Source organism: Pseudomonas sp. PSPC3-2, assembly GCF_049897085.1.
Lineage (GTDB): Bacteria > Pseudomonadota > Gammaproteobacteria > Pseudomonadales > Pseudomonadaceae > Aquipseudomonas > Aquipseudomonas paraveronii.
This window is the reverse complement of sequence record NZ_JAFCVO010000007.1, coordinates 164,281-221,759: the sequence shown is the minus strand read 5'-3', so window position 1 is coordinate 221,759 and position 57,479 is coordinate 164,281. Positions and strand designations below refer to the sequence as shown.

Sequence of the window (57,479 nt, the reverse complement as noted above, 5' to 3'; positions counted from 1 at the left end):
TGCTGAACAGCCGAACCGGCATCCGCCGTCGCGCCAATGGTGAGGCGCCTCGTGTGCTGCTGTTTGTGCCGCCTTACACACGCCTGATCGAACCCACGTCACACGACAGCGCATTCGCCCGCATCGGCATTGATACGTTCGAAGTGATGAAGCGTGCCGGTACGCCTATCGGCCTGTTGCGCATCGCCACGGTAGCCCGGCGTGCCGGTTATGACGTGCAGATTGTCGATTCGCCCTTTGCCGGTTGGTCCCAGGAGCACAGCCTGGTCAAGGTCGACCAAGGGCATCTGATCCGCTACGGCCTGACCGATACGCAGATACGCGAGATCATCGAAACCGCGCAGCCCGATATTGTCGGGATCCAGTGCAACTACACCGTGCAATGGGGCAATGCACGGGCGTTGGCCGAGCTGGTAAAAACCCTCGACCCCAATCTGGTGCTGGTCACTGGCGGCGCTCACTCCAGTGGTGACTGGAAGAATGCACTGCTGGATTCGGCCTTCGACTTCGCGCTGATCAACGAAGCTGACCGGGCCTTTACACTGCTGCTCGATGCCTTGACTCACGAAGGGACAGACATCAATGCCGTACCCGGGGTGGCGTACCGCGACAGCCGAGCGCAACTGATCCGGCCCACCCAGAAATCCAGCTACCTGAGCATCATCCCCAAGCGGCAGGACCTCGAGGAGAGGCTCGGAGTGATGCCCTTGCCGGACTTCAGCTTTCTGAACATGAACCATTACCTGCAGCCTTATCACTCCTCAGGTGCGCGAGTACGCAAGCATGGCGCGTGGGCGCAGATATTCTCCACGATTGGCTGCAACGTGAACTGTAACTTCTGCTACATCCCGAAAATCAACGGCCCCTGGCGCGCACTTGGCCTGGACTGGTTTGACCTGCACCTGGCCGATCTGGTGAAACAGGGGGTCACCGAAGTCCTGATCGAGGACGATCACCTGATGCACGACCCGTTGTATGCGATGGAGGTTGGCAAGCTCCTGAAAAAACATGACTTGCCCTGGGTCGAAGAAGGCGGGTTGAGCCTTTTCAACCTAATCCTGCTGCATTTGGGCGAAGGCTTCATAGACCAGATGGATGAGAAGGAGCGCAAGAACCCGCAATATCGCAATGTGATCGAGGCGGTGAAAGGCGGACTTACGGCAAGGGAGTTCATTCGGTCGATTGCCGAAAATGGCTGCTACAACATCTACCTCGCGGTGGAGAGCGCGAACGAAGACAGCCTGGTCAATTCCAACAAATCCAGACTTAACGCGATCCAGCACTCGACGTTTGAGCTCATAGAAATTTTTACCGAGCACGGCATTCAGGTCACCGGCGGGTTCATGCTGGGGTTCGTCAATCCCCCGGGGGGGCCTGGGCAAAAGCCGTTTGTAGAGAGCCTGGAACTGATCGACCGCACCATCGATTACGCGGTCAACCTCATGGGCGCCGGCATGGCGTATGCCAACCCGTTTATCGTCACGCCGATTCCCGGAACTTCGATGTGGGAATACCAGCAGCAGTATGTGGTGCGTCACTACGACAATGGTTGGTCCCATGAGAAAGCCACCATGGCGACCGACCAGTGGAGTGCCGAGGACATCGAAAAAGCACGCATGGAGTTGCTGGTTCGGGCCAACGGGGCTGATCGTGTCAGGGAGATGGTGCGTCGCGGCACTTGGCCCGTGGACGCTTGATTGCACCCTATGAAGCGGTATTTACCCGATTGCCCTCAAGTATTCATATTTTCACTAAAGCTAAGATCTGCGTGCAGCATCCGGATCCAGTTTTGCTTTAGAACAACGCTATACCAAGGTCGAGGACCGAGCGGTCCTCGTAGTGACCTCCAGATTTGAAACGAAGGAAAGTTTTGGACGTTGTGAGTCACTCCTCCGCGAAGTAATCACTGTCTAGCTGTTTAACCTCGTACACCTGCTTAACGCTCACGCCCAGGTTGTTCTCCACCATCAGTCGCGCCAGCTCAACACCGTCGATCAGCACCACTTTGATATCCAGCCCCAGCGCTGCGGTAAGGGCACCATCGGAGAACTCCGAGGTGGTGATAAACACGCCCTTGCGCGCACGCTGGCGAGTCAAAGCACCGATGAATTTGTCGATCTCCGGACGATGCACCGTGTTGGTCCAGCGCTTGGCCTGGAGATAGATCACGTCCAGGCCAAGCCTGTCCTCTTTGATGATGCCGTCGAGGGGCTCAGGCACTCTTCCAAAAGGACCACGCGCATGGCATTCACCACCCTGATACTGGACGCCCCTGGCCCGCCGCTGCTATGTGAGGAAGTCGACCGATTCCTTGAACTCGGGCTGGCCGTCACCCTGAACCTTCACTACTTCACCGATAAGGACAGCATCAGGAAGCACTACGGCGAGCGCATTCAATATGCCCAGATCAATTGCCACGACAAGCCCGCCTTCATCGCTGCGCTGACCCAGGCCGGAGGCTACAGCGTGTTCAAGACGCGCTTGAACATCCCCCTCGATGGCGAACTGATCAACGCCGCCGCCTGCCTGGCAACACCGCTGCGCGCCATCGCCCAGGCAGGCGTAGGGCTTAACCACATCGACCGGCAAGCAGCCGGGCACGCTGGCGTGACGATACTGAACACACCAGGCGCCAACGCCCCAGCCGTCGCGGAATACGTGGTGGCCCAAGCGTTGTTTTTATCCAGGGACCTCGGCCACTACAACGCCGAAACCCACAAAGGTCATTGGTCCAAGGGCAGCCTGCCTCCCGTCCAGGAGTTCTCCGAGTTGACGCTGGGGCTGGTGGGCACTGGCGACATCGCGCAACAGGTCGCTCGCAAGGCTCGAGCACTCGGCATCAAGGTCATCGCTACCGGTTCGGAACGGTTTACAGGTCAGGTCGCACAAGACCTTGGGCTTGATCGAAGACCAACCCTCACGCAGTTGCTCGGCGAAGCCGACGTCGTCTCGATCCATACACCGCTCACGCCGCTCACGCGAGGCCTGTTCGACACGACGGCGTTCAGCCAGATGCGCCAGGGCTCGATCCTGATCAATACCGCTCGCGGTGGCATCGTCGACGAGGACCAGTTGGCAGCTTTCATGACGCGTTTTCCCGGGCATATCAAAGCGGTCGCCATCGATACCTTTGCCCAGGAAAAGGACCGCTTCAACTCACCGCTGGCAGGCATTCCCAATGCGCAACTGACGCCGCATATCGCGGGCAATAGCGCAACGGCGATCAGGACGGCTTCACGCCAAATCGTCGACAAGATCTACGCGTTCGGCATCGCGGCGAAATCACGCTAATCCCAGAGGACACAAGGAAGACCTCAGCGATGCCATGGGCCGCCCGAACATTGTGTGTCAGTGCGCCGACATGAGGCACTGGAGCGCTCGTTCAACTTGACGGGCAAAGCCTGGACATTGCGCGACAGCCCTATCGGCGTGGAGGGAGGCTCGGCCGGAGATTAGACTGTTTAGCCTCCCCGGCTCCTCGAACGACATGAATTGCCGGACTTCGCAGGCAGTCTAAAAGACATCGATCTAAATAATTCTCAACAATAAGAAATAGCAAGTTAGCCAACTAACTATTTAAAGTATCCGTGCGGATAGACACTCATCTGCTCTCATATCGTTTTAACCATAAATCCGCCCAGTATATTTTTTCACATATATTTTACATTCCGTTGCATATGCTAATGTCATTACGACACTAACGCTGTTTAACCAGGCTCAGGGAGTGTGTATGACCGGTGTATTGGCATCTGTTAACAGCCGCACACAACTGGTTGGGCAGAATAGGCTCGAACTGTTGCTATTCCGTTTCAATAACCACCAACTGTACGGGATCAACGTATTTAAAGTTAGGGAAGTTATTCGCTGCCCGAAGCTATCTTCAATACCAAAGTCTAATAGCAATATTTGTGGCGTGGCCAATATCCGAGGTGTCTGCATCCCTATTCTTGACCTTGCCATGGCAACGGGACTGCCCGGCGTCGAAGATCAGGAAAGCGCTTTTATCATACTTACGGAGTACAACAATCGCGTTCAGGGCTTCCTCGTCTACGCAGTCGAGCACATCGTCAACTTGAACTGGGAAGACATTCATCCGCCGCCCAAGGGCAGTGGTGAAAACAATTACCTGACCGCAGTGACCCGCACGGACGATCGCCTGGTCGAGATCATCGATGTTGAAAAGGTCCTGACAGAAATATCGCCATCGTCCGAGGAAATATCCAGCGGCGTGATCGATCACGACGTCACCCAACAAGCCCGACACCTGCGTGTATTGACCGTGGACGACTCGATGGTCGCGCGCAAACAGGTGACCCGCTGCCTGGAAACCGTGGGCGTCGAGGTGGTGGCCTTGAACGATGGCCGGCAAGCACTTGACTACCTGCACGCCATGCTCGACGAAGGGCGCAAGCCCGATGAGGAGTTTCTGATGATGATCTCCGACATCGAGATGCCAGAGATGGACGGTTACACCTTGACCGCCGAGATCCGTAACGACCCGCGCATGGCCAACCTGCACATTGTGCTGCACACCTCGCTCTCGGGGGGCTTCAACCAGGCCATGGTCAAGAAAGTCGGCGCCGATGATTTCCTGGCCAAGTTCCGCCCCGATGACCTGGCCGGCCGTGTCATCTCACGTATCAAAGCCGTCAATCCGAACTGAAGTTCTATTACTACAAGACTCAAGCCAAGGAGGCTGTAAGGAAGCGAATAAGAAAAAATCAACAGAGGGCAGATCATGTCGAAATGTAGTGAGCTCTATCAGCTGGTGTCAGACAACGAAGCCAGGCCATTCTGGAAGGACTGCGCGCGTGACGCGCAAGCGGACATCCGGTGCGCCATGGGCTGTGGCGCGCAGCTGGCCGAGACGCCCAAATTATCAGACCCGGCCCCCGCGCCCGCAGCGGCTGCGATCGCCCCCACCGGAATGAACGACGAGTTGGTCGCCGCCCAGGAAATCTGCGCCCGCGCCAAGACCGCCGTGGTCGAGATGTTCAGCCATGCCCGCATGGGCCGCGCCCTGGAGCTGGAACATATCGGCGCGCTGATAGACGACATTTCCTCTTCGATCGCACGTCATCCCAACGCTTTTATCAGCCTGGCTCGCCTGAAAAGCCTGGACGATTACACCTATATGCATTCGGTCGCCGTGTGCGCACTGATGATTGCCCTGGGCAACCAGCTGGACCTGCCTACTGCGTTGATTCGCCGGGTGGGAATGGCCGGCCTGCTGCATGACGTCGGTAAAATGGCCATACCGAGCGCCATCCTCAACAAGCCTGGACGCTTGAGCAGTGACGAATTTGAGCTGGTCCGCACCCACCCGCTGGAAGGCGAGAAAATCCTGCAGGCGACCTCGCAGCTGTGCGACATGGTCGTGGATGTCTGCCTGCACCACCATGAACGGGTCGACGGCAGCGGCTACCCCCATCAGTTGGTGGGCGACCAGATCAGTCTTTTTGCGCGAATGGCCGCCGTTTGCGATGTCTATGACGCAATCACCTCGGACCGATCCTACAACCGAGGCTGGGACCCCGCCGTCGCGATTCAGCAAATGTCGACATGGGACGGGCATTTCGATGATGAGGTGTTCCGTGCGTTTTTGAAGTCCGTGGGCATTTATCCAGTCGGGTCTATCGTTCAATTGAAAAGTGGCAGTATCGGCGTAGTGATCGAACAACATCCCGACTCATTATTGACGCCAAAAATAAAGTTATTCTTCTTGCCGGTGTTAAATATCTATATCACCCCAAGAATAGTCGACCTGAGTGATCCCGAACAAACCGATCGCATCATTGCGCGCGTGCCGGCACAGCGCTATGGCTTTAAAAATACCGAACGCTTATGGCTCGACGATGAGGCGTCAGAACAGAACTAAGCGACTACCCAGCTGTACCGCATTTATATGCTTAAGCAGCCCATGATCAAGCAGTAAGCCTTGTAAACAAAAAACTGGAATGCCGACATCCAATTATTTCGGCAACTACTAGCGTGGGCAGGAAATATCATGAAATTCAACTCATTACAGACTCGAATTTGCTTCACCGCCGGACTCTGCCTATTAATCTCTTGCGCGAGTTTGGTGTCATATGGGTTGTACTCCTCAACCGCCAATCAAGCCTACGTGGGTACTGAAGTTTCAGCATTGATTGAAAGTGGCACCATCCGCGAAGTGCAAAACCTGGCGGAGTCCCGTGCCAACGCCATCAAGGCGAAGCTGCAAAATGCCTTGGACTCGGCACGCACGCTGGCCAATACGCTGGGCGCGAGTAAAAGTGCGCAAAGCCCGCTGGCGCTGGGCCGCGATCAAATCAATACGATGCTGCTCAGCGTGCTCAAGGACAACCCCGAGTTCAACGGCACGTATTCGTGCTGGGAGCCAGATGCGCTGGACGGCCAGGACCAAGCGTTTCGTAACAACGAGGGCGGCAACAACCCGTTGACCGGCCGCTTCACGCCCTATTGGACGCGCAGCTCGGACGGTCATGTCGCGGTACAACCGCTGGTCGAGTACGACTCCGATGCCCGCCACCCCAATGGTGTGCTCAAGGGCGGCTGGTACAGCGGCCCCCGGGATACCCAGAAAGAAAGCGTGCTCGACCCCATTCCCTACGTGGTGCAAGGCAAAAATGTGTGGCTGACCACGCTCTCGGTGCCGATCACCGCCAATGGCAAGTTTTACGGCGTAGTCGGTGCGGACTTCGACATTTCGTTTATCCAGAAACTCAGCGAGCAAATGTCCGCCGACCTCTACGGCGGCAAAGGCTCAGTGTCGATCCTGAGCAATCAGGGGCTGGTGGTGGCCGACAGTAAACGGCCAGAATTGATCGGCCAGCCACTGAAGGCGTTGCTACCCAACACCTGGGATAAGGTGCTGGCCAATGTGCAGAAAGGCCAGGGCGACAGCCGCCTGAACCAGGACACCCAGGAAATCGAAGTGCAGATGCCGATCACCCTGGGCCGCACCGAAAAACCCTGGGCCATCTTGATCCACCTGCCCAAGGCGGTGGTCATGAGCCAGGCCATTACCCTGGAGAAGGAACTGCAATCGCGTGGCGTCAGCAGCAGTATCTGGCAGGTCTCGGTCGGCCTGGGCATCTCATTGCTGGCATTGCTGGCGCTGTGGTTCGCTACCGCAAAAATCGTCGGGCCGATTCGTGAAGCCGCCGCCTTGGCTGCCAACATCAGCCTGGGAGACTTCTCCCGTCGCCTGGTGCAAAAATCCGAAGATGAGGTCGGCCAGTTGTCCTTGGCTTTGAACGAGATGTCTGAAAGCCTGCAGCGTCAAGTCCGCGTGGCTGAACGTATCTCCGAAGGCGATCTGGACCTCGAAGTGCGTTTGTCCTCACCCAACGACACGTTGGGCAAGTCCCTGGAGAAAATGGTCGGCAACCTGAACACCTTGATTTCCCAGGTGCAGGCCAGCGCCACGCAAATCACCGGCAGCTCCGCACAGGTCACCGAGTTGAGCCAGTCGTTGTCCGACGGCGCGTCCAATTCGGCATCGTCCATCACTGAAATCAGTGCCGTCATGACGCAAATGGCCGCGCAGACCTCCGACAACGCCGCCAATGCGAAAAAGGCCGACGAACAATCCCAGGCCTCACGCGCCGACGCCGGGGAGAGTGACAAGCTGATGAGCGAATTGATCGCCGCCATGGCGGAAATCGACAATTCGGGCAAAGACATCACCGCCATCATCACCACCATCGACAATATTGCCGCGCAGACCAACCTGCTGGCCTTGAACGCAGCGATTGAGGCCGCGCGCGCCGGGGAATTGGGCCGCGGCTTTGCCGTCGTCGCCGATGAAGTCAGGAGCCTCGCCGCCCGCAGCGCCGAAGCAGCCCAGCAAACCGCAGCGCTGATCGCCGACTCGTCGACCAAGACGCAGCGCGGCATGGTCATCGCCGGTCGCACGGCCGACTCGTTGCGAAACATCGTCACCGGCACCAGCACCGTTTCCAGCCTGGTGTCGTTGATCTACCAAGCCTCGAGTGAACAGGCGTCCGGCTTACAGCAAGCCAGTATCGGTCTGGAGCAGATCGACGAAGTCACCCAGCAGAATCAGGCCAACTCCCAACAATGCGCAGTGGCCGCCCGCAACCTGTCGGAACGGGCCAGTTCCATGCAGCAAGGGTTGAGTCGTTTTAAAGTCAAAGCCACATAACGCCCATTTGCAGCCATCGGGAGTGAAGCCGGGGGTGGGTTTACCACCACCTCCGGCCCGGCCGCATAAATTCCGCCTCTATTCACGAAATATTAAGAAGCGCCCCCCTATACTCACCGATTACGAGCCGTTCCCCCGAACGGTCCCCTGCCCCGGTATCCTGCCCCCATGACGCGTCCCGTTCCTCTGCTGCTCCTGCTTGCTGGCCTGTTGTTCTTCTTCGCCCTTGGTAGCCATGAGCTGCAAGGCTCCACCGAAGCCCGCGTCGCCGGGATCGCGATGGCCATGCACCTGGACAACGACTGGGTGGTGCCACGGCTGTTTCGTGAGCCGTTCCTTGAAAAACCGCCCCTGAGCCTGTGGCTCGACGCCGGCGCGATCCGCTTGTTTGGCGGCACAACCTGGGCCGTGCGCCTGGCCTCAGCGTTTGCCGGGTTGTTCAGCGTGATGCTGCTCTACGGGATGCTGCGCCGGTTCGGACGACCGCAGATCCTGGCGTTCTGCGCGGCACTGATCCTGGCGACCATGGCCAGTTACTGGGGCAACGTGCGCGGCGTGGGTGAAGATGCGTTGCTCAGCCTGGGCGTGACTACCGCGCTGCTGGCGTTCTACCAGGCGATGCGACCGGCGTCCGAGCGCCAGGGCTCAACCACCTGGGCCTGGGCCCTGTTTACGGCCGGGATGGTGGTCGCCACCCTGAGTAAAGGCGTGCTGGGCCTGGCGATGCCGGGCATCGTGATCTTTGTGTACCTGGCGTGTACCAGTTGGATGGACAAACGCCTGCGCATCGGCGACTGGCTGCGACCGGCACTGTTTACCCTGCTGGCCTTGGTGCCGCTGCTGATCTGGCTGGGATTTCTGTTCCAGCGCGGCGGGATGCAGGCGGTGGGCGAAGTGCTGTGGACCAACAGCGTCGGGCGGTTCAGCGGTTCGTTTGTCGAAGCCGGGCATTACGAGCCGTTCTACTACTACATCGCCAAACTGCCCGAAGCCTTTTTGCCGTGGAATATCCTGGTGTACCTGGGGCTTTGGCACTTCCGCAAAAGCCTGGTACACAACCGCTACCTTCTGTTTTTCTGCGTCTGGCTGGTGGCGCAATTTACCCTGCTGACCCTGGCCTCCAGCAAGCGCACGGTGTACCTGATGGCGCTGACGCCAGCCGCCGCCGTACTGGCTGCGGAGTACGCGCGGGTACTGCTGCAATGGCTGAAAGATCACAAACCGGCGCTGTATGCGCCGCATAAAATCGTGATCGGCGGCGTGTTCACCCTGCTCATCGCCTGCTACCTGGGCGCGGCATTCTGGTTCGCGCCAAAAGCCGACAAAAAACAGTCGTTCGTGCCCGTAGTGAGTCAGATCCAGGCACTGCAGGCCGAAGGCAAAAAAGTCGCATTGTTCCGGCCCAACGAGCGCATCGACGGCGCCAGCATGTTCTATCTGCAGGCCTACTTGCCAATTCTGCAAACCGAGCCAGAACTGCGCAGTTACCTGGCCGCCGCCCCCGGCAACGTCGCGCTGCTGGATAACACGGACCAACTGACCGGCAAGGTCACGGTGATCAAAGAAATGGCAATCAGTCGCCAACCTTACTACTTCATCGAGCAGTAAGGCGGGCGCGGGGGATCAGTGCTTAGTGAGCTTGTCCAGGTAACCCATGGCGAACGCCGATACCACAAAGGTCATGTGGATGATCACGTACCACATCAAATGCTGCGGATCGACGTTCTTGGCGTCCATGAAGATGCGCAGCAGGTGGATGGAGGAAATCGCCACGATGGACGCGGCCACTTTCATCTTCAGCGACGAAGAGTCCATGGTCCCCAGCCAGTTGAGCTTTTCCTTGTTTTCATCGATGTCCAGCTGCGAGACGAAGTTCTCGTAGCCGGAGATCATCACCATCACCAGCAGGCCGCCGACCAGCGCCATGTCGATCAACGACAACAGCAGCAGGATCACTTCCGATTCGAGCATGCTGAAGATGCCGGGAACGACGTGAATGATTTCCTGGAAGAATTTCAGTGCCAGGATCAGCAGGCCCAGGGAGAGCCCCAGGTAGATCGGCGCCAGTAACCAGCGCGAGGCGTACATCGTATTTTCGATAAAGCGTTCCATTGAATCTCACACAGCTTGGCTAAAAATGGCGGCGAGTATACCAGCGGCTCCCGAACACCTGTAACCATGAGAAAACTGACCTGGGCGGCATCTGTAAGAGAATTTTTCTGCTAGTGTCGAGCCCATCAACTCGGCTCAAAGACGTCGGACAGGAAAACTCAAGATGATGGATGTGCGTTCCCCTTGGGCCAGCATCGGCCTGTGTGCGGCATTGCTGCTGGCCGGCGGCTGCTCTCCCAGCGATGAGAAAAAGCAGACCACCCTCGAAGAGAAAACCACGCAGTTCGAACAGTCGCTCGACAGTATCCAGGACCCCAAACTGCGTGACGCCATCGCCGACCTTGGCGGTTCCCTGCTGTTACTGGAACGGGCGCGGGTCAAGCTCGCCACCAAGCCTATCGAAGCCGAATACGGCGAAGACAGCCTGGCGCTGCTCAAGCACTACCCCACGCCCCAGGCGCTGGTCGACACCTATATCAACGGCCTGTTCGTACTGCGCAAGACCTCCCACTCCGACTACCTGACCGATCTGCAGCCGGTGTTCCCGTTCAACTTCAATATGCCCGACCAGTTCCCCTTCCCCCACGGCCTGGAATGGCAGTCGGTGACCTTGAGCAACAACAAAGTCATCCCCTTCCAACCGGAATGGTCGGAAACCGATCCCGGCATCCAGTTGAGCCCCAGCAGTTCCAACCTGACCAACCCCGATGACCTGACGGTGACCTACCCGTTCATCGACGGCATCGAGACGGAAAACAAAAGCCAGCCGCAGCCCGTCAGCCTCAAAGGCACGGTTGAGGTCATTGCACCGGGCAAGGTGCTGACGTTCGATTTGTCGAAACAAGACCTGGGCCACCCGCGCACCGAGGGCAATATCACCCTCAAGCTGCTGAGCCTGGAAAAAAACTACGCCGAGATCGAACTGACCAACCACGAACCGCTGGCAGCGCAAGCCGCCGACGAATCGCCGAACCCTTTGCTGGTCCAGGCGCGCGACAGTACCGGGCAATTCCTCACGCGCTCCGGCTCAATCAATGAAAGTACCGCGCAGGTGGCGTTCTACGAAAAACAACTGGCGCAGATGCAAAAGCAGAAAGCCTGGTCGGACACGCTTGAAAAACAACTGACGGACGAACAAAAAGCCTTCGAACACCAGCAAAACAGCCATTACGCCAAGGTCTACTTCAACGGCCTGATCGACACGCTGCAGGTCGACGTACTGGACTTTTCCACGGCCACGGTGACCCACAAGGACCTCGACCTGCCGGTGCTACGCTTCGACAAAAACAGTCTGCAGAAAACCGTACAAGCCTTGCCGATGGCGGTAACGGTGTATGACGACGGCGCTGCCAACTGGCTCAAAAACGCGACAATGACCGAGGACCAGCTAAAAAACAGCGTGACCATCAGCCAGTCCGTCGAAGATGCCAGCGCCGCGCATATCGTGTTTGACCACCCCTTTACCTTCAACGACGAACTGGCAGGTGCCGAACGCAACAGCAGCGAAGCCCCGGTGACGTTTTTCACGGCAGATGAAAAAGGCGCGCGCGGCGAGCCCATCGAGTTGCCGAGCGAAGCCTTCGAACTGAACCCGGCACGCGGCACCCTCACCTACGACCTCAACCTGTTCCCGGAGAACCCGGCGTTTGTGGTGGGCTCGATTCCGCTGTTCCTGGCCACCATCGACAAAGCCACGATCGACGTGGCCAAGCTACCCAAGGGCCTATCGCTCAAGGACAACGCGCTGATCATCGACCAGACGCAGTTCCCGTCCGACAGCTGGCGCTTCTATGCCAAGGACGCCAGCGGCAACTATCTCAAGGAAATTCTCGGGGTCAGCCACCGCGCCGAGGAATACGGCACGGCGTTGTTTGACGTGCATTACTTCTATGGCCAGCCGACCCTGCTGGAAAGCTACCAGCGCACCGACCTCGGCACCGTGCAGTACGGCTTCGAGGTCAAGCTGGACAAGCCCGAAAGCAAATGATTGGGGCTTACAGGGCCAGGCGTTCCTGCCCATTGTTGAGCAGTCGCAGGTGGGCCTGCACATGCAGGCACCAGATCGGCGGCTCGTCCGCCAGCTCGTAGCCGTGCTGTGTCAGGTTATCGACGATCGTTTGCAGAACGGTCTCGGCCACGAAAGGCCCATGAAACGGACCTTCGGACTTGACGGTGGAAGGCTGCTCGCCGGCCATTCCAGCGGCAAACAGCAACGTCCACATCCCGTTATCCCCCGCAAGAGGGCGAACGGAACATTCGATACGGGTGCCCAAGCCCAGGCACTGGCGGGTGAGGCAAAGGTTGCGCGGCATGGCGGCGACCCTCGGTAGATCAGTGTTCAGCCTCAAGCACGGCGAGACTGTCTCTATCCTGCGACTCCTGTGGATATCCCTAATGCTCAGAATAGAAGAAAACTGCGACAAACCAAGGTTGTAGGGACCAACGGGCGTTGGCCCCGAACCCGGAGTCAATTTTGTGGCGGGTTAACGCTTCAGCTCGGCTTGGTTTCCGCCAACGCCTGCTGCGCCAGTTCTTTCTCTGCTTCCTTCAAGTCTTCCTCGCTGATCATCTCGGCAATCGCACGCAAACGCTCTACCACACGCGCATTCACCGTGCCTTCGGGGAATTGCCCTTGCGCGTCCGGTTCACCGGCCGGCTCGCCGACCAACAGGCTCAACGCCTCATCCGCCTGGCGCACCGCATAGATATGGAATTGCCCGGCACGCACGGCCTGCAACACCTTCTCATCGAGCATCAGCGTCGCCACGTTGGCTTGCGGAATGATCGCGCCTTGTTCGCCGGTCAGACCGCGCGCTTCGCAGAGGCGGAAGAAGCCTTCGATCTTCTCGTTGACCCCGCCCACCGCCTGCACTTCACCAAACTGGTTGATCGAACCGGTGATGGCAAAGCACTGCTTGAGCGGGGTTTTCGACAAGGCCGAAATCAAAGTGCAGGCCTCGCCCAGGGATGCGCTGTCACCGTCCACGTAACCGTAGGACTGTTCCAACGCGATACTCGCAGAAATCGCCAGCGGGAATTCCTGGGCATAACGGCTGCCCAGGTAACCGGTGAGGATCATCACGCCCTTGGAGTGAATCGGCTGGCCGAGGTTAACCTCGCGCTCGATGTCGACGATACCGCTGCCGCCCGGGTACACCGTGGCGGAAATCCGCGCCGGCACGCCGAACGCCGAATCACCGACTTCCAGCACCGTCAGCCCGTTGCACTTACCGACCGCCGCACCGGCGGTGTCGATCAAGATCACCCCGGCGAGCATGTCGTCGAGAATCCGCGCCGACACTCGCCCGGTACGCGTAGCCTTGGCCTTCAGCGCGCGTTCGATGTGGCCGGCGTCGGTCATTTCGTCGCCCGCCAGGTGGCGAATGAAATCCGCCTCGCTGACCAGTTGGAACAAATCGCCAATGCGTGCCGACAAACGCCCCTGGTGTTCGGCCAGGCGTGCGCTGTAGGTAGCCAACCGCGCCACCGCGTCCGAGGTCAGCGGCGCCATGCCTTCTTCCGAGGTGCGGGTTTTCAGCAACTGCGCGAACTGCTCCAGGCTTTCGTCGACCATCGGGATGTCTTCGTCGAAATCCACCAGCACCCGGAACATTTCCTGGAAGTCTGGATCGGCGTCCTGCAAGGCGTAGTACAGCTGACGCGAACCGATGATGATCACCTTGACCTGCAACGGGATCATTTGCGGGTTGAGCGTCACGGTGGCCAGGCGGCCCAGTTCGCCCAGCGGCGATTCCATCTTCAGCTTGCGCGACTGCAGGGAACGCTTGAGGGCGTCCCACACAAACGGCTCGCTGAGCATTTTTTCGGCTTCGAGGATCAGGAACCCGCCGTTGGCCCGGTGCAAGGCGCCCGGACGCAACTGGCGATAGGTGGTGTAGAGCGCGCCCTGGTCAGTGCTGTATTCAATACGGCCGAACAGGTTGTCGTAGGTCGGGTGCGGTTCAAACACCACCGGTGCGCCGCCGCTGACCGGATGGCCGACCACCAGGCTCGGGCAGTACTGCTCTTCGAGCAGCTTGCGGGCCTGGGCGTCGGTCTTGGCGTCGTCCACCAATTGCTCGACCACGGTTTTCAGCAAGTACACCTGCATGGCTTGCAGGTAACCGCACACCGCAGCGTTCTCCGCGTACTTTTCCGACAACGGTGACAGCAATGGCTGGAGGGCCAGGGTGATGGTTTCTTCGTTGAAATGACGCAGTTGGTTGTTCGACTCACGCTTCCACTGCGGCAGGCTGGCCAACTCTTCGTTGAGGCGCTCTTCCAGTTCGGAAATATCGGTATGGAACCGTTCGCGATCGACTTCCGGCAGTTGCGAGAACTCGGCCTCGTCCAGCGCCTTGCCGTCGAGCATCGGGGTAAACGCGATGTTGGTACTGTCGCGGTACAGCGCCACGTCCTTTTCCAGGGCCAGGCGCTCGATCACGTCCAACGCCTTGTCGTAACGCTGGTTGAACGCGCGGTCGATGGCGCTTTTGCGTTGTTGATACGTCGGGTGTTCGAAGACGGCCGGGAAGGTCGCCACCAGGTTATCGACCAAGCCATTGATATCGGCGATGAACGCCGCACCGCCGCCTGCCGGAAGTTCCAGCGCGCGCGGTTCGCGGGGCTCATCGAAATTATTCACATAGACCCAGTCCGCCGGGGTCTGTAGGCGTTTGCCTTCGGCCTTCAGGTAACGTTTGACGAACGAAAAGCGACCGGTGCCCGGCTCGCCCATGACAAACACGTTGTAACCGGGGCGTGGCATGGCCACACCGAACTGCAAGGCTTCAACCGCACGTTCCTGGCCAAGCACACCGCGAAAGGGCTCCAAATCATTGGTGGTCGAGAAGCTGAACTGTTCAGCGGAGAAAGGACGAGTCAGCGCGTCAGGCGCTAGACGCAAGCTGGCAGCAACAGGATCAGGCATCGGGCTTCCTTACATCAGGCGGGGCAGATGGCGGCATTCTGGCTCTCCGTTGCGCGCTCTGGCAAGGCGAGCCTGAGGGAAAGCATAGACACGGCATGCGTCCTACAAAAAAAACACGACATCTCTGTTTGTTTTATAAAAAATCACGGAACCCCTGGAACCTGCCTAAACTCCAAACTGCGCGGGCTAGACTAATAACTGGCCCCTAAGGCGCTATGAAGTGCCTGACCCCTTGTCCATTGGTTTGCACACAAAGAGAACAAAGCTATGAAACGGATCCTTCTCGGTACTCTCTTCACCGTCGTTTCCCTCAATGCAATGGCTGAATCACCCGGTGGCCCGAACTGCGGTTGGGGCAACATGCTGTTCGACGGCCAGCGCGGTACTCCGGCGCACTTCCTGGCTTCCACCACCAACGGCACCTCGGGCAACGCCACTTTCGGCATGACCTCGGGCACCAACGGTTGCAGCACCAACAGCGCCCTGACCTACGGCGGCAAGTCGTGGATTGCCATGAATGGCATGATGAACGAGCTGTCCGAAGACATGGCCAAAGGCAATGGCGAAGCGCTGACCACCTACGCCGTGGTACTGGGCGTTGCACCTGAAGATCGCGAGCACTTCGCGGCTGTGACTCATGAGCACTTCCAGCAAATCTTCAGCAAGGCTGATGTGACCGCTGACGATGTGCACAACAACACCCTCGCTGTACTGAAAAGTGATGCGCGTCTGGCGAAGTACGCAACCCAGGCTTAAGCTCGACCTGCCCGCGCCCTCCACGGCGCGGGTTTTACTTTTGGACCCGCCTCCCCGTTTGGGTCTCACTTTTTCCGACTTAAGTTGCCCCTATGCTCAAACGCCTTGCCTCGATGGCACTCTTCGCCTGCGCCCCGCTGTACGCAGCGCCGCATCTTGATGATCAACGTTTGCAGCAATTGGCCAACGATCCGTTCTGGTTGTCCCTGGGCCATTACGAAGCCGGCAAAGTCAGTGGCTGGCGCAGCTATGTCAGCGACAAAAAATTCTTCCTCGCAGCCGACGGTGCTCACCACCCGGATGCGGAGCTCAAGGCCACCGTCGACGCGCTCTACGCGCCGGCCAGCCTGGGTGAAAAACACGCCCAATGCGTTTACCCCGCACGCACCCGCTGGCTCAAGGATCAGTTGCACCTGAACGACCTGCCCGCCGTGGACTGCAACGAATTCAAGCAATGGTTCAAGGACGTCGCGCCCCATAGCGCGGTGTTGATCTTCCCGGCGGCCTACCTCAACAGCCCCTCCTCGATGTTCGGCCACACCTTGCTGCGCATCGACCAGGCGGACGTGCAGAGCAACAACACCGCGCTGCTCAGCTATGCGATCAACTTCGGCGCGTATATCGAGGGCTCGGACAACAGCATCCTCTACGCCTGGAAAGGCCTGATGGGCGGCTACCCCGGCCTGTTCGCCCTGGTGCCTTACCAGGAAAAACTCTCGGAATACCGCAGCCTGGAAAACCGCGACCTGTGGGAATACCGCCTGAACCTGACCCAGGTCGAGACCGAACGCATGGTCGAGCATGTGTGGGAGCTCAAGCAGATCCAGTTCGACTACTTCTTCTTCGACGAAAACTGCTCCTACCGCCTGCTGGAATTGCTGCAAGTGGCCCGCCCCGGCCTGCGCCTGACCGAGCAATTCCCGCTCACCGCGATTCCGACTGACACGGTCAAGGCGGTGAAAGACGCCGGCCTGGTCGAAAAAATCGACTACCGGCCCTCCCGTGAACGCGAGTTGCTGGAACGTGCCAAGCCGCTGGACAGCAACGAGCAGCAATGGGTGCTGAACGTCAGCGACGACCAGAAACAACTGCAGGCACCCGCGTTCAAGGCCATCGCCAAGGATCGCCAGGCCCTGATCATCGACGCCGCCTACCGCCTCGGCCGCTACCGCGCCAATGGCCTGGAGCGCGACACCGAACGCTCCCAACGCAGCTTCGAACTGCTGCGTGCGATCAACCAGAACCCGGCGCCAGACCTTAAAGTTACCCCTCCTGGGTTGCCGGAAAACGGCCACGAATCGCGCACCTGGCAAGCCGGCATCGGCACCCGTGGCGACAAAGCCTTCGGTGAATACGGCCTGCGCATGGCCTACCACGACCTCAACGACAACGCCGAAGGCTTCCCCCTCGGCGCGCAGATCGAAATCCTGCAAATGAAACTGCGCCAGTACGAAGGCAATCACTGGCAATTGCAGCAATTGGACCTGGCCACTATCCGCTCACTGACCCCGCGCAACGCGCTGCTACAACCCTGGTCATGGCAAGTCACTGGTGGCCTGGAACGTGTGCCGGGCAAACACGACGACGAAACCCTGGTCGCCCACGTCAACGGCGGCGCCGGCGGCACCTGGCAACTGCGCGACGACATGCTCGGCTTCGCCCTCGGCACCGTGCGCGTGGAACACAACAACGACTTCAACGAAGCCATCTCCCCCGCCGCTGGTTTTAACACCGGCGTGCTGTGGAAAAACCCACTGGGCAACCTGAGCCTGGAAGCCAAGGGGGACTTCTTCACCAATGGCGAAGTGCGGCGCAGCATCAGCCTGAACCAGCAGTGGGAATTGTCGCGCAACCTCGGCCTGCGCCTGAGCGCCCAGCGCGAGTACAGCCACTTGGCGACACCGGTGAATGAGGTAATGCTTGAGATGAAGTGGTATCACTACTGACTAAAGCCCAACCACGATCAAAAATGTGGGAGGGGGCTTGCCCCCGATTGCGGTGGACCAGCTATAAATAGGCTGACCGACACGCCGCAATCGGGAGCAAGCTCCCTCCCACATTTTGTTAGCACTGCCCGCACCATCAGGAGTTCCCTCAACATGGCCGTTAACTGCACCACGCTTGAACAAGTCCGAAGCAACATCGACCGCCTCGACCAGCAAATCGTCGCCCTGCTGGCCGAACGCGGCCAGTACGTTTCCCAGGCGGCACGCTTCAAAAAAGACACCGACGGCGTCAAAGCGCCGCAGCGGGTCGAACAGGTGATCAGCAAAGTGCGCGACCTGTCCCACACAGTCGGCGCCAACCCAGACGTCACCGAACAGGTGTATCGCGCGATGATTGCGGCGTTTATCCAGCAGGAATTGGCTGAGCATGCTGCGCTGGCGAGCCACCAGACGACATAGCCCCCAACACCTTTCTCACCCCCCTTTCACATCCCCCCGACGAATCCCCTTCTAGACTTCCCCTATCAGCCGTGAAACGGCCAGGGAGCAAGCAATGTGGCGGTATGCAGTAATGCTGTGTGCGATGGTATGGCTGTCGGGTTGCCAATCGACCCACCAGGAGTTACTGGCCAAGGGCTACCCACCGGCGTTTGCCGATGGTTTCGATGACGGTTGCAGCAGCGGTCGCCAGGCGGCGGGAGTGATCACTGGGGAGTTTCGCAAGAATGTGCCGCGTTATCTGAAAGAGCGGGAATACGCCGAAGGCTGGGAAGATGGCTTTCGCCAGTGCAAGGCCATGCGCGAAAGCGAAGCGCTACGTGACTACAAAGACAGCCATTGGAACGACCGTGAGCGCGCCTGGCAGCAGGAGAAGGATCGCGACGCGGCCAAGGCTTATCGCTCGCGATAGGTCGCTTTCAGACATTCGTCGAAACTAAAGTGCGGCGAACATGGCCCAAACTCCATAGAGGGAGACTGTCATGAGCCGAGCTTTTGTAAATGAAGACAGCGCCGCCGCGCAGGCCGACACACCGGTCGAGCGTCAGGTCAGCGAGCAACCCAATCGCCTCACCGCGCGCGGGTTGGCGCAGTTGCAGGCCAAGGTCGCGCAGTTGCAGCATGAATACAGCGTCGAATCCGCCAAGGGCGAACAGGCCGACAAACAGCGCCAGGCAGACCTTGAGCGGGATTTGCGTTACTTCAACCAGCGGGTGCAGAGCGCCCAGGTGGTGGCGCCCGCCGTTTCCACCGACCAGGTGCAGATCGGCAGTTGGGTGACCTTCGCCAATGAGCAGGACGAGCAGCAGCGCATTCAGTTGGTCGGCGAAGACCAGGCCGATGCCGGCGCGGGCCTGATCAACTGGGGTTCACCCCTGGGTCGGGCGCTGCTCGGAGCACGGGTGGGCGACGAGGTGCTGTGGCAGCGCCCCGTCGGCGACCAGGTGATCGACGTGCTGCGTATCGAGGCCGAGGCCTAGACGATACCTTGGGCCAGCATCGCGTCGGCGACTTTGACGAAGCCCGCGATATTGGCGCCCTTCACGTAGTTGACCCGGCCGTTCTCCTCACCGTAATGCACGCACGCATGATGGATCGACTGCATGATGTTGTGCAGTTTGCTGTCCACCTCCCCGGCGGTCCACAGCAGGCGCATGGCGTTCTGCGACATTTCCAGGCCACTCACCGCCACGCCGCCGGCGTTGGACGCCTTGCCCGGGGCGAACAGAATGCCCGCGTCGATAAAGATATCCACAGCCTCCAGGGTGGTCGGCATGTTGGCGCCTTCGGCCACGCAGATGCAACCGTTGCGCAACAGGGTGCGGGCAGCGTCGGCGTCGAGTTCGTTCTGGGTGGCGCACGGCAGCGCGATATCGCACGCCAGCTCCCACGGGGTTTTACCGGCGCGGAACTCCAGGCCGTAACGCGCTGCCAGTTCGCTGATGCGACCGCGCTGGACGTTTTTCAACTCCAGCAGCGCCGACCATTGCGCCTCGGTCAAACCGCTTTCGGCATACAGGGTGCCTTCGGAGTCGGACAGCGAAATCACCTTGCCGCCCAAATCCATGACCTTGCGCGCAGCGTATTGCGCCACGTTGCCGGAGCCGGAGACCGCCACGCGCTTGCCTTCAACCCGCAGGCCATCGCGCTTGAGCATTTCTTCAGCGAAGTACACACAGCCAAAACCGGTGGCTTCGGGGCGGATCAAGCTGCCGCCGTAGGTCATGCCCTTACCGGTCAGCACCGAGGTGAACTGGTTGCTCAGGCGTTTGTACTGGCCGAACAGGAAGCCGATCTCGCGGGCGCCCACCCCGATATCGCCGGCGGGTACGTCCACGTCCGCGCCGATATGGCGGTACAACTCACTCATGAATGCCTGGCAGAAGCGCATCACTTCGGCGTCGCTCTTGCCCTTGGGGTCAAAGTCCGAGCCGCCTTTGCCGCCGCCCATGGGCAGCGAGGTCAGGGAGTTTTTGAAGGTCTGTTCAAAGGCGAGGAATTTCAGCACACCCAGGTTGACCGACGGGTGAAAGCGCAGACCGCCCTTGTAGGGGCCGATGGCGCTGTTCATCTGGATACGGAAACCGCGATTGACCTGCACCTTGCCGTGATCATCGACCCACGACACCCGGAAAGTAATCGCACGTTCCGGCTCGCAGATGCGCTCCAGAATGCCCGAGGTCAGGTAGTGGGGGTTGGCTTCAAGAAACGACCACAGGCTGCGTAGGACTTCTTCTACGGCCTGGTGGAATTCCGGCTGGTCGGGGTCGCGTTTCTTGAGACGGGCGAGGAAGGATTCAACGGATTCGATCATGAAAAGTCTCGGCAAATTTATTGTCGTTAAGGGCGATTGAGCCGGACTTTATCAATTCATTTCGCACCGCGACAGGGCAAAATGTCGCTTTTGTGAATTTAAATGGTGCATTGGATATAAATAAACCTGAAAAACAGGCATTTATCGCACTTAAAAAGGGATTTCAAAACAGCGTCATGCACCAACTGAAAAACTGCTATCGGGGGCAAGTCGAATCGTCGCGCCGCCCCTCTCACATTTGATCGATGTTCGGCAGAAATTAATGGGCAAAAAAAACGGAGCCCGAAGGCTCCGCTTTTTCCAAACCGACCCAAATCAGGCCAATTTTTTGTGCCGTACACGGTGCGGCTGGGCAGCGGCTTCGCCCAAGCGTTTCTTGCGATCCGCTTCGTACTCGGTGTAGTTACCTTCGAAGAACACCGCCTGGGAGTCGTCTTCATACGCCAGGATGTGGGTCGCGACGCGGTCAAGGAACCACCGATCGTGAGAGATCACAATGGCGGCGCCCGGGAAGTCCAGCAAGGCCTCTTCCAGGGAACGTAGGGTTTCAACGTCGAGGTCGTTGGACGGTTCGTCGAGCAGCAGCACGTTGCCGCCCTCTTTCAGGGTCAGGGCCAGGTGCAAGCGACCGCGTTCACCACCGGACAGGTCCTTGACGAACTTCTGCTGGTCGCCACCCTTGAAGTTGAAACGGCCGACGTAGGTGCGCGACGGGATTTCATAGTTGCCGATGCGGATCTGGTCGGAACCGTCGGAAATCTGCTGAAACACCGTTTTGCTGCCGTCGAGGTCTTCGCGGCTCTGGTCGACGCAGGCCAGTTGCACGGTTTCACCGACTTCGATGGTGCCGGAGTCCGGGGTTTCCTTGCCCATCAGCATGCGGAACAGTGTGGATTTACCCGCACCGTTACCGCCGATAACGCCGACGATTGCACCTTTTGGCATCGAGAACGACAGGTTATCGATCAGTACGCGATCGCCGTAGCCTTTGGAAACGTTCTTGAATTCGATGACCTTGTCACCCAGGCGCGGACCGGCCGGGATGTAGATCTCGTTGGTTTCGCTGCGTTTCTGGAATTCCTGCGACTGCATTTCTTCAAAGCGTTGCAGGCGGGCCTTGGATTTGGACTGGCGGGCCTTGGCGCCTTTGCGCACCCACTCCAGTTCTTCCTTCATGGCTTTTTCATGGGCCGACTGCTGCTTGGATTCGGCGGCCAGACGGTCGGACTTGGCTTCGAGCCAACCGGAGTAGTTACCCTCGTAGGGGATACCGGCACCACGGTCGAGTTCGAGAATCCAGCCGGCAACGTTGTCCAGGAAGTACCGGTCGTGCGTGATCGCAACCACGGTGCCCGGGAAATCGTGAAGGAAATGTTCCAGCCAGGCGACAGAATCGGCGTCCAAGTGGTTGGTCGGTTCGTCGAGCAGCAGCATGTCGGGGGCCGACAGCAGCAGGCGGCACAGGGCCACACGGCGCTTCTCACCACCGGACAGGAATTCGATCTTGGCGTCCCACGCAGGCAGGCGCAGCGCATCGGCGGCGACTTCCAGCTGGCGCTCCAGGTTGTGACCGTCGCCGGCCTGCAGGATCGCTTCGAGCTTGGCCTGTTCGGCAGCCAGTTTGTCGAAGTCGGCGTCCGGTTCGGCGTAGGCGGCGTAGACCTCGTCCAGGCGGGCCTGAGCGTTCTTGATCACGCTGACGGCTTCCTCGACCACTTCACGCACGGTCTTGGTCGGGTCCAGGATCGGCTCCTGTGGCAGGTAGCCAATGTTCAGTTCGGGCATCGGGCGAGCTTCGCCCTCGAACTCGGTGTCGACGCCGGCCATGATTTTCAGCAGGGTGGATTTACCCGAACCGTTGAGGCCGAGCACGCCGATCTTGGCGCCAGGGAAGAAGGACAGCGAAATATTTTTCAGGATTTCCCGCTTCGGCGGAACAACTTTTCCCAGCCGATGCATGGTGAAGACGTATTGAGCCATGGTGAACCTAGCGTCAGTGACTGATGAATTGAGCGGGCGAAGCCCGTGCCAGGCCATGCGCCGCGCGGGCCGTTGACCGTGGTCAATGCCTGCGAGCGGAAAAAGCCTGATTGTCTGGGGCTGGAACGCCCCCGCGTAACCGGCAAAGCTACCTGAATGCGCCAAGGCAGTCCAGCCAGGCGGGACTGGCACTTTGCCACAAGTCAAGGCATGCTAGCCGCCCTTCGGGCGCCCGGCTTATAGTGCATGTCGCGCGCCAGTCCAGCCAAACCGCAGGATCACAGCTTGTCCAAAGTCACGCCGCCCACTCCCCTGCGCGCCGCTCATATAGCGCCGGGAGCGCCCCTGCACGGCACCCTCAAAGGCGCATTGGCGACGCTCGTCCTCATGTTGCTCGCGCTATTGTTCTGGCAATTGCTCGACCAACTGCAGCAGAACCAGAAAAACCAGCAGCAATACACCATCGACTACAGTGCCGACCTGGCGGAGCAAATCAGCCTGAACATGGGCCTGAGCGCACAGATCGCCCTGAATCTGCTGCCGATGGTCGAGCCGCCGCGCAATGACGAACAGCAACAGGCCTTGATGCGCACCTTGCAGCGCTCCCTACCGGAACTGCGCAGCTTCGCACTGCTCGCCCCCAGCGGCGCAATGATCCGTGACACGGCCAACGACAGCCAGGACCGCGACTTGCTCGAGGAACTGGTCAAGCGCAGCCATTCCCAGCCCTACTACCTGAGCAACGACAACGACGGCACCGTCATCTATCTGTTGCTGCATCAGCCCAGTGGCGATTCGAAAATGTACTGGGCACTGCGCCTGGCGCCGAACTACCTGGCCAGCCTGACCCGCCAGGACGGCCAAGGCCAGCGGCCGATGTGGGCCATCGAGAATAGCCTGAACCACCGCGTAGTCAGCCGTGACAGCGGCATGTCGACACACTGGGCCGCCGCCCTGACCCCGGACGAACTGAATAAAAGCGTACTGGTCACGCCCCTGAGCAAAAGCGACTGGCAACTGCGCGGCCTCTTCGACCGTAACGCCGTCCTGGAACAACTGCTGCCGGCGTTTATCGGCAAGTGCCTGCTGGGCCTTGCCTTCTCGTTGGTCCCGGCGATCGTGCTGTTGAATATGCGCCGCCGTCAGCGCCAGGTGAACGAAGGCCGGCGGCGCTATCAGGATATTTTCGAAGGCACCGGCGTGGCCCTGTGCGTGCTTGACCTGTCGGAGCTCAATGCGTTCTTCGACAAGGCCAAGATCCACACAAGCGAGCAATTGCACGAGTGGCTGCAGGGCAACCCCGAAGCGCGGCGCCAGTTGCTCAGGGAACTGCGCGTCACCGAGGTCAACCAGGTGGCGGTGCGCCTGTTAAACGTCAGCTCGTGCGAGCAAGCCTGGGAACGCCTGATCGACGATTGCCCGCGCAACGCCACGGCCATCGGCTATCAGGTGCTCGAGGCGGTGCTGACCCAACAGAGCCAGTTGGAGCTGGAAATCCAGCTCAACGACGTCGCCGGCAACCTCCAATACTTGTGGCTGGTGATGCGCCTGCCGGAACAGCGCGACGACTTCAAGGCGGTGATCCTCAGCATCAGCGACATCACCAGCCGCAAGCTGGTCGAACTGTCGCTGGTGGAGCGCGAGAGTTTCTGGTCGGACGTGGTGCGCACCGTGCCTGATCACCTGTATGTGCAGGATGTGATCAGCCAACGGATGATTTTCAGCAACCACCACCTGGGCCACACCCTCGGCTACAACAAGGCCGAATTGGAGCAAATGGGCGAGTACTTCTGGGAAATCCTGCTGCACCCCGAAGACGCCGAGCATTACCATGACTTGCGCCAGCAGCAGCGCCAGGCCGGCTATTCGAGCCAACTGCACTGCCAGTTACGCTTTCGCCACCGCAATAACCAATGGCGCCGCTTCGATATCCGCGAGCAAGCCCTGGCCGGGGACAAGACCGCGCAGGTCACGCGCATCATCGGCGTGGCCAAGGACATTACCGATCAGATTGAAGCCAGCGAATCCCTGCGGGACAGCGAACAGCGCTACCGCATGCTGGCCGAAAGCATCAGCGACGTGATCTGCTCCACCGACAGCCGGCTCGCCCTCAACTACATCAGCCCCTCGGTCAGCGCCGTGCTGGGGTATGACGTGGACTGGGTGTTCAAGAATGGATGGCAGTCGATCATCGCCAATCCTCAGCAATTGGCCGGCATCTACAGCCTGGTCGAGCAAGTCAGCCGGGCCTTGGGCGACGTGCAGGCGCTGGCCAAGTTGCGTGATGACATCCATACCCAACTGTTCCTGTTCGACTGCCTGCGCGCCGACGGGCGCAAAGTACCGATCGAGTTGCGCCTGGTGTTGGTGTGGGACGAGCACGGCGCCTTCGAGGGCATCCTCGGCGTGGGTCGCGATATCAGCCAGCAGCGCCGCGCCGAGAAAGACCTGCGCATGGCCGCCACGGTATTCGAGCACTCCACGTCGGCGATCCTGATCACCGACCCGGCGGGCTATATCGTGCAGGCCAACGAGGCGTTCAGCCGCGTCAGTGGCTACGCCGTAGCGGACGTGCTCGACCAGTTGCCGAACATACTCACCGTCGACGAGCAACAGGAAGCCCACCTGCGCTACGTGCTCAAGCAGTTGCACCAGCACAGCACCTGGGAAGGCGAAGTGTGGCTCAAGCGCCGTAATGGCGAGCATTACCCGGCCTGGGTCGGCATTACCGCCGTGTTCGACGATGAAGGCGACCTGGCCAGCTATGTCTGCTTTTTCAGCGATATCAGCGAGCGCAAGGCCAGCGAACAGCGCATCCACCGCCTGGCCTATTACGACGCCCTGACCCACCTGCCCAACCGCACGCTGTTCCAGGACCGTCTGCACACCGCGCTGCAGTCGGCCGAACGGCAGAAGTCGTGGGTGGTGCTGATGTTCCTCGACCTCGACCGCTTCAAACCGATCAACGACTCCCTGGGCCACGCCGCCGGCGACCGCATGCTCAAGGAAATGGCCACCCGCCTGCTCGGCTGCGTGGCCGAAGACGACACCGTGGCGCGCATGGGCGGTGACGAGTTCACCCTGCTCCTGCAGCCGCGAGCCAGCCGCGAACTGGCGCTGAACCGCGCGATTAACGTGGCCGAGCAAATCCTCGCCAGCCTGGTCAAACCCTTCGTGCTGGAAGGCCGCGAGTTCTTCGTCACCGCGAGTATCGGCATCGCCCTCAGCCCGCAGGACGGCAACGAGCTGAGCCAGTTGATGAAAAACGCCGACACCGCGATGTATCACGCCAAGGAACGCGGCAAGAACAACTTCCAGTTCTACCAGGCCGACATGAACGCCAGCGCCCTGGAGCGGCTGGAGTTGGAAAGCGATCTGCGCCATGCCCTGGAGCAGAACGAATTCGTGCTCTATTACCAGCCGCAATTCAGCGGCGACGGCAAACGCCTGACCGGCGCCGAAGCCCTGCTGCGCTGGCGCCACCCGCGTCGTGGCCTGGTGCCGCCGGGGGACTTTATTCCGGTGCTCGAAGAGCTGGGCCTGGTGGTGGACGTGGGCGACTGGGTGATCAGCGAAGCCTGCCGTCAGCTCAAGATCTGGCACGAGAACAAAGTGCGGGTGCCGAAAGTCTCGGTGAACATCTCGGCGCGGCAGTTCTCCGACGGTCAGTTGGGTGAGCGTATCGCCACCATCCTCAAGGACACCGGCCTGCCGCCGGCGTGCCTGGAGCTGGAGCTGACCGAAAGTATCCTGATGCGCGAAGTCAACGAAGCCCTGCAGATCCTCGCCAGCCTGAAAAACCTTGGCCTGAGCATCGCGGTGGACGACTTCGGCACCGGCTATTCGTCGCTCAACTACCTCAAGCAATTCCCCATCGACGTGCTCAAGATCGACCGCTCCTTCGTCGACGGCCTGCCGTCCGGCGAGCAGGATGCGCAAATCGCCCGAGCGATCATTGCCATGGCCCACAGCCTCAACCTGGCGGTGATCGCCGAGGGCGTGGAGACCCATGAACAGCTGGACTTCCTGCGCGAGCATGGCTGCGATGAGGTGCAAGGTTACTTGTTCGGGCGGCCGATGCCGCCGAATCGGTTCGCGGCGCAGTTCAGTAACGACGCACTGTTCATGTTCGACTGAAGATCTGCGGTGAAGCCGCCGGCCTCATCGGGGGCAAGCCCCCTCCCACATTTTGATGTGTGAACACGTTCAAGTGTGGGAGGGGGCTTGCCCCCGATGGCGCCGGTACAGTCACCGCCCGTTCCCAGATGAAAGCCACTTGTCCGCGACATGACGCCCTTTCATATGCCATCTAAAACCCGTTGGGTTAGAATGCCTTCCTTTTCTGCCCCCCGATCCTTGAGGACCGCCATGTTCAGCCGTGATTTGACTATTGCCAAGTACGACGCCGATCTCTTCGCCGCCATGGAGCAAGAAGCCGTGCGCCAGGAAGAGCACATCGAGCTGATCGCTTCGGAAAACTACACCAGCCCTGCGGTCATGGAGGCTCAAGGTTCGGTTCTGACCAACAAGTACGCCGAAGGCTACCCAGGCAAGCGCTACTACGGCGGCTGCGAATACGTCGACGTGGTTGAGCAACTGGCCATCGACCGCGCCAAGCAACTGTTCGGCGCCGATTACGCCAACGTCCAGCCACACGCCGGCTCCCAAGCCAACAGCGCCGTGTACCTGGCCCTGCTGCAAGGCGGCGACACCATCCTGGGCATGAGCCTGGCCCACGGCGGTCACCTGACCCACGGTGCCAGCGTTTCTTCCTCCGGCAAGCTGTACAACGCCGTTCAATACGGTATCGATGCCAACGGCCTGATCGACTACGACGAAGTCGAGCGCCTGGCGGTCGAGCACAAGCCGAAAATGATCGTGGCCGGTTTCTCTGCCTACTCGCAGATCCTCGACTTCCCACGTTTCCGCGCAATCGCCGACAAAGTGGGCGCGTACCTGTTCGTCGACATGGCCCACGTGGCCGGTCTGGTCGCTGCTGGCGTCTACCCGAACCCGGTTCCGTTCGCTGACGTCGTCACCACCACCACGCACAAAACCCTGCGCGGTCCACGTGGCGGCCTGATCCTGGCTCGCGCCAACGCCGAGATCGAGAAGAAGCTCAACTCCGCGGTATTCCCAGGTTCCCAAGGCGGCCCGCTGGAGCACGTGATCGCCGCCAAAGCGATCTGCTTCAAAGAAGCCCTGCAGCCTGAGTTCAAGACTTACCAGCAACAAGTGGTGAAAAACGCCAAGGCCATGGCTGACGTGTTTATCGCACGCGGTTTTGACGTGGTGTCCGGCGGGACTGAAAACCACCTGTTCCTGCTGTCGCTGATCAAGCAGGACATCTCCGGTAAAGATGCTGACGCGGCCCTGGGCAAAGCCTTCATCACCGTGAACAAAAACTCCGTGCCGAACGATCCACGTTCGCCGTTCGTCACCTCGGGCCTGCGTTTCGGCACCCCGGCCGTGACCACTCGCGGCTTCAAGGAAGCAGAGTGCAAGGAACTGGCCGGCTGGATCTGCGACATCCTGGCTGACCTGAACAACGACGCCGTGATCGATGCGGTGCGTGAGAAGGTCAAGGCCATCTGCAAAAAGCTGCCGGTGTACGGCGCTTGATTGCAGTTGCTTGACTAAGAAGCCCGGCTCTTGAGCCGGGCTTTTTTATGCCAATCAGGATTTGGAATGCAACCCAATGTGGGAGGGGGCTTGCCCCCGATAGCAGTGTGTCAGCCACTTATATGTTTGCTGACCCACCGCCATCGGGGGCAAGCCCCCTCCCACATTTTTGATCGCATTTCAGATCAGAGTTGGTGGACCTTCGCAAAGCCCTCGCGAATCTTGTCTTCCGGCAACTCGTCGGCAATAAACACAATCACACTCTCCCGCGCTTCGCCCTCGGCCCATTCGGTGTCCCAATCGAAGCCGTACAGTTTCAGCACGCCCTGAAACACCATGCGCCGATCGTCTCCGGCGATGTTCAATACGCCCTTGTAGCGCAGCAGTTGCTTGCCGTGGTCTTCCAGCAGTTCGTTCATGAACTCGCTGAGGCGGTCGATATCCAGCGGCTGCTCGGTGCGCAGCACCAGGCTGGAGATACGGTCGATGGACGGCGCGGCGCTGACCGGGCGCAGGTTCATGCCGGCGTTGAGGTTGAAGCCGCGCACATCGAGCAATTCGGCCAGGTCGATGGCGCCGTGGTCGACCACGCGAATCGGCGCGCGGCGGTTGATGCGGGTCAGGCGCTGGCTGAGGGCGTCGAAGGTTGCGTCGTCCACCAGGTCGCGCTTGCTCACCAGCAGGCGGTCGGCAAACCCGATCTGCGCCTGGGCGATGGTTTGGCTCAGGTGGTGCTCGGCGTGGGCCGCGTCCACCAGGGTGATGATGCCGTCGAGGATGTAGCGCTCGCGCAGCTCTTCATCGATGAAAAAGGTCTGGGCCACGGGGGCAGGGTCGGCCAGACCGGTGCATTCGATCACCAGGCGGTCGAAGGCGATCTCGCCGCTGTCCAGACGCTCCAGCAGCAGGTACAGGGCTTTGCTCAGGTCGGTGTGGAGGGTGCAGCACACGCAGCCGTTGGACAGGGTCATGACTTGCACTGGCTCGGCGCCCAATAGCTGGGTATCGATACCGGCGTCGCTGAATTCGTTTTCGATCACGGCGATTTTCAAGCCGTGCTCGGCTTTGAGCAGGTGGCGCAGCAACGTGGTCTTGCCGGCGCCGAGGAAGCCACTAAGGACGGTGACGGGGATGGGAGAGGACAAAGAAATTCTCCTTGAAGGAACACAGAAACAAATGTGGGAGGGGGCTTGCCCCCGATAGCAGTGTGTCAGGCACTGGTATGTCACTGACACATCGCTATCGGGAGCAAGCCCCCTCCCACAGTAGATCACCGCCGGCCCGAATTACCGGGTCAGCAGCATTTGGGCCCACCCTTGCCGCCGTAACGGGCTTCCTGGCGTTCCCGGAAGAACGCCTTGTAGTCCATCATCGGCTTGTCCGGGTGCTTGGTTTGCATATGCTCGACGTAAGTGTCGTAGTCAGGCATGCCGACCATCAGGCGCGCGGCCTGACCGAGGTATTTACCGAGGCGACTGATGTCATTGAACATGGCTGCAATCCTCGATCATGCGTCCGGTATGGCCTGGAACGGGGCTTCTTTATCCGTGCGTTCTTTGTTGCCCCAGGCGGCAATGCCGACCTTGAGCGCATAGAACAAGATGCTGAAGACCACGAACAGGAACAGCGCCGTCAGCGTTGCGTTGGTGTAGGCATTCCAGATCACATGCTGCATCTGGTCGATACTCTTGGCCGGGGCCAGGATCTGACCGTTGGCCAGCGCATCGCTGTACTTCTTCGCCAGCGACAGGAAGCCGATCGCCGGGTTAGCGTCGAACAGCTTGATGAAGCCCGCCGTGGTGGTGCAGATCAGCAGCCAGACGGCCGGCAGCATGGTCACCCAAATGTAGCGTTGGCGCTTCATTTTGATCAGCACGACAGTCGCCAGCATCAGCGCGATACCTGCCAGCATCTGGTTGGAGATACCAAACAGCGGCCACAAGGTGTTGATGCCGCCCAGTGGGTCGATCACACCTTGATACAGCAGGTAACCCCACATGGCCACGCAACCGGCGGTCGCGATCAGGTTGGCGGTCCAGGACTCGGTACGTTTGAGCGCCGGCACGAAGGAACCCAGCAGGTCTTGCAGCATGAAGCGCCCGGCACGGGTACCGGCGTCGACCGCCGTCAGGATGAACAGCGCTTCGAACAGGATCGCAAAGTGGTACCAGAACGCCATGGTGTTTTCACCTGGCAGGACACTGTGCAGGATCTGCGCGATACCCACTGCGAGCGTCGGCGCACCGCCGGCACGCGCCAGGACGGTGGTTTCACCGATGTCACGGGCAACGGCCGACAGCGCCTCAGGCGTAATCGCAAAGCCCCAACTGCTGACAGTTTGAGCGACGGTGACCACGTCGGAGCCGACAATCGCCGCCGGGCTGTTCATGGCGAAGTACACGCCAGGCTCGATCACCGAAGCGGCAACCATTGCCATGATGGCCACGAACGACTCCATCAACATGCCGCCATACCCGATGTAACGGGCGTGGCCTTCACTGGCCAGCAACTTCGGCGTGGTGCCCGAAGCGATCAGCGCGTGGAAGCCCGAGACCGCACCGCAGGCAATGGTGATGAACAGGAACGGGAACAGGCCGCCCTTCCACACCGGGCCGGTGCCATCGATGAACTGGGTCAGCGCCGGCATTTTCAGGTCGGGCATGGTCACCAGGATGCCGATGGCCAAGGCGACGATGGTGCCGATTTTGAGGAAGGTGGAGAGGTAATCACGCGGGGCCAGGATCAGCCACACCGGCAGTACCGCCGCGACGAAACCGTAGCCGATCAGCATCCAGGTGATCTGGATGCCGGTGAAACTGAACACCTTGGCCCAGACCGGATCGGCGGCAATCTGCCCGCCCAGCCAGATCGAACCGAGCAGCAACAGCACGCCGACGATCGAAATCTCACCGATGCGGCCCGGGCGGATGTAGCGCATGTAGACGCCCATGAACATCGCGATCGGGATGGTCGCCATCACCGTGAAGATGCCCCACGGGCTCTCGGCCAGGGCCTTGACCACGATCAGCGCCAGCACCGCGAGGATGATGATCATGATCAGGAAGCAGCCGAACAGCGCGATGGTCCCCGGAATGCGGCCCATCTCTTCGCGAACCATATCCCCCAGGGAACGGCCGTTACGACGGGTGGACAGGAACAGGACCATGAAGTCCTGCACCGCACCGGCCAGCACCACCCCGGCGATCAGCCACAGAGTGCCGGGCAGATAACCCATTTGCGCCGCCAACACCGGGCCGACCAAGGGGCCTGCACCGGCAATCGCCGCAAAGTGGTGACCAAAAAGAATGTGTTTGTTGGTCGGCACGAAGTCCAAACCGTCGTTATTGACCACTGCCGGGGTGGCCCGTAGTGGATCGAGCTGCATCACGTTGTTGGCGATGAACAGACTGTAGTAACGATAGGCAACCAGATAGATCGCCACTGCGGCGACCACGATCCACAAGGCGTTAATCGCCTCGCCGCGGCGCAAAGCCACTACGCCTAGGGCGCACGCACCTACTATTGCCAGTACCAGCCAGGGTAAGTGGCGTAGCAGGCTATTATTATTCTTCATTTTTATATTCCAGCCAGGGTGGACAGAAAGGACGACCAGCTCGAGTTTAGCGCTACTGGCCTTAAAGGCCAGCCCCCTACGTTGGTCTAGAGCCTTCCCATGGCAAAAAAAGCAGAAATAAAGCCTCAATAATGGCGCAAGGCTACAATCCCTTCATCCACAGAGGGTTTCACCATGACCGAACATGCGTCTGATCGCCGTCGTTTTCGCCGGATCGCCTTTGATGCCAAGACCAAACTCCGGCAAAACGGTCAGGAATGGCCAGTGCAGTTGGTGGATTTATCGCTCAAGGGCTTGCTGGTGCTGAGACCGACACCCTGGCTTGGCATCGGCACTGAGTCGTTCCATGTGGATATCCACCTGGACGCCACTACCGATGTGCAGATGCAGGTCAGGCTGACCCACGACCAACCTGGCCAACTGGGGTTTGAGTGCGAGCACATCAGCCTGGAGTCGATCAGCCATTTGCGCCGCTTGGTCGAGTTGAACCTGGGCGATCAGGAAGAACTGGAGCGGCAGTTGGGCGCCTTGCTGGAGCTCTGACCACCTGTGGGAGGGGCGGTGGGCTACTCGAAAAGTGCATCCAACGCCTGCTCCAGCCGCGTCACCGCAATCACCTGCAACCCCGGCGGCGCTTCCTTCGGTGCGTTGCCCTTGGGCACGATCGCGCGTTTGAAGCCGTGCTTGGCCGCTTCCTTTAAACGCTCCTGACCACTGGGCACCGGGCGCACTTCGCCCGACAGGCCGACTTCGCCGAACACCAACAGGTCGTGGGGCAGCGGGCGGTTGCGCAGGCTGGACATCACCGCCGCCATCAACGCCAGGTCGGACGCGGTCTCCAGCACCTTGACCCCGCCCACCACGTTAAGGAACACGTCCTGATCATGGGTCGGGATACCGCCGTGGCGGTGGAGTACCGCAAGCAGCATCGCCAGACGGTTCTGGTCCAGGCCCAGGGTCACCCGGCGCGGGTTGGCCAAGTGGCTGTCGTCCACCAGCGCCTGCACTTCCACCAGCATCGGCCGGGTGCCTTCCCACGTTGCCATCACCACACTGCCTGGGACTTCCTCCTGGGCACGGGTCAGAAAAATCGCCGAGGGGTTGGAAACTTCTTTCAGCCCGCGGTCGGTCATAGCGAATACGCCCAGCTCGTTCACCGCACCGAAGCGGTTCTTCACGGCCCGCAGCAAGCGTAAACGGCCATCGGATTCGCCTTCGAAATACAGCACGGTGTCGACCATGTGCTCCAACACCCGTGGCCCGGCCAGCGCGCCTTCCTTGGTCACGTGACCGACCAGGAAGATCGCCGTGCCGCTTTGCTTGGCATAACGCACCAACAGCGCCGCGCTTTCACGCACCTGGGACACGCCACCCGGGGCCGATTGCAGTTGCTCGGTGAAGATCGTCTGGATCGAGTCGATCACCATGACCTTGGGCTTTTCGATCCGCGCGGTGGCGATGATGCTTTCGATGCAGGTTTCGGTCATCACCCGCAACTGGTCCTGGGGCAGGCCCAGGCGGCGTGCGCGCATGGCCACTTGTTGCTGGGATTCTTCGCCGGTGACGTACAGCGCCGGCATGCGGCTGGCGATGCTGCACAGGGTTTGCAACAGGATGGTCGATTTGCCGATACCGGGGTCGCCGCCGATCAGGACCACCGAGCCGTCCACCAGGCCGCCGCCCAGCACCCGGTCAAGTTCACCGGAGGCAGTGGAGAAACGCGGGACCTCCTCGACGCTGACTTCGGCCAGGGTCTTGATCTGCGCCTGTTGCCCGGTCCAGCCGGCGCGGCCGCTGGGGGCCGCAGCGCCGCCGCTTTCGATCATGGTTTCCGTGAGGGTGTTCCACGCCCCGCACTCGGTACACTGGCCGGCCCACTTGGGAAAGGTCGCGCCGCACTCGGTGCAGCCGTACATGCGCTTGGCCTTTGCCATTTGAGAACCTCCAACCGAAAAACCGCGATGATAGCTCAGCGCGGCGCCGGGGTCCGGATTTCACCGCTGGCCAATCGTGAAGCACTGTTGCCGATCGGGTCTTCGGCATTCAGGTCGGCGCCTTTGGCTTTCAACTCGTCAAGCAGTTCGAGGCGCTTGAACAGCCCGGCGTACATGGCGGCGGTTTGCCCGGCGCCGTTGCGTTGATCGGCGTTGCAGGCGGTGGCCAGCAAGCGCCGGGCGATGTTCAGTTCACCCTTGAAGATCGCGCCCATCAGTGCGGTGTTGCCGCGCTGGTCCTGCACGCAGGCGTCGGCGCCGGCACTGAGCAAGCGCTCCACGAAGGGCCCCTGGCCGTGATACGCGGCGAGGATCAGCGCGGTGTAGCCCTTGTCGTCCTGGGTATTGAGGCTGTAGCCGGCGTCGATAAAGGTGTTGAGCATGTCGAGATCGCCACGGCGAGCGGCGTCGAAATAGTAGTCCTGCAATTGCGCCTTGAGCGCAACCGGGTCCGGGGACTCGGCGTGGGCGACGAAGGCCAGCATGGCCATCAGCAGCCCGATGGAAATACGCATGGTCATTCTCCTGCCAGGGGCAAAGCCCCCATTGAAAGCGTCGACGCCCATGTAGGGCGTCGACCGGAACCAACGTCAGTCAGTCAGTTTTTCCGCCAGCGCTTTCACGCGGGCCAGGTCACCCTTGGCGACCTTGGTCACGCCGGTGCCGTATTCCGGGTCGGCTTTATAGAGGAACGACAGGATGATGTGCTTGCTCTCGTCGTCGGTGGTGGCCAAGGAGCCGCCGAAGTTCTCGATCAAGTCCTGACGTTCCTTCTTGCTGTAGGAGCGATACAGATCACCGGCCTGCTTGAAGTTCTGCTCACGCAGGATCTTCGCCTGCTGGGTACTGCCCACCAGCGGCGACTGGCTGTAACGCGCGGTTTGCGGCTCTTCGCGTGGCAGCAGGCGGCTTGGCTGGTAGTTAACACCGGTGGTGGTTTTGCCGAGATTCATCGCACCGTCCTGGTTACCGTTGTTGACGGTGACCCGAGGGGCGTTGATCGGCAGTTGCAGGGCGTTGGCGCCCAGGCGGTACATCTGCGTGTCGGCATAGGAGAACACCCGGCCTTGCAGCAGGCGATCTTCCGACGGTTCGATGCCCGGCACCAGGTTGGCCGGGGCCATGGCTACTTGCTCGGTTTCCTGGAAGACATTGGCCGGGTTGCGGTTCAACACCATCTGCCCGACTTTGCGCTCGGGAACATTGGGCCAGATCTTGGTGGCGTCCAACGGGTCAAAGTCGAACTTGGCCAGTTCCTCAGGCTTGAGCACCTGCACGTACAAGTCCCACTTGGGGAAGTCGCCCTTGTTGATATGCGTGACCAGGTCATTCGTCATATGGCTGTAGTCACGGCCCTGCACCTCAGTGACTTGCTTGGGATCAAGATTCTTGATGCCTTGCAGGCTCTTCCAGTGGAACTTGACGTAATGCACTTCGCCTTTGGCGTTGATCAACTTGTAGGCATGTACGCCATTGCCGTCCATTTCGCGGTAACTGGCCGGCGTGCCGGCGTCGGAGTACAACTCGGTCAGTGTGCGGGTGGCTTCGGGAACATGAGAGAAGAAGTCGAAACGACGCGAGTCATCATCCAGGTTAGTGCGTGGGTCCGGCTTGAAGGCGTGGACCATGTCCGGGAACTTGATGGCATCGCGGATAAAGAACGTCGGGAAGTTGTTGCCGACCAAGTCCCAGTTGCCGTCGGCGGTGTAGAACTTGGTGGCGAAACCGCGAGGGTCGCGCAGGGTTTCCGGGGAATGGTTGCCGTGTACCACCGCCGAGAACCGCACGAATACCGGGGTTGCTTCGCCGGCGGCGAAGACTTTGGCCTTGGTCAGATCGCTGAGGTTATCGGTGACGGTAAACGTGCCGTGGGCGCCGGTACCACGGGCATGTACCACGCGCTCGGGGATGCGTTCACGGTCAAAGCGTTGCAGTTTCTGAATCAGTTGCACGTCTTGCAGCAGCACCGGGCCGTTGGCGCCAGCAGTTTGCGAGTTCTGGTTGTCGCCGACGATGGCGCCGTTATCGCGGGTCAGGTTGGCGGCGTGCACAGACAGGGAAAGCAGGCTGACGGTCGCCAGCACCAGCGCATGGCGCGCCAGAACGGGCGCGCGGTTCATGGGGTTGTTCATCGAGGTTTCCTCTGGTTTTTTTAATGCACATTCAGTTGTGCTTGCCAGAGGCTAGTGACCCGCGAGTCAGAAGATAAATAGAAAAACACCACCAGGGCGATTGAGAAAATAATCTGGTAACCCACTGAAATTATGAGTAATTCGCGCGCGAGTGATGGCACTTTGAAAACTATTTACGATTTAATGTGTCGATAAAAACCAACAGTGTTAACAGTTGTGTCAGGCAAGCCCGTTACGACTGACTTACACTGAGCTCCACCCTTCTCATCTGTAACAAGGAATAACCTATGGGCGTGATCAGTGAGTTCAAGGCCTTCGCGGTCAAAGGTAATGTGGTCGACATGGCCGTCGGTATTATCATCGGCGCCGCCTTCGGCAAAATTGTTTCATCGTTTGTAGGCGACGTGGTGATGCCACCGATCGGTCTGTTGATCGGCGGTGTCGACTTCGCTGATTTGGCCGTGACGCTCAAGGCTGCCCAGGGCAATGTCCCGGCGGTCGTGCTGGCCTACGGCAAGTTCATCCAGAGCGTGATCGACTTCCTGATCGTCGCGTTTGCGATCTTCATGGGTGTGAAGGCCATCAACCGCCTGAAGCGCGAAGAAGCGGTGGCCCCAAGCCTGCCGCCGACGCCGAGCAAGGAAGAAGTGTTGCTGGGTGAAATCCGTGACCTGCTCAAGGCACAGAACGAAAAGCCGCTGTAAGCCGTATCGATTTGAAAGAAGGCGCCTCCAGGGGCGCCTTTTTGTTACCAGTAGTTTTCCACCGCCACCTGGCCAGGGCGCCGGGACAGGCTCAATTGCATGTCGCGTTGTTTGAGCAATTGGCGGGTGTCGTCGATCATCTGCGGGTTGCCGCAAATCATCACGCGCGAATGCTCCGGGGTCAGCTCGACGCCGGCTGCGCGCTCCAGTTCGCCATTCTCGATCAGGGTGGTAATGCGCCCATGCAGGGCGCCGGGATGCTGCTCGCGGGTGACCAGCGGCAGGTACGTCAGTTTGTGGGCGTACTCGGCCAGGTACTCTCGCTGCGCCAGCCCTTGGATCAGCGACTGATAGGCCAGCTCCCTGGCCTCCCGGGCGCTGTACACGAGGATGATGCGCTCGAATTTTTCCCAGACCTCAAAGTCCTGCAGGATCGACAGGAACGGCGCCACCCCGGTGCCGGTGCCCAGCAGCCACAAGTCACGTCCGTCGACAAACCGGTTCAGGGTCAGGAAGCCTGTGGCCTGGCGCTCGACCATCAGCGTATCGCCCACGCGCAAGCGGCTCAGCTCGCTGGTGAACTCGCCGCCGGGCACCACAATCGAGAAGAAATCCAGATACTCATCAAACGGCGACGACACCACAGAGTACGCGCGCCATACCGTGCTGCCATCGGCCTTGGTCACCCCCAGGCGCACGAACTGGCCAGCGGTAAACCGGAAGCCCGGGTCACGGGTGGTGCGCAGGGTGAAGAGGCTGGGCGTCAGCGATTGCACGTCGAGCAGGGTCTGGCGGGTAAATTTCTCAGCACTGGCCGTCATGGGGAGCTCCGTTCTACAGGTGCCCTAGTGTCCCCCAAAGTCACGCGCGGAAACACCTACAGTCGGCAGTAGCATCGTTTGGCCACCCAGGGCTTGCCAAAATAGTAGCACTTTGACTTCACCCTTAATCATTTCGCTATTACCCCACATCGTTCCATTACATTGGCACGCAGTGTCTTTGTTAGTTGAACGTTACAGGCGTCACAACCCACTAAAAAATCTGAAAAAAAATACCGGCATTTGAATAGCGAACTAATGCTTGATTGAAAAACTATTAGAACACTCGGTACAAGAGCGAAAATTTCATCGGCAAATGTAGCCGATATCCTACACTCCATTCCGTGCAACGTTGGGGGCCAGGACGTACCCAAGTCACAAAAAATCCATGGAGAGTTACAGATGGTCAACTGGCGCAATACACGGCTCCCCAAGCTGGAGGGCGAGGACAAGATCACCAGCGTATTTGAAATGGTCATCAACCAAACATACGAGCTTGGCTTCCAATTCTGTTCCTTTACGATGAGCGCTCAACGACCCACACACCCAAACAAACCGATTCGCCTCAACAACTATCCAAATGAATGGAACACACTGTACGACCAGGCCCACTTCTTCGATGTAGACCCGGTCGTCACCCACTGCAAACGTTGCGTACTGCCGATTGTCTGGGAGGAAAAAGTGTTCGGCGCCGCGCCGAACTTATGGGAACTGGCCCAGTCTTCTGGCGTACACCTGGGTTGGACCCAGTCGGTCCACGACTTCCAGGGGGTGTTCAGCATGCTGACCCTGGGACGCGGTAAGGGTGAGGTCAGCCCGCAGGAGCTGTACGAGAAGGCCGGCCAGGTATTGTGGCTCTGCCATGCCATGCATGCAGTGGTCGCGCAGAAATACGCCGAAAGCCCCGGCGCAGAGACACCCAACACCTTGACCCCACGGGAAACAGAAATCCTCAAATGGTCCGCTCTGGGCAAGACCGCTTCAGACATCGCCCGCATCCTGTGCCTGTCGGAGCGCACGATTGGCTTTCACCTCGCCAGTTGTTTCAGGAAGCTGGGAGTCAACAATAAGATCGCTGCCGTACTCTGCGCCTCGAAGGCGGGTTTGTTTTAACCGGCGCGGAATCACCGCATGTAATCCTTGCGAAAAAAAAGTAACATTTATCGCCAACTCTGAGTGTTGACGCAGCCCCCCATGGTGCCGCCTCGCAGTTCACTCAGACGGTTGCGCCGGTCCCCATGCAACCCGCCGAACACTCATCGACTACCCAGAGCCTCCCCCTCCATGCCCCTGCTTGAAAGCCCGTTCGCCCAGCTCGATCTGATCCGCCAACCCGAGCAGCACAACGATCCGCTGCAAGCGTTCGACGCCGCCGACGAGTACCTGCTCAGCTACCTGGCCGAGCAGCAACCGAACGCCGCGACCCGCGTGCTGGTGCTGAACGACAGCTTTGGCGCATTGGCCGCCAGCCTTGAAGGTCATGTGCAGGTAACGTCCAGCGGCGACTCGTTTCTCGCCGCCCAAGGCCTGGAGAAAAACCTGGTGCGCAACGGCAAGACGTTTGATGCCGTGCCGTTCATGCCTGCCAGCCACGTGCCACGTGGGCCGTTCGACCGGGTACTGATCCGCGTGCCGAAAACCCTGGCGTTGCTCGAAGAACAGTTGATCCGCCTGCAGGGCCAACTGGCGCCGGGCGCTGAAGTCATCGCCGGTGCGATGGTCAAGCATCTGCCACGGGCGGCCGGTGAGTTGCTGGAGCAGTACATCGGGCCGATGCACGCGTCCCTGGCGGTCAAAAAAGCGCGACTGTTGATTGCCACCGCCGGGGATCGCCCGGCCGCCGTCTCGCCCTACCCCACCCGTTACGCCCTGGACACACCGGCCATCGCCCTGCTCAACCACGCCAACGTGTTCTGCCGCGAAGGCCTGGACATCGGCACCCGCGCATTCCTCCCGCACTTGCCCACAGGCCTTGGCAGTGCGCGGGTTGCCGACCTGGGTTGCGGCAATGGCGTACTCGCGATTGCCAGCGCTCTGCAGAACCCGGACGCGCACTACACGTTGGTGGACGAGTCCTACATGGCCGTGCAATCGGCCGCCGAGAACTGGCAAACCGCACTGGGTGATCGCGACGTCATCGTCCGCGCCGACGATGGCCTGGCCGGCCAGGCGCCGCAATCGTTGGAGGTGGTGCTGTGCAATCCGCCGTTCCACCAGCAGCAGGTGGTTGGCGACTTCCTCGCCTGGCGCATGTTCCAGCAGGCGCGCGAAGCGCTGGTGGTCGGCGGCGCGCTCTATATAGTCGGCAACCGTCACCTGGGCTATCACAGCAAGTTGGCGCGGCTGTTCCGTGGCGTCGAGCAAGTGGCCGCCACGCCCAAGTTCGTGATTCTCAAAGCGCGCAAATAAAAAAAGACCCCGCCCCCTCCAAAGAAGGGGCAGGGTCAAAAAACCGTGCCGCGAGGCACCGGGATGGGATATCAGTGTGTGGTCAGGCCGGCCGCGCTCATGAACAGGCGCATCAGGCTGGCCACGATGAACAGGGCCAGCACGCTGCCGGTCCAGATCATCGCCAACCAGCCAAGGCGCCGCCACAGTGGCTGTTTCTCGGCCTGTTCAATCTCGTGCAATGAAGGTTTGCCGGACATTAAACGACCCTCCTAGTGATAACCGTCTTCGTGGGTAACCTTGCCGCGGAACACGTAGTAGCTCCAGAAGGTGTAGCCCAGGATGAACGGGATGATGAACAACGTGCCCACCAGCATGAAGCCCTGGCTTTGCGGCGGCGCGGCGGCGTCCCAGATCGACACCGATGGCGGGATGATATTTGGCCACAGGCTGATACCCAGGCCGCTGTAGCCGAGGAAGATCAGCACCAGCGTCAGCAGGAACGGCGTGTAGTGCGCATTACGCGCCACGGCGCGGATCAGCCCGTACATGGTCACCAGCACCAGGATCGGCACCGGCAGGAACCAGAACAGGTTCGGCAGGGTGAACCAGCGCGAGGCGATTTCCGGGTGCGACAGCGGCGTCCAGAGACTCACGACACCGATCACCGCCAGCACCACGAAGGCTAATGGCCGCGCCAGGTTGTGCATCTGCTCCTGCAACTTGCCTTCGGTCTTCATGATCAGCCAGGTGCAACCGAGCAACGCGTAGGCCACGATCAGCGCCACGCCGCAGAACATCGTGAACGGCGTCGCCCAATCGAGTGAACCACCGGCAAACTGGCGATTGACCACCGGGATGCCGTCGATGAACGCCCCCAGCGCCACGCCCTGGAAGAAGGTGGCCGCCAACGAACCACCGATGAACGCCTTGTCCCACAGGTGACGCTTGTGGTCCTTGGCCTTGAAGCGGAACTCGAAGGCTACACCGCGAAAGATCAGCCCGATCAGCATCAGCATCAGCGGCAGGTACAAGGCCGAGAGCACCACCGAATAGGCCAGCGGGAAAGCGCCGAACAACGCCGCGCCGCCAAGTACCAGCCAGGTTTCGTTGCCGTCCCAGACCGGAGCGACGGTGTTCATCATCACGTCACGGTCAGTCTTGCCGGGGATAAACGGAAAGAGGATGCCGATGCCCAGGTCGAAGCCGTCCATGACCACGTACATCATGATGCCGAAGATGATGATCACGGCCCAGATCAGCGGAAGATCAATACCCATCTCAATTCCCCTTGTGCTGGATGTCGACGTGATTGTCATCGCTGCCGTCATCGGCCGCCGACAACGGACGCGCCGGTGTGCGTTTCTGGCCTGGGCCACCGTGGGTAGGCTCGATGCCTTCGTGGATCACCGGGCCTTTGCGCACCAGGCGCATCATGTAGCCCAACCCAGCGCCGAACAGCGTGAAGTACACCACCACGAACAACACCAGGGTGATGCTCATCTGCACCAGGCTATGCCCGGAGGACGCATCCGCCGTGCGCATCAACCCGTAGACCACCCACGGCTGGCGACCGATCTCGGTGGTGAACCAGCCGGCGAGAATCGCGATCAGGCCGGACGGGCCCATCCACAACGCCAGGTACAGAAACGGCCTGGACGTGTACATCTTGCCGCCCCGGCGCAGCCAGAGGCTGAACAGGCCGGTGAAGATCATCAGGAAGCCCAGGCCGACCATAACCCGGAACGACCAGAACACGATGGTCGAGTTGGGGCGGTCCTCAGGCGGGAAGTCCTTGAGTGCCGGCACCTGTTTGTCCAGGGAGTGGGTCAGGATCAGGCTGCCGAGATAAGGGATTTCCACCGCGTACTTGGTTTTTTCCGCCTTCATGTCGGGCCAGCCGAACAGGATCAGCGGTGTCGGCTCGTTGCCGATATTTTCCCAGTGGCCTTCAATCGCAGCGATTTTCGCCGGCTGGTGCTCCAGGGTGTTGAGGCCGTGGAAGTCACCGATCACCGCCTGGATAGGCGCGACGATCAGGGCCATCCACATGGCCATCGACAACATCTTGCGGATGGCCGGGTTGTCCTTGCCGCGCAGCAAATGCCAGGCCGCAGAGGAACCGACGAAGAACGCCGTCGCGACAAACGCCGCCGTGGCCATGTGCATCAGGCGGTAAGGGAACGAGGGGTTGAAGATCACGGCCAGCCAGTCCGTAGGGATCACGCGGCCGTCGATGATTTCAAAGCCCTGGGGTGTCTGCATCCAGCTGTTGGAGGCGAGAATCCAGAAAGTGGAAATCAGCGTGCCGACGGCCACCATCACGGTCGCAAAGAAGTGCAGCTTGCGCCCCACCTTGTTCCAGCCGAACAGCATCACCCCGAGGAAACCGGCCTCAAGGAAGAAGGCCGTGAGCACTTCATACGTCAGCAGCGGCCCGGTGACGGCGCCGGCGAAGTCCGAGAAACGGCTCCAGTTGGTGCCGAACTGGTAAGCCATGACCAAGCCGGAGACCACGCCCATGCCGAAGTTGACGGCAAAGATCTTCGACCAGAAATGGTAGAGGTCACGGTAGGTGTCGTTATGGGTCTTGAGCCACAAGCCTTCTAGCACCGCAAGGTAACTCGCCAGGCCGATGGTGATCGCCGGGAACAGGATGTGGAACGAGATGGTGAACGCAAACTGAATTCGGGCGAGATCTAACGCCTCCAAACCGAACATAAGTCTTCCTCTGTCAGGTAATACCGAATGCTGGCTGGAGGCCGCATCCACTGCCCCCACGGATATGGAGTGTGGCGAATTTCAATTCGTTTCTTTTTTTACCTACCACTTAGGGAATCAGGCCTTGCGGCCACCAGAACAAATCCTGAAATAGCTTTGATCTGGATCAATCACAGTCAAAAGAGTAGTCCCATTTTGGCGATTGACCTGTGTGGTCTTTTGCCGCGTGACAGCTTGCCTCAGCACAGTTTTTGCAACTGTTTGTTACAACTTGATGCTAATCTCGAGCTCCCCTCCCGCTTTGACCCGAACGCCCGATGCCCAGTGAACCCGCGTTGCTGTTACGTCACCACCGCCCTTTCATCGCGTTCTGGCTGGCGCGGATCTTCACCGCCAGCGGCTTCCAAATGCTCACCGTGGCCATCGGCTGGAACCTCTATCAACTGACCGGCAATGTGCTGGACTTGGGCTTGGTCGGTCTGGTGGAGTTCGTCCCGCGCGTGCTGTTCATGCTGCACACCGGGCATGTGGCCGACAGCTATGAGCGGCGCAAGGTGGCGGCCATCTGCCAGACCGTGCAGGCGCTGATTGCCTTTTCCCTGGCCATTGGCGGCCTGACCGGCAACGTGACCCGCGAGATGATCTTTATCCTCGCCTTCGTGCTCGGCGCCGCACGCTCCTTTGAAATGCCCACCACTCAAGCGCTGCTCCCAAGCATCGTACCCAGCGCCCTGTTCCCACGGGCCGTGGCCTCATCGCAATCGGCCCAGCAACTGGCAACCATCGTCGCCCCGGCCCTCGGCGGTTTGCTCTATGCGTTTGGCAGCGTGTGGGTGTATGGCCCGACCGTGGTGCTGTACCTCATTGCTTGCGTGCTGACCCTCAACCTGCCCGCCCGCCAGACCCCGCTGAATAAAGCCAAGGCCACGATGGACTCGCTGCTGGCCGGGATTCGCTTTATTCGCAGCCGCCCGGACATCCTCGGGGCAATTTCCCTCGACCTGTTCGCCGTGTTGCTCGGTGGTGCCACCGCGTTGCTGCCGGTGTTCGCCAAGGACATCCTGCTGACCGGCGCCTGGGGCCTGGGCCTGTTGCGTTCGGCGCCGGCAGTGGGCGCGTTGTTGATGTCGTTGTGGCTGGCGCGCTTTTCGGTCGACCGGCACGTGGGCCGCGTGATGTTTACCGCCGTCGGTGTGTTCGGGGTGGCGACCATCGCCTTCGGCCTGTCCACCTCGTTCTGGTTTTCCCTGGCGGTGCTGGTGGTGCTGGGCGCGGCGGACATGATCAGCATGGTGATCCGCGCCTCTTTCGTGCAGTTGGAGACACCGGACGACATGCGCGGGCGGGTCAGTGCGGTCAACGGCCTGTTTATTGGCGCGTCGAATCAACTGGGCGAGTTCGAGTCCGGGATCACCGCCCACTGGTTCGGCACCGTGCCCGCCGTGGTCATGGGCGGGATCGGCACGCTGGTGGTGACCGGGGCGTGGATCAAACTGTTCCCGACCCTGGCCAACCGCGACCGCATGCATGTGCCGGTGGACGAAACCACAGCCTGAACCTCACCGCCGGGTATCCGTGGCGTTCAAGGCCATTGATCAGCGGATATTGAGCTGGGTTTTCAGGGTATTTCGCGGCGCGTTGATCGACGTGTTGCTGTATTCGAACCAGCCTGGGGCGGCGACGTTCAGGTCGAACACATAGATGTAGCCCATCAGCGTGCCCGCGCCAGCGCAGGCCTGGCTGACGCTACCGACCTGGCACACCGCAGTGCGTTGCCCGTTGAGTTCGGCGCCATTGAAACGGCCTATCGGGTTGTTGCCCAGCCCGACTTCCATCACCGACACCTGGGTGGGCCCACGGTGCGTACACATCTGCGTGCTCTGCGAGCGCTCCGGAATCGTTTCCACACACCCCGTCGACTCGACCTTGAACACCCGCACCTCGCTCAAGGCCGGTGCAGTCGCGCCCCACGCCGGTGCCGCGCCTAGCCACAAGCTGATACAAGCGATCAGAGCTAGACTCCACGCGTTGGCTATTTTCATGCTGTCGATGACCCTGAATTAAACGTCGGCGCAGTATGCCTCAAGGCCATGATTCACAGCCATGCGTCACAAAGCCAACCCCGTGCGCCAAACGGGCCCGGCTGCTGGTATGATGCGCCGCTTTTTCCGATCCTCTCTGAAGCCACAGGCGCTTGGCGCAATTTGTGCTTTGACTTAGAGGTCAACAAATCACGACGCAACATAGCGTCACAGGGAGCAGGCATGCTGGAAAAGCTGTTTCAACTCAAAGCACACAACACGAACGTGCGCACCGAGATCCTCGCGGGCATCACGACATTCCTGGCCATGGCCTACATTTTGTTCGTGAACCCGAGCATCCTCGGCGAGACCGGCATGGACAAGGGCGCGGTGTTTGTCGCGACCTGCCTGGCCGCAGCCATCGGTTCGACCGTGATGGGCTTGATCGCCAACTACCCGATCGCGCTGGCGCCGGGCATGGGCCTCAACGCCTTCTTTACCTACACCGTGGTCCTGCACATGGGCCATACCTGGCAAGTAGCGCTGGGGGCGGTGTTCATTTCGGCGGTGCTGTTCTTCCTGCTGTCGATCTTCCGCATCCGTGAATGGATCATCAACAGCATCCCCCTGCCCCTGCGCTCGGCGATTGCTGCCGGTATCGGCCTGTTCCTGGCGCTGATCGCCCTGCACAACGCCGGAATCGTGATCGGCAACCCTAATACCCTGGTGGGCTTGGGCGACCTGACAAAACCGGCGCCGATCCTGGCCATCCTGGGCTTCATGCTGATCGTTGCGCTGGAAGCCCTGGCGGTACGAGGCGCGGTATTGATCGGCATCCTGGCCGTGACCATCGTGTCCATCCTGCTAGGCGTCACTGAGTTCGGCGGCGTGATGTCCATGCCACCGTCCCTGGCCCCCACCTTCCTGCAGTTGGATATCAAAGGCGCGTTGGACATCGGCCTGGTCAGCGTGATCTTCGCGTTCCTGTTCGTCGACCTGTTCGACAACTCCGGCACCCTGATCGGCGTGGCCAAGCGCGCCGGGCTGATGGGCAAGGATGGTCACATGCCGAAAATGGGCCGTGCGCTGATCGCCGACAGCACCGCCGCCATGGCCGGTTCGCTGCTGGGCACCTCGACCACCACCAGCTACATCGAGTCCGCTGCTGGCGTGAGTGCCGGTGGCCGCACCGGCTTGACCGCTGTCGTGGTCGCGATTCTGTTCCTGCTGGCGCTGTTCTTCTCGCCACTGGCCTCCAGCGTACCGGCCTTCGCCACCGCGCCTGCGCTGCTGTTCGTCGCGGTGCTGATGACCTCAGGCCTGGCGGAAATCGACTGGGATGACATTACTGTTGCAGCGCCGGTGGTGATCACCGCCCTGGCGATGCCCTTCACTTACTCCATCGCCAACGGCATTGCCTTCGGTTTCATCGCCTGGACCGCCATCAAGCTGCTTTCGGGCCGCTACCGTGAGCTGAACCCGGCACTGGTGATTCTGTCGATTCTGTTTGTGATCAAGCTGGGCTGGTTCAACGCATGACTTTTGACGCCACACGCTACACCGCTCAACTGCAAGACAAGGTCACGCGCTTGCGTGACCTGCTGGCACCGTTTGACGCACCCGAGCCCCAGGTCTTCGACTCGCCCCTGCAGAACTTCCGCCTGCGCGCGGAGTTCCGCCTGTGGCGCGAAGGCGGTGAACGCCACTACGCGATGTTCTCCCAGGACGACAAGCGCACGCCGATCCTGATCGAAGAATTCCCCATCGCCAGCCAGCGCATCAACCAGTTGATGCCGCAGCTCAAGGCCGCCTGGCAAGCCAGCGCCGCCCTGAGCCACAAGCTGTTCCAGGTGGAGTTCCTGACCACCCTGGCCGGCGACGCGATGATCACCCTGTGCTATCACCGCCCGCTGGACGAGCACTGGCACACCGCCGCGAACCAGCTTGCGGCCGACTTGAACGTGAGCATCATCGGCCGCTCCAAGGGCAAGCGCGATGTGATCGGCCACGACTATGTGGTGGAAAAACTCGACGTCGGTGGCCGCACCTTCAGCTACCGTCAACCCGAAGGCGCCTTCACCCAGCCCAACGGCACGGTGAACCAGAAGATGCTCAACTGGGCATACGAAGCACTCGGCGATCGCCCGGATGATCTGCTGGAGCTGTACTGCGGCAACGGCAACTTCACCCTGCCGCTGGCCACCCGCGTGCGCAACGTGCTCGCCACCGAAATCAGCAAGACCTCGGTGAATGCCGCCTTGAGCAACCTCGATGAAAACGCGGTGGATAACGTCACCCTGGTGCGCCTCTCCGCCGAAGAACTCACCGAAGCGCTCAATGAAGTGCGTCCGTTCCGCCGCCTGCACGGCATCGACCTGAAAAGCTACGCGTTCGGCAGCGTCTTCGTCGACCCGCCGCGTGCCGGCATGGACCCGGACACCTGCGAATTGACCCGACGCTTCGACAACATCCTCTATATCTCCTGCAACCCGGAAACCCTGGCGGCGAACATTGCGCAACTGCATGACACGCACCGGATCAGCCAATGCGCGTTGTTCGACCAGTTCCCGTGGACGCACCATATGGAGTCCGGGGTGCTGTTGACCCGTCGATAACCCCCCTCACGGTTCCTTGCGTGGTCGACCGCCCTTCTTGCCATTGGCTCGGGCGGCGGCGGATTTGGCCGCGCTGCTTTTACGGCCGTTATGCGACGCCACCAGGCTCACGGCCAACTCCATCAAGGGTTGGCTGGTCGCAATCAGGCCGGTGATGGAAACATGCAGGTCGCGGGCTTCACAGCACAGCGCCTTGCCGCCAAAACCGACCTCCAGTTGCTGGAAGTCCTGCGCGGAAAACCCTTCGAACTCCGGGAGACCGACCACCGGTAACAGGATGCGACTGCCGTCGCTGAAGCCGATGGAGAGGCAGTCGTCCTCGTAACGCACCGAGCAAGCATTGGCGTACAAACGCTTCAGTTTGCGCCCCCGCACGATGGCCTTATCGATATCGGCCTCAGTGATCGGTACATCGGGCAAGGTTTTGGCTTTTACGATTTTCATAGATCAATCTCCACACTATCTGGCGCCCTGACCAGACTCAAAAGGGTTCGCTGCCTCGCCACATCGTGCCGGGCGTTTGCAATCACATACACACCACGCCGAATGACCAACCCCGGCACCACCTCATCGGCGTCCCAATCCCAGGAATGGTTCTCCAGGCAAACCGTTTGCAGTTTTTCCCACCAGATCCTTCGTACATGAGCCAAGACGTGCCGCTGCATTAACGTCTGGCGTATGCCTTCCAGAATCCCACGGGGTGGCCGCCGCCGTTCGGGGTCTACATCCCAAAGCGCCACTCGCCCATCCAGAAAGCTGAAGCGAAAGCGCGCATCCCATTGCTTTCCCCTGACATGTACGTGAGGCGGGCAATGCTCATCCCTGAGAAACACCGAAATCACATGTCCTTTGTAAGTGCCTACTTTCATCGTAACCCATCCGTTAGGTTATTTTCCGCCGTGTAACACTTTTCCAAGCGTCACCCGACAACCGGCTCCTTGATCAGGGCGTTTTTTCACAGCGTAGTAACGACGGGCAAACCGTCGAATGCGGTCTTGTAACTACTCATGGCGGCGCCTGGAAATGCCCGGTCTCACTGATTAACGGTTCGATAATCGAACACATCTACCGCCATCGATTGACCAAATTAACCATTCAGTACATTTTATCCCCACAACGAATAATAACTGTGGAGATCCCCTTATGCAGCCCATCGTGCTGGTGCTCAACGGCCCCAACCTCAACCTGCTCGGTACCCGCGAACCTGCCACCTACGGGCATGAAACCCTGGCCGACGTCGCTGCCCTGTGCGGCCGCAGCGCGGAACAACTGGGGCTGAGGATCGAGTTCCGCCAGACCAACCATGAAGGTGAGTTGCTCGACTGGATCCACGGTGCCCGCGCCCGTTGCGCCGGTATCGTGATCAACCCGGCGGCCTGGACCCACACCTCGGTGGCGATTCGCGATGCGCTGGTGGCCAGTGAAGTGCCGGTGATCGAGGTGCATTTATCCAACGTGCATGCGCGCGAGGCGTTTCGTCATCACTCGTTTGTGTCGCCCATCGCCAAGGCGGTACTCGCCGGGTTTGGCAGCCACGGCTATCACCTGGCCCTGGAACATTTCAGCCACACGGTGAAAGGATGAGCCCGATGAAACCGCGCATCCTCGCCGGCCTGATCGGCGCCGGCATCCAGGCCTCGCGCACGCCCGCCCTGCATGAACAGGAAGGTGACGCCCAAGGCCTGCGCTACTTGTATCGCCTGATCGACCTGGAACCGCTGCACCTGGACATCAATGCCCTGCCCGACCTCCTGAAGGCTGCCGAGCAGATGAACTTCACCGGGTTGAACATTACTTACCCGTGCAAGCAGGCGATCCTGCCTTTACTCGATGAATTGTCCGACGAGGCCCGGGGCATTGGCGCGGTCAACACCGTGGTGTTCAAGGAGGGCAAACGCATCGGCCATAACACTGACTGCCTGGGCTTTGCCGAAGGCTTTCGCCGTAACCTGAATGACGTGGCACGCCAACGCGTGGTGCAGATGGGCGCCGGGGGGGCAGGCGCGGCTGTGGCTCATGCGCTGCTGGCAGAGGGCGTTGAACGCTTGAGCATTTTCGACGTGGACGCCAGCCGCGCTCGCGACCTGGTGGATAACCTCGCCCGGCGTTTCGGTAACGGCCGCGCCCAGGTTGGCAACGATCTGGAAAACGCCATGGCCGAGGCCGACGGCCTGGTGAACACCACGCCGATGGGCATGGCCAAGCTGCCGGGCACGCCGGTGCCAGCCGCGCTGTTACGCGCTGAACTGTGGGTCGCGGAAATCGTGTATTTCCCCCTGGAAACCGAACTGCTGCGTAACGCCCACGCCTTGGGTTGTCGCACCCTGAATGGCGGCAACATGGCGGTGTTTCAAGCGGTGAAGGCGTTTGAATTATTCAGTGGCGTGGTGCCAGATGCACACAGGATGTTGGCGCACTTCCAGAGCATGAATACCTGAAGGCCAAAACCGAATCCAAATGTGGGAGCAAGCCCCCTCCCACATTGAGTCCGCGCCAGCCTCAGGCCTGCAGGTAACGCAACACCGACTCACAAATCATCTCGCGATGCCGCTGTTTAACCGCCTCATCCGACAAGTCGATCTGAAAAATCTCACTGAACGTATGGCGGTTGGATACGCGGTAAAAACAGAATGAGTTGATCAACAGGTGAACGTCCAGCGGCACCAGCCCCGCACGGAACAGCCCCATCTCGGCGCCACGGCGCAAGGTCGTGCCCAACGCATCCAGAATGTTGCTGTTCATCGCCTTGATCGAATCGGAGCGCTTCACGTACTCGGCATTGTGGATATTTTCGATGCTGACGATGCGCACGAAATCCACGTTCCGGTCGTGGTGATCAAAGGTGAACTCCACCAGCCGGCGGATCGCTTCGCGCGGTTCCAGGGCCGTCAGGTTCATGCGTGTTTCAGTGTTGCGGATATCGCCGTAGAGCTTCTCCAGCACCTCGACGTACAACTGCTCCTTGCTGCCGAAGTAGTAATAGATCATGCGTTTTGAGGTGTGGATACGCTCGGCGATCGCATCCACGCGAGCGCCAGAGAGACCCTGCTGAACAAACTCGACAATGGCTTCTTGCAGTATGTTTTCGCGGGTCTTTTCCGGGTTGTTCTTGCGACTCTTGCGCGGTGCGTCTGACACTGCGGAGAGATCGGGAGTCAAGGTCATGGTGCGCTCACGGCCGGTTTTTATTGTGCAGGCCGCGATTATGGGCCGCGGCGTTCCCCGAAGGAAGCACAAGGCCCTCCGTCATAACCGTGCCTGGCGTACCGCACCGCTGCGCGACTTGGCCATCGCCGCCAGGCGCACCGCCACGTTGGCCGCGCCGTAGCCGGCATAGCCATTCTTGCGCTGGATGATCTCGAAGAAAAAACGCCCCTCGAACGGCTCGGTGTACACATGAAACAACTCACCGCCCTGGGCGTCGCGGTCGTACAGCACGTTGTAGTACGCCAGCTCGCTGAGGAACTCATCGTCGAAATCAAAGCGCGCCGCCAGGTCGTCGTAGTAGTTGAGCGGGATATCCAGCAACGGCACGCCCGCCTCCTTGGCCCGGCGCACCTCGGCGAAAATATCCGCGCAGTCGAAGGCAATGTGATGCACACCCGAGCCTCGATAGCTCGACAGCGCGTGGGAAATCGCGGTGTTGCGGTTCTCGGAAATATTCAGCGGCAGGCGAATCGAGCTGCAGCGGCTACGCAGCGCACGGCTTTTCACCAGGCCATACGGATCAGGCAGCACCACTTCGTCATCGGCTTCGAAATCCAGCAGGCTCTTGTAGAACAGCACCCAGCTGTCGAGGCTGTCGGCGGGCAAGGCCATCGCCATGTGGTCGATGCGCAAAAGCCCGCCGCTGGAGGCAGCGCTCGGTTGCAGATTGAAATCGGTGTCGTATACGCCTTCGCTTGGGTCCACCAGATAAATCAGGCTGCCGTCCGGCGCGCGCACCGCCGCCAATTCCAGCTCATTCGGCCCGACCAGGCCACGATAAGGCTGACCCTTGTAGGCCACCGCCCGCTGCAGGGCCTTGGCGCTGTCCTTGACCCGCATCGCCGTGGCACACAACGACGGCCCGTGGGCCTCGAAAAAGTTGTGGGCGAAGGAATACGGTTCGCAGTTGAGGATCAGGTTGATATCACCCTGGCGCAACAGGCTGACACTCTTGGAGCGATGCTGGCCGACCTTGACGAAGCCCAGGCGCTCCAGCCATTGCGTCAGCTTGGCGCCGAGGTTTTCGTCCACGGCAAATTCAAGGAATTCAATACCGTCGTATTCGCTGGCGGGCGGGGTGTCGAAGAGGATATCCACCGGCGTGGCTGGCTGTTCATGCGCCAGGCGCTGGCGGGTTTTCTCTTCCAGGTACAGCAGCGAACGCAAGCCATCCGCCGCGTTGGCCCGGGTTGGCGCGGCGCGGAAGCCGTCGTTGAAGATCTCCAGGGACAACGGCCCGGTATAACCGCTCTTGATGATCGGCGCGAGAAAGCCCGCCAGGTCGAATTCGCCCTGGCCGGGGAAGCAACGGAAGTGGCGGCTCCACTCCAGCACATCCATGGCCAGGATCGGTGCGTCGGCCATTTGCACAAAGAAGATCTTGTCGCCGGGAATCTCGGCGATAGCACTCGGGTCGCCCTTGAGCGACAGGGTATGGAAGCTGTCGAGCAACACCCCAAGGCTCGGGTGATCGACCTGGCGCACCAGGTTCCACACCTGCTGCCAGGTGTTCACATGCCTGCCCCAGGCCAGCGCTTCATAGCCAATGCGCAGGCCACGGCGGCCGGCGTGTTCGGCGAGCAGGCTGAGGTCATCGAGCAAAATACGTTCATCGCCCACGCAATCGGCCGAGGCATTGCTGCACACCAGCACCAGGTCGGTGCCCAGCTCCTGCATCAGGTCGAACTTACGCTCAGCGCGCTCCAGGTTACGTGCCAGGCGGTCGCGGCGGCAGCCTTCAAAGTCGCGGAACGGCTGAAACAAGGTGATGGCTAGGCCCAAGTCAGTGCATATTTGCCTGACTTCCCGTGGGCTGCCATCGTAATACAATAGGTCGTTCTCGAAGATCTCAACCCCATCAAACCCGGCGGCGGCAATGGCTTCGAGCTTTTCTGGCAGGGTGCCGCTCAAGGAAACAGTGGCGATGGAACGTTGCATGGGGCGACTCCCGGCAGTTGTTATTTACAGTAAATTATTCGCCCCCAGCCTACACACAGCAATTCAAATGTACGAACCAGTTAGTTTTTAGGGCGATTATCGAACACAATGGCCATCGGCGAATTGACGATTTTTTAGCCACTGCGCACCATCGTTCCTGTAGCAACGTCCAAAATAAAACCCAGAACACACCCTAAAAATTCCAAAAAACGGGTAAAACCTCATGCCTTCGCAAAACTCCGTCCTGGCTGCGCGCCCGGCCAACCCGCATGCCGGCATCGGCGACAAGATTCGCGGCGCACTGGCCGTCGGCAAAACCCGCTGGGGCATGCTGGCCCTGGTGTTCTTCGCCACCACGCTCAACTACATCGACCGCGCCGCCCTGGGCGTGATGCAACCGATCCTTGCCAAAGAAATGAGCTGGACGGCGATGGACTACGCCAACATCAACTTCTGGTTCCAGGTCGGCTATGCGATTGGCTTTGTGCTGCAAGGCCGGCTGATCGACCGCGTGGGTGTCAAGCGCGTGTTCTTCTGCGCGGTGCTGCTGTGGAGCGTGGCCACCGGCGCCCACGGCCTGGCCACCTCGGCCGTCGGCTTTATGGTCTGCCGCTTTATCCTCGGGCTGACCGAAGCCGCCAACTACCCGGCCTGCGTCAAGACCACCCGCCTGTGGTTCCCTGCCGGCGAACGCGCAGTGGCCACCGGCATCTTCAACGCCGGCACCAACGTCGGCGCGATGATGACGCCGATGCTGCTGCCGTTGATCCTGCATGTGTGGGGCTGGCAAGCGGCGTTCCTGTGCATGTCGGCACTCGGTGGGATCTGGCTGCTGTTCTGGGGCTTGAAGTACTACAACCCGGAAGACCATCCAACCGTTAAGCAATCCGAATTGGACTACGTGCAACGGGAAGTCGAACCGGAACAGCCCCGCGTCCCCTTCAGCCGTATCCTGCGCATGCGCGGCACTTGGGCCTTCGCCATCGCCTACTCGCTGACCGCACCGGTGTTCTGGTTCTACCTGTATTGGCTACCGCCGTTCTTGAACCAGCAATACAACCTGGGCATCAACGTGACCCAGATGGGTATCCCGCTGATCATCATTTACCTGACCGCCGACTTCGGCAGTGTGGGGGGTGGGATTCTGTCGTCGTTCCTGATCGGCCGCGGGTTGAACCCGATCAAGGCGCGGCTGCTGTCGATGCTGCTGTTTGCCTGCTGCATCGTCGGCGTGATCTTGGCCGCCGGTTCCAGCCAGTTGTGGGTCGCGGTGTTCGCCATCTCCCTGGCGATTGGTGCGCATCAGGCCTGGACCGCCAACATCTGGAGCCTGGTGATGGACTACACGCCCAAGCACATGATGAGCACGGTGTTTGGCTTCGGCGGCATGTGCGCGGCCATCGGCGGCATGTTCATGACCCAGATCGTCGGCCACATCCTGACCGTGACGAACAACAACTACACCGTGCTGTTCACCCTGATCCCGGCGATGTACTTCATCGCGCTGACCTGGATGTACTTCATGGCGCCGCGCAAGATTCCTACAGTCGACGCCTGATTCAGCGCCGCCGCTGCTGCCAGGCAGCGGCCAACCCGCTCATGCAGATCACCCCGATGCCGACCACCGTGGTCAAGTCGGGGGTATGCGCAAACACCAGCCAGCCCAACACCCCCGCGAACACGATCTGGCAATAGCCGAACGGCGCCAGCAAGGCCGGCGCCGCAAAGCGGAAGGCCTGGGTCAGCATCAAGTGCGCGGTCATCCCACAGGTGCCCAACGCCAGCATCAATACGCCGTGCCACAGGGTCGGCACTTGCCAGAAGAACGGCACCATCGCACTCATCACCAAGGTATTGCACAGGCCGGCGAAGAAGTTACTGGTGGTGGGCGTGTCGTATTGGCTGAGGATGCGCGTGAGCAGTTGGTAGAAGCAGAAGAACAATGCCGAGCACAGCGGCAGCAGCACCGCAGGGGTGAACAATTCACCGCCTGGGTGGATGATCACCAGCACCCCGACAAACCCGCAGATCACCGCCAGCCATTGGCCACGCGTGACATGCTCACCGAGCAGGGGCACCGACAGCGCCGTTACCAGGATCGGCGCGAGGAAGTTCACCGCCGTGGCTTCCGCCAGCGGGATGTAATGCAGCGCAGCGGTAAAAAACAGGCTGGTGCCCAACAGGCACAAGGCCCGCACTGCCTGCATCCCCGGCCGCTTGCTGCGCAGCACACGCAAGCCTGATTGCGGCAGGAAAATCCCGGCCATCAACAAGGTATGCACCAGGTAACGCGCCCACACCACCATCACGATCGGGTAGAACCCGGCCAGGAATTTGGACAAGGCGTCGTGGCTGGAGAACAGAAAAGTCGCCACCACAATCAGCAGAATGCCTTTGAAGGGATGGTTGACGCCGGAAAGGGGGGTGCTGACAGTCATTGAATTCTCTTGCGTGGCGGGCTGAACGCGGTGGTACTCAACCCGGTAATCTAGCAGCCGGGCATGCGTCTGCCCCAAGAGCATAACCAAACACCGTGCGAACAGCGCACTAAATCACTGCAATCGAGTCCAACGCTGCACGTTCGCCCCTGCGTTGCACACTTTTTAACCAAGGCCTTGCCGCTATGAAAAAAACTGTCTTTCTTCTGTCTGCCCTTGCCCTGCTCGCCGCGTGCAACCAAGAGTCCAAGGCACCGGCCAAACCGGCGCCGCCTTCCGTGCAAGCGACCCTGGTGCCGCAAACCCCGCCCACCGACAACTGGGTCGGTAAATGGATCGGCGTCGAAGGTTTGCACCTGACCATCGCCAAGGACGACAGCATCGGCCGTGGCCACTACCTTCTGACCATGCAGTACGGCCTCGACGCCGACGCCGCCGGCACCTTTAAAGGTGAAACGACTGAAGACGGCATCGCGTTCACCCGCCCGGACGGCCCGCAACGGCTGCGCGCCGGTGACGGTGCGGCGACCGGATTGAAATGGCTGGCGGATAAAAAGGACTGCTTGATTGTTGCTACCGGCGAAGGCTATTGCCGTTAATCACGACCATAATCAATCACGGTTAGCACTTCGAGGATTGCCCCATGCTATGGAAAAAAGGCCGACGCAGCGACAACGTGGTGGATGCCCGCGATGACAGTGGCGGCGGCGGTGGCGGTGGTATGCGCTTTGGCGGCGGCAAGGGCCTGAGCTTGACCGCGATTGTGTTGATCGTCGGCATCGGCTGGCTGACCGGCCAGGACCCGCTGCAGATCCTCGGCCAATTGACCGGCCAGATGGACCAGGCGCCCTCGGTGAGCACTCCATCGCGCCAGGCGCCGCCGGCCAATGACGAGCAAGTCGACTTTGTCCGCGCGGTATTGGGCGATACCGAAGACACCTGGGGCCAGGTGTTCAAGGAAAACGGCTTGGCCTACAAGAACCCGCAACTGATTCTGTTCCGCGGCCGGGTCAATTCCGCCTGCGGTGGCGCCACTTCCGCCAGCGGCCCGTTCTATTGCCCGGCGGATCAGCAGGTGTACCTGGACCTGGATTTCTTCCGGGAAATGTCACAACGGTTCAAGGCCGCTGGCGATTTTGCCCAGGCCTACGTGATCGCCCACGAAGTCGGGCACCACGTGCAGACCTTGCTCGGCATCTCGTCGAAGATCCAGGCTGCGCGCCAGCAAGGCCGGCAAATGCAAGGCGACGGCGGCCTGCTGGTGCGCCAGGAGCTGCAAGCCGACTGCTTTGCCGGGGTGTGGGCCTATCGTGCGCAAAAACGCCTGAACTGGCTGGAGCCCGGCGATATTGAAGAAGCGCTGAATGCGGCCAACGCGATTGGCGATGACCGTTTGCAGCAACAGGGCCAGGGCCGCGTCGTGCCGGACTCGTTTACCCACGGCACCTCGGCGCAGCGGGTGCGCTGGTTCAAGACCGGCTTTGCCCAAGGCCAGATCACTCAATGCGACACCTTTACGGCCAAGAGTCTTTAGATGAATACGCGATTGGGCATGCTGCTGGGTTTGTTGGTCACCTGTTGCGCCCCCGCCTGGGCCGCCGAGCACGGGGTCAAGGTGGTCAGTCCCGAGCGCTTTCACCTGGATGCCGGCGACCTCAGCCTCGGCTTGAGCCAGGATTGGGCGAAACCGCTGCCCAACGTCACGCGTGCGTTGATCATCGTGCATGGTCGCCTGCGCAACGCACAAACCTACCTGCAGAGCGGTGAAGACGCCGCCGAGCAGGCAGGGGTTGGCGGCACGACGCTGGTGATCGCGCCGCAGTTTCTGAATCAGTCCGATGTGAAACGCAATCACCTGGACAAGCAACTTCTGCGCTGGAAGGGCAATGACTGGATGGCCGGCGAGCCCTCAGTGGAGCCGGGAGCTGTCAGCTCCTTCGGTGCACTCGACCAGATCATCAAGCACCTGGGTAACCGCACGCTATTTCCGGCGCTGAGAGCGATTGTGGTGGCCGGCCATTCCGGCGGTGGCCAGGTGGTGCAACGCTTCGCCCTTACCGGCCACGACCATCCGACCCTGCAAACCGCGGGCATCAGCCTGCGTTTTGTGGTGGCCAACCCGTCGTCCTACGCCTACTTCAGCCCGCAGCGGCCGGTGCCATTCAAGGTCGCCGACTGCCCTGGCTTCAATGACTGGAAGTACGGCATGCAGCACCTGCCCGCCTATGCCAAGGGGCAAAGCGCCGAGCAACTGGAGCAGGCCTATGTGTCGCGTGACATCACCTACCTGCTCGGCCAGCAGGACACCGACCCGAACCACCCCGCGCTGGATAAAAGCTGTGAAGCCGAGACCCAGGGCGCGTATCGCCTGATTCGTGGGCACAACTATTTTGACAGCCTCAAGCAACGCCATCCGCAACTGACCCAGAAGCTGGTGGAAGTGCCGGGGGTTGGGCATAACGGGGATGGGATGTTTACCTCGCCCGAGGGCCAGAACGTACTGTTTTCCCGGTATTAACTGAAGAAACCGGCTCAACATGTGGGAGGGGGCTTGCCCCCGATTGCGGTGTAACAGTCAGCCAATTTTTAACTGACAGACCG

49 protein-coding genes (1 of these 49 running past the window's edge) are annotated in these 57,479 nt (G+C 60.3%); 27 read left to right on the top strand and 22 right to left on the bottom strand.

The window, feature by feature from the left end:
- Nucleotides 1-1,697 carry the 3' portion of a B12-binding domain-containing radical SAM protein gene (locus ACP7CJ_RS14150; protein WP_426100622.1) on the top strand. The gene continues 1 nt to the left of window position 1, outside the view, so only the last 1,697 of its 1,698 coding nucleotides appear in the window; the start codon is cut by the window's left edge — 2 of its three bases fall inside, at nt 1-2; it ends in the stop codon at nt 1,695-1,697.
- Between the two features lie 187 nt (nt 1,698-1,884).
- On the opposite strand, the gene ACP7CJ_RS14145 is transcribed toward ACP7CJ_RS14150, so the two are convergent.
- The gene (locus ACP7CJ_RS14145; protein WP_426100620.1) at nt 1,885-2,220 is read right to left on the bottom strand and encodes a restriction endonuclease; all 336 of its coding nucleotides are present in this window, start codon (nt 2,218-2,220) and stop codon (nt 1,885-1,887) included.
- 21 nt (nt 2,221-2,241) lie between these two features.
- On the opposite strand from ACP7CJ_RS14145, the gene ACP7CJ_RS14140 reads away from it, so the two are divergent.
- The 5 genes from ACP7CJ_RS14140 to ACP7CJ_RS14120 all read left to right on the top strand — a co-directional run bounded on the left by ACP7CJ_RS14140 (nt 2,242) and on the right by ACP7CJ_RS14120 (nt 9,778).
- A complete protein-coding gene (locus ACP7CJ_RS14140) occupies nt 2,242-3,291 on the top strand; it encodes an NAD(P)-dependent oxidoreductase (RefSeq protein ID WP_426100618.1) in 1,050 nt (349 codons plus the stop codon).
- A gap of 439 nt (nt 3,292-3,730) precedes the next feature.
- Nucleotides 3,731-4,663 (top strand): chemotaxis protein CheV, encoded by a 933-nt coding sequence (locus ACP7CJ_RS14135; RefSeq protein WP_276194947.1) that lies wholly within the window; start codon nt 3,731-3,733, stop codon nt 4,661-4,663.
- Between the two features lie 105 nt (nt 4,664-4,768).
- Entirely contained in the window at nt 4,769-5,878 is a 1,110-nt protein-coding gene (locus ACP7CJ_RS14130; RefSeq protein WP_426100616.1) for an HD-GYP domain-containing protein, read from the top strand.
- Between the two features lie 129 nt (nt 5,879-6,007).
- On the top strand, nt 6,008-8,170 hold the full coding sequence (locus ACP7CJ_RS14125) for a methyl-accepting chemotaxis protein (protein ID WP_276194949.1): 2,163 nt from the start codon (nt 6,008-6,010) through the stop codon (nt 8,168-8,170).
- A 168-nt stretch (nt 8,171-8,338) separates the two neighbouring features.
- Entirely contained in the window at nt 8,339-9,778 is a 1,440-nt protein-coding gene (locus ACP7CJ_RS14120) for an ArnT family glycosyltransferase (RefSeq protein WP_276194950.1), read from the top strand.
- A gap of 15 nt (nt 9,779-9,793) precedes the next feature.
- On the opposite strand, the gene ACP7CJ_RS14115 is transcribed toward ACP7CJ_RS14120, so the two are convergent.
- Entirely contained in the window at nt 9,794-10,282 is a 489-nt protein-coding gene (locus ACP7CJ_RS14115; RefSeq protein ID WP_276194951.1) for a TIGR00645 family protein, read from the bottom strand.
- A gap of 163 nt (nt 10,283-10,445) precedes the next feature.
- Between ACP7CJ_RS14115 and ACP7CJ_RS14110 the strand changes: the two genes are divergently transcribed.
- A complete protein-coding gene (locus ACP7CJ_RS14110; protein WP_426100612.1) occupies nt 10,446-12,269 on the top strand; it encodes a hypothetical protein in 1,824 nt (607 codons plus the stop codon).
- Between the two features lie 7 nt (nt 12,270-12,276).
- Here the strand turns inward: ACP7CJ_RS14110 and ACP7CJ_RS14105 are convergent, their stop codons facing one another.
- Together ACP7CJ_RS14105 and ACP7CJ_RS14100 are read right to left on the bottom strand one after the other, a co-directional pair.
- A complete protein-coding gene (locus ACP7CJ_RS14105; RefSeq protein ID WP_276194953.1) occupies nt 12,277-12,594 on the bottom strand; it encodes a hypothetical protein in 318 nt (105 codons plus the stop codon).
- Nucleotides 12,595-12,773: 179 nt separating this feature from the next.
- On the bottom strand, nt 12,774-15,212 hold the full coding sequence (locus ACP7CJ_RS14100) for a Lon protease family protein (protein WP_276194954.1): 2,439 nt from the start codon (nt 15,210-15,212) through the stop codon (nt 12,774-12,776).
- Nucleotides 15,213-15,479: 267 nt separating this feature from the next.
- On the opposite strand from ACP7CJ_RS14100, the gene ACP7CJ_RS14095 reads away from it, so the two are divergent.
- The 5 genes from ACP7CJ_RS14095 (at nt 15,480) to ACP7CJ_RS14075 (ending at nt 19,392) form a co-directional block, all read left to right on the top strand.
- Nucleotides 15,480-15,968, top strand: a complete 489-nt coding sequence (locus ACP7CJ_RS14095; protein ID WP_276194955.1) for a DUF3015 domain-containing protein — start codon at nt 15,480-15,482, stop codon at nt 15,966-15,968.
- A gap of 92 nt (nt 15,969-16,060) precedes the next feature.
- Nucleotides 16,061-17,914, top strand: coding sequence for a DUF4105 domain-containing protein (locus tag ACP7CJ_RS14090; RefSeq protein WP_276194956.1), 1,854 nt, complete (start codon nt 16,061-16,063; stop codon nt 17,912-17,914).
- A gap of 153 nt (nt 17,915-18,067) precedes the next feature.
- Nucleotides 18,068-18,373, top strand: coding sequence for a chorismate mutase (locus ACP7CJ_RS14085; protein ID WP_426100610.1), 306 nt, complete (start codon nt 18,068-18,070; stop codon nt 18,371-18,373).
- 94 nt (nt 18,374-18,467) lie between these two features.
- Nucleotides 18,468-18,824, top strand: coding sequence for a hypothetical protein (locus ACP7CJ_RS14080; protein WP_276194957.1), 357 nt, complete (start codon nt 18,468-18,470; stop codon nt 18,822-18,824).
- A 70-nt stretch (nt 18,825-18,894) separates the two neighbouring features.
- Nucleotides 18,895-19,392 carry a GreA/GreB family elongation factor gene (locus ACP7CJ_RS14075; protein WP_247397071.1) on the top strand — a complete coding sequence of 166 codons (498 nt, stop codon included), beginning with the start codon at nt 18,895-18,897 and terminating at the stop codon, nt 19,390-19,392.
- On the opposite strand, the gene gdhA is transcribed toward ACP7CJ_RS14075, so the two are convergent.
- A complete protein-coding gene (gene gdhA, locus ACP7CJ_RS14070; protein WP_426100608.1) occupies nt 19,389-20,726 on the bottom strand; it encodes an NADP-specific glutamate dehydrogenase in 1,338 nt (445 codons plus the stop codon). The genes ACP7CJ_RS14075 and gdhA overlap by 4 nt on opposite strands.
- Before the next feature lie 315 nt (nt 20,727-21,041).
- Nucleotides 21,042-22,706, bottom strand: a complete 1,665-nt coding sequence (gene ettA / locus ACP7CJ_RS14065) for an energy-dependent translational throttle protein EttA (protein ID WP_276194959.1) — start codon at nt 22,704-22,706, stop codon at nt 21,042-21,044.
- Between the two features lie 285 nt (nt 22,707-22,991).
- On the opposite strand from ettA, the gene ACP7CJ_RS14060 reads away from it, so the two are divergent.
- Together ACP7CJ_RS14060 and glyA are read left to right on the top strand one after the other, a co-directional pair.
- Nucleotides 22,992-26,843, top strand: a complete 3,852-nt coding sequence (locus tag ACP7CJ_RS14060) for an EAL domain-containing protein (protein WP_426100606.1) — start codon at nt 22,992-22,994, stop codon at nt 26,841-26,843.
- Between the two features lie 231 nt (nt 26,844-27,074).
- Complete coding sequence (glyA, locus tag ACP7CJ_RS14055; protein ID WP_426100604.1) at nt 27,075-28,328, top strand: serine hydroxymethyltransferase; 1,254 nt, start codon at nt 27,075-27,077, stop codon at nt 28,326-28,328.
- Nucleotides 28,329-28,513: 185 nt separating this feature from the next.
- Here the strand turns inward: glyA and yjiA are convergent, their stop codons facing one another.
- The 3 genes from yjiA to ACP7CJ_RS14040 all read right to left on the bottom strand — a co-directional run bounded on the left by yjiA (nt 28,514) and on the right by ACP7CJ_RS14040 (nt 31,902).
- The gene (gene yjiA, locus ACP7CJ_RS14050; RefSeq protein ID WP_426100602.1) at nt 28,514-29,473 is read right to left on the bottom strand and encodes a GTPase; all 960 of its coding nucleotides are present in this window, start codon (nt 29,471-29,473) and stop codon (nt 28,514-28,516) included.
- 149 nt (nt 29,474-29,622) lie between these two features.
- Nucleotides 29,623-29,820, bottom strand: a complete 198-nt coding sequence (locus tag ACP7CJ_RS14045) for a YbdD/YjiX family protein (protein ID WP_003176208.1) — start codon at nt 29,818-29,820, stop codon at nt 29,623-29,625.
- A 15-nt stretch (nt 29,821-29,835) separates the two neighbouring features.
- Nucleotides 29,836-31,902 (bottom strand): carbon starvation CstA family protein, encoded by a 2,067-nt coding sequence (locus tag ACP7CJ_RS14040; protein ID WP_426100600.1) that lies wholly within the window; start codon nt 31,900-31,902, stop codon nt 29,836-29,838.
- A gap of 174 nt (nt 31,903-32,076) precedes the next feature.
- Here ACP7CJ_RS14040 and ACP7CJ_RS14035 point away from each other — a divergent pair, with 174 nt between their 5' ends.
- Nucleotides 32,077-32,445, top strand: a complete 369-nt coding sequence (locus tag ACP7CJ_RS14035) for a PilZ domain-containing protein (RefSeq protein ID WP_247396566.1) — start codon at nt 32,077-32,079, stop codon at nt 32,443-32,445.
- Nucleotides 32,446-32,468: 23 nt separating this feature from the next.
- Here the strand turns inward: ACP7CJ_RS14035 and radA are convergent, their stop codons facing one another.
- The 3 genes from radA to katB form a co-directional block, all read right to left on the bottom strand.
- Nucleotides 32,469-33,836, bottom strand: coding sequence for a DNA repair protein RadA (gene radA, locus ACP7CJ_RS14030; protein WP_017848272.1), 1,368 nt, complete (start codon nt 33,834-33,836; stop codon nt 32,469-32,471).
- A gap of 35 nt (nt 33,837-33,871) precedes the next feature.
- Nucleotides 33,872-34,411 (bottom strand): ankyrin repeat domain-containing protein, encoded by a 540-nt coding sequence (locus tag ACP7CJ_RS14025; RefSeq protein ID WP_276194963.1) that lies wholly within the window; start codon nt 34,409-34,411, stop codon nt 33,872-33,874.
- A gap of 75 nt (nt 34,412-34,486) precedes the next feature.
- Nucleotides 34,487-36,028 carry a catalase KatB gene (katB, locus tag ACP7CJ_RS14020; RefSeq protein ID WP_426100598.1) on the bottom strand — a complete coding sequence of 514 codons (1,542 nt, stop codon included), beginning with the start codon at nt 36,026-36,028 and terminating at the stop codon, nt 34,487-34,489.
- A 287-nt stretch (nt 36,029-36,315) separates the two neighbouring features.
- On the opposite strand from katB, the gene mscL reads away from it, so the two are divergent.
- A complete protein-coding gene (gene mscL, locus ACP7CJ_RS14015; RefSeq protein ID WP_247396571.1) occupies nt 36,316-36,732 on the top strand; it encodes a large-conductance mechanosensitive channel protein MscL in 417 nt (138 codons plus the stop codon).
- A 44-nt stretch (nt 36,733-36,776) separates the two neighbouring features.
- Here mscL and ACP7CJ_RS14010 read toward each other — a convergent pair whose 3' ends face one another.
- Nucleotides 36,777-37,553 (bottom strand): ferredoxin--NADP reductase, encoded by a 777-nt coding sequence (locus ACP7CJ_RS14010; protein ID WP_247396573.1) that lies wholly within the window; start codon nt 37,551-37,553, stop codon nt 36,777-36,779.
- Between the two features lie 399 nt (nt 37,554-37,952).
- Between ACP7CJ_RS14010 and ACP7CJ_RS14005 the strand changes: the two genes are divergently transcribed.
- Together ACP7CJ_RS14005 and ACP7CJ_RS14000 are read left to right on the top strand one after the other, a co-directional pair.
- Nucleotides 37,953-38,663 (top strand): helix-turn-helix transcriptional regulator, encoded by a 711-nt coding sequence (locus ACP7CJ_RS14005; RefSeq protein ID WP_276194964.1) that lies wholly within the window; start codon nt 37,953-37,955, stop codon nt 38,661-38,663.
- Between the two features lie 171 nt (nt 38,664-38,834).
- On the top strand, nt 38,835-39,959 hold the full coding sequence (locus ACP7CJ_RS14000) for a methyltransferase (protein ID WP_276194965.1): 1,125 nt from the start codon (nt 38,835-38,837) through the stop codon (nt 39,957-39,959).
- Nucleotides 39,960-40,030: 71 nt separating this feature from the next.
- Here ACP7CJ_RS14000 and ACP7CJ_RS13995 read toward each other — a convergent pair whose 3' ends face one another.
- The 3 genes from ACP7CJ_RS13995 to ACP7CJ_RS13985 are packed head-to-tail and all read right to left on the bottom strand — an operon-like array spanning nt 40,031 to nt 42,659.
- Nucleotides 40,031-40,198, bottom strand: a complete 168-nt coding sequence (locus ACP7CJ_RS13995; protein ID WP_247396582.1) for a DUF2474 domain-containing protein — start codon at nt 40,196-40,198, stop codon at nt 40,031-40,033.
- A 12-nt stretch (nt 40,199-40,210) separates the two neighbouring features.
- Nucleotides 40,211-41,218, bottom strand: a complete 1,008-nt coding sequence (cydB, locus tag ACP7CJ_RS13990) for a cytochrome d ubiquinol oxidase subunit II (RefSeq protein ID WP_276194966.1) — start codon at nt 41,216-41,218, stop codon at nt 40,211-40,213.
- Between the two features lies 1 nt (nt 41,219).
- On the bottom strand, nt 41,220-42,659 hold the full coding sequence (locus tag ACP7CJ_RS13985; RefSeq protein ID WP_276194967.1) for a cytochrome ubiquinol oxidase subunit I: 1,440 nt from the start codon (nt 42,657-42,659) through the stop codon (nt 41,220-41,222).
- Nucleotides 42,660-42,976: 317 nt separating this feature from the next.
- Here ACP7CJ_RS13985 and ACP7CJ_RS13980 point away from each other — a divergent pair, with 317 nt between their 5' ends.
- Nucleotides 42,977-44,215: an MFS transporter gene (locus ACP7CJ_RS13980; protein WP_426100596.1), complete on the top strand. Its 1,239-nt coding sequence runs from the start codon at nt 42,977-42,979 to the stop codon at nt 44,213-44,215.
- Nucleotides 44,216-44,254: 39 nt separating this feature from the next.
- Here ACP7CJ_RS13980 and ACP7CJ_RS13975 read toward each other — a convergent pair whose 3' ends face one another.
- The gene (locus ACP7CJ_RS13975) at nt 44,255-44,701 is read right to left on the bottom strand and encodes a DUF4879 domain-containing protein (RefSeq protein WP_276194969.1); all 447 of its coding nucleotides are present in this window, start codon (nt 44,699-44,701) and stop codon (nt 44,255-44,257) included.
- A gap of 222 nt (nt 44,702-44,923) precedes the next feature.
- On the opposite strand from ACP7CJ_RS13975, the gene ACP7CJ_RS13970 reads away from it, so the two are divergent.
- Nucleotides 44,924-46,219, top strand: coding sequence for an NCS2 family permease (locus ACP7CJ_RS13970; protein WP_426100594.1), 1,296 nt, complete (start codon nt 44,924-44,926; stop codon nt 46,217-46,219).
- Nucleotides 46,216-47,295 (top strand): tRNA (uridine(54)-C5)-methyltransferase TrmA, encoded by a 1,080-nt coding sequence (trmA, locus tag ACP7CJ_RS13965; protein WP_276194971.1) that lies wholly within the window; start codon nt 46,216-46,218, stop codon nt 47,293-47,295. The genes ACP7CJ_RS13970 and trmA overlap by 4 nt, the downstream gene beginning before the upstream one ends.
- Before the next feature lie 6 nt (nt 47,296-47,301).
- Here the strand turns inward: trmA and ACP7CJ_RS13960 are convergent, their stop codons facing one another.
- Entirely contained in the window at nt 47,302-47,739 is a 438-nt protein-coding gene (locus tag ACP7CJ_RS13960) for a DUF2442 domain-containing protein (RefSeq protein ID WP_276194972.1), read from the bottom strand.
- Nucleotides 47,736-48,164 carry a DUF4160 domain-containing protein gene (locus ACP7CJ_RS13955; protein ID WP_276194973.1) on the bottom strand — a complete coding sequence of 143 codons (429 nt, stop codon included), beginning with the start codon at nt 48,162-48,164 and terminating at the stop codon, nt 47,736-47,738. Before ACP7CJ_RS13955 ends, ACP7CJ_RS13960 begins: the two co-directional genes overlap by 4 nt.
- 274 nt (nt 48,165-48,438) lie before the next feature.
- Between ACP7CJ_RS13955 and aroQ the strand changes: the two genes are divergently transcribed.
- Nucleotides 48,439-48,879 carry a type II 3-dehydroquinate dehydratase gene (gene aroQ, locus ACP7CJ_RS13950; RefSeq protein WP_276194974.1) on the top strand — a complete coding sequence of 147 codons (441 nt, stop codon included), beginning with the start codon at nt 48,439-48,441 and terminating at the stop codon, nt 48,877-48,879.
- A 5-nt stretch (nt 48,880-48,884) separates the two neighbouring features.
- On the top strand, nt 48,885-49,733 hold the full coding sequence (locus tag ACP7CJ_RS13945) for a shikimate dehydrogenase (protein ID WP_426100592.1): 849 nt from the start codon (nt 48,885-48,887) through the stop codon (nt 49,731-49,733).
- A gap of 61 nt (nt 49,734-49,794) precedes the next feature.
- Here the strand turns inward: ACP7CJ_RS13945 and ACP7CJ_RS13940 are convergent, their stop codons facing one another.
- Nucleotides 49,795-50,460 carry a TetR/AcrR family transcriptional regulator gene (locus ACP7CJ_RS13940; RefSeq protein WP_426100590.1) on the bottom strand — a complete coding sequence of 222 codons (666 nt, stop codon included), beginning with the start codon at nt 50,458-50,460 and terminating at the stop codon, nt 49,795-49,797.
- An 81-nt stretch (nt 50,461-50,541) separates the two neighbouring features.
- Nucleotides 50,542-52,440, bottom strand: a complete 1,899-nt coding sequence (quiC, locus tag ACP7CJ_RS13935) for a 3-dehydroshikimate dehydratase QuiC (protein ID WP_426100588.1) — start codon at nt 52,438-52,440, stop codon at nt 50,542-50,544.
- A 223-nt stretch (nt 52,441-52,663) separates the two neighbouring features.
- On the opposite strand from quiC, the gene ACP7CJ_RS13930 reads away from it, so the two are divergent.
- Nucleotides 52,664-53,998, top strand: a complete 1,335-nt coding sequence (locus tag ACP7CJ_RS13930) for an MFS transporter (protein ID WP_321849096.1) — start codon at nt 52,664-52,666, stop codon at nt 53,996-53,998.
- A 1-nt stretch (nt 53,999) separates the two neighbouring features.
- On the opposite strand, the gene ACP7CJ_RS13925 is transcribed toward ACP7CJ_RS13930, so the two are convergent.
- A complete protein-coding gene (locus tag ACP7CJ_RS13925) occupies nt 54,000-54,878 on the bottom strand; it encodes a DMT family transporter (protein ID WP_426100586.1) in 879 nt (292 codons plus the stop codon).
- 185 nt (nt 54,879-55,063) lie between these two features.
- Between ACP7CJ_RS13925 and ACP7CJ_RS13920 the strand changes: the two genes are divergently transcribed.
- Genes ACP7CJ_RS13920 through ACP7CJ_RS13910 form a run of 3 tightly spaced genes read left to right on the top strand, consistent with a single transcriptional unit; the run spans nt 55,064 to nt 57,396 of the window.
- A complete protein-coding gene (locus ACP7CJ_RS13920; RefSeq protein WP_276194980.1) occupies nt 55,064-55,477 on the top strand; it encodes a lipoprotein in 414 nt (137 codons plus the stop codon).
- A gap of 44 nt (nt 55,478-55,521) precedes the next feature.
- Nucleotides 55,522-56,412, top strand: a complete 891-nt coding sequence (gene ypfJ, locus ACP7CJ_RS13915) for a KPN_02809 family neutral zinc metallopeptidase (RefSeq protein ID WP_247396615.1) — start codon at nt 55,522-55,524, stop codon at nt 56,410-56,412.
- Complete coding sequence (locus ACP7CJ_RS13910; protein WP_426100584.1) at nt 56,413-57,396, top strand: alpha/beta hydrolase; 984 nt, start codon at nt 56,413-56,415, stop codon at nt 57,394-57,396.
- The last annotated feature ends 83 nt before the right edge of the window (nt 57,397-57,479 follow it).

Excerpts from the sequence above, each read along its gene's own strand:
- ACP7CJ_RS14140 (WP_426100618.1), top strand. The coding sequence starts at position 2,242 with ATGGCATTCACCACCCTGATACTGGACGCCCCTGGCCCGCCGCTGCTA.
- ACP7CJ_RS14135 (WP_276194947.1), top strand. The coding sequence starts at position 3,731 with ATGACCGGTGTATTGGCATCTGTTAACAGCCGCACACAACTGGTTGGG.
- ACP7CJ_RS14125 (WP_276194949.1), top strand. The coding sequence starts at position 6,008 with ATGAAATTCAACTCATTACAGACTCGAATTTGCTTCACCGCCGGACTC.
- ACP7CJ_RS14120 (WP_276194950.1), top strand. The coding sequence starts at position 8,339 with ATGACGCGTCCCGTTCCTCTGCTGCTCCTGCTTGCTGGCCTGTTGTTC.
- ACP7CJ_RS14115 (WP_276194951.1), bottom strand. The coding sequence starts at position 10,282 with ATGGAACGCTTTATCGAAAATACGATGTACGCCTCGCGCTGGTTACTG.
- ACP7CJ_RS14110 (WP_426100612.1), top strand. The coding sequence starts at position 10,446 with ATGATGGATGTGCGTTCCCCTTGGGCCAGCATCGGCCTGTGTGCGGCA.
- ACP7CJ_RS14105 (WP_276194953.1), bottom strand. The coding sequence starts at position 12,594 with ATGCCGCGCAACCTTTGCCTCACCCGCCAGTGCCTGGGCTTGGGCACC.
- ACP7CJ_RS14100 (WP_276194954.1), bottom strand. The coding sequence starts at position 15,212 with ATGCCTGATCCTGTTGCTGCCAGCTTGCGTCTAGCGCCTGACGCGCTG.
- ACP7CJ_RS14095 (WP_276194955.1), top strand. The coding sequence starts at position 15,480 with ATGAAACGGATCCTTCTCGGTACTCTCTTCACCGTCGTTTCCCTCAAT.
- ACP7CJ_RS14090 (WP_276194956.1), top strand. The coding sequence starts at position 16,061 with ATGCTCAAACGCCTTGCCTCGATGGCACTCTTCGCCTGCGCCCCGCTG.
- ACP7CJ_RS14085 (WP_426100610.1), top strand. The coding sequence starts at position 18,068 with ATGGCCGTTAACTGCACCACGCTTGAACAAGTCCGAAGCAACATCGAC.
- ACP7CJ_RS14080 (WP_276194957.1), top strand. The coding sequence starts at position 18,468 with ATGTGGCGGTATGCAGTAATGCTGTGTGCGATGGTATGGCTGTCGGGT.
- ACP7CJ_RS14075 (WP_247397071.1), top strand. The coding sequence starts at position 18,895 with ATGAGCCGAGCTTTTGTAAATGAAGACAGCGCCGCCGCGCAGGCCGAC.
- gdhA (WP_426100608.1), bottom strand. The coding sequence starts at position 20,726 with ATGATCGAATCCGTTGAATCCTTCCTCGCCCGTCTCAAGAAACGCGAC.
- ettA (WP_276194959.1), bottom strand. The coding sequence starts at position 22,706 with ATGGCTCAATACGTCTTCACCATGCATCGGCTGGGAAAAGTTGTTCCG.
- glyA (WP_426100604.1), top strand. The coding sequence starts at position 27,075 with ATGTTCAGCCGTGATTTGACTATTGCCAAGTACGACGCCGATCTCTTC.
- ACP7CJ_RS14045 (WP_003176208.1), bottom strand. The coding sequence starts at position 29,820 with ATGTTCAATGACATCAGTCGCCTCGGTAAATACCTCGGTCAGGCCGCG.
- ACP7CJ_RS14040 (WP_426100600.1), bottom strand. The coding sequence starts at position 31,902 with ATGAAGAATAATAATAGCCTGCTACGCCACTTACCCTGGCTGGTACTG.
- ACP7CJ_RS14035 (WP_247396566.1), top strand. The coding sequence starts at position 32,077 with ATGACCGAACATGCGTCTGATCGCCGTCGTTTTCGCCGGATCGCCTTT.
- radA (WP_017848272.1), bottom strand. The coding sequence starts at position 33,836 with ATGGCAAAGGCCAAGCGCATGTACGGCTGCACCGAGTGCGGCGCGACC.
- ACP7CJ_RS14025 (WP_276194963.1), bottom strand. The coding sequence starts at position 34,411 with ATGCGTATTTCCATCGGGCTGCTGATGGCCATGCTGGCCTTCGTCGCC.
- katB (WP_426100598.1), bottom strand. The coding sequence starts at position 36,028 with ATGAACAACCCCATGAACCGCGCGCCCGTTCTGGCGCGCCATGCGCTG.
- mscL (WP_247396571.1), top strand. The coding sequence starts at position 36,316 with ATGGGCGTGATCAGTGAGTTCAAGGCCTTCGCGGTCAAAGGTAATGTG.
- ACP7CJ_RS14010 (WP_247396573.1), bottom strand. The coding sequence starts at position 37,553 with ATGACGGCCAGTGCTGAGAAATTTACCCGCCAGACCCTGCTCGACGTG.
- ACP7CJ_RS14005 (WP_276194964.1), top strand. The coding sequence starts at position 37,953 with ATGGTCAACTGGCGCAATACACGGCTCCCCAAGCTGGAGGGCGAGGAC.
- ACP7CJ_RS14000 (WP_276194965.1), top strand. The coding sequence starts at position 38,835 with ATGCCCCTGCTTGAAAGCCCGTTCGCCCAGCTCGATCTGATCCGCCAA.
- ACP7CJ_RS13995 (WP_247396582.1), bottom strand. The coding sequence starts at position 40,198 with ATGTCCGGCAAACCTTCATTGCACGAGATTGAACAGGCCGAGAAACAG.
- cydB (WP_276194966.1), bottom strand. The coding sequence starts at position 41,218 with ATGGGTATTGATCTTCCGCTGATCTGGGCCGTGATCATCATCTTCGGC.
- ACP7CJ_RS13985 (WP_276194967.1), bottom strand. The coding sequence starts at position 42,659 with ATGTTCGGTTTGGAGGCGTTAGATCTCGCCCGAATTCAGTTTGCGTTC.
- ACP7CJ_RS13980 (WP_426100596.1), top strand. The coding sequence starts at position 42,977 with ATGCCCAGTGAACCCGCGTTGCTGTTACGTCACCACCGCCCTTTCATC.
- ACP7CJ_RS13975 (WP_276194969.1), bottom strand. The coding sequence starts at position 44,701 with ATGAAAATAGCCAACGCGTGGAGTCTAGCTCTGATCGCTTGTATCAGC.
- ACP7CJ_RS13970 (WP_426100594.1), top strand. The coding sequence starts at position 44,924 with ATGCTGGAAAAGCTGTTTCAACTCAAAGCACACAACACGAACGTGCGC.
- trmA (WP_276194971.1), top strand. The coding sequence starts at position 46,216 with ATGACTTTTGACGCCACACGCTACACCGCTCAACTGCAAGACAAGGTC.
- ACP7CJ_RS13960 (WP_276194972.1), bottom strand. The coding sequence starts at position 47,739 with ATGAAAATCGTAAAAGCCAAAACCTTGCCCGATGTACCGATCACTGAG.
- ACP7CJ_RS13955 (WP_276194973.1), bottom strand. The coding sequence starts at position 48,164 with ATGAAAGTAGGCACTTACAAAGGACATGTGATTTCGGTGTTTCTCAGG.
- aroQ (WP_276194974.1), top strand. The coding sequence starts at position 48,439 with ATGCAGCCCATCGTGCTGGTGCTCAACGGCCCCAACCTCAACCTGCTC.
- ACP7CJ_RS13945 (WP_426100592.1), top strand. The coding sequence starts at position 48,885 with ATGAAACCGCGCATCCTCGCCGGCCTGATCGGCGCCGGCATCCAGGCC.
- ACP7CJ_RS13940 (WP_426100590.1), bottom strand. The coding sequence starts at position 50,460 with ATGACCTTGACTCCCGATCTCTCCGCAGTGTCAGACGCACCGCGCAAG.
- quiC (WP_426100588.1), bottom strand. The coding sequence starts at position 52,440 with ATGCAACGTTCCATCGCCACTGTTTCCTTGAGCGGCACCCTGCCAGAA.
- ACP7CJ_RS13930 (WP_321849096.1), top strand. The coding sequence starts at position 52,664 with ATGCCTTCGCAAAACTCCGTCCTGGCTGCGCGCCCGGCCAACCCGCAT.
- ACP7CJ_RS13925 (WP_426100586.1), bottom strand. The coding sequence starts at position 54,878 with ATGACTGTCAGCACCCCCCTTTCCGGCGTCAACCATCCCTTCAAAGGC.
- ACP7CJ_RS13920 (WP_276194980.1), top strand. The coding sequence starts at position 55,064 with ATGAAAAAAACTGTCTTTCTTCTGTCTGCCCTTGCCCTGCTCGCCGCG.
- ypfJ (WP_247396615.1), top strand. The coding sequence starts at position 55,522 with ATGCTATGGAAAAAAGGCCGACGCAGCGACAACGTGGTGGATGCCCGC.
- ACP7CJ_RS13910 (WP_426100584.1), top strand. The coding sequence starts at position 56,413 with ATGAATACGCGATTGGGCATGCTGCTGGGTTTGTTGGTCACCTGTTGC.